The sequence below is a fragment of the Arthrobacter sp. Leaf234 genome (genome assembly GCF_001422665.1).
Classification (GTDB): domain Bacteria; phylum Actinomycetota; class Actinomycetes; order Actinomycetales; family Micrococcaceae; genus Arthrobacter_D.
On record NZ_LMLU01000009.1, the window covers coordinates 1 to 57671 of the forward strand.

At 70.4% G+C, this 57671-nt stretch carries 51 protein-coding genes (1 of these 51 running past the window's edge); 16 read left to right on the top strand and 35 right to left on the bottom strand.

Annotation, left to right across the window (positions count from 1 at the left end):
- The 5 genes from ASF21_RS14500 to ASF21_RS14520 all read left to right on the top strand — a co-directional run.
- Nucleotides 1–136: fasciclin domain-containing protein (locus tag ASF21_RS14500; protein WP_200914846.1), on the top strand; the 136-nt coding region annotated here is incomplete at its 5' end.
- A 239-nt stretch (nt 137–375) separates the two neighbouring features.
- Nucleotides 376–2106: an ABC transporter substrate-binding protein gene (locus ASF21_RS14505; RefSeq protein ID WP_235499018.1), complete on the top strand. Its 1731-nt coding sequence runs from the start codon at nt 376–378 to the stop codon at nt 2104–2106.
- 128 nt (nt 2107–2234) lie between these two features.
- Nucleotides 2235–3719 carry a malate:quinone oxidoreductase gene (locus ASF21_RS14510; RefSeq protein ID WP_055773179.1) on the top strand — a complete coding sequence of 495 codons (1485 nt, stop codon included), beginning with the start codon at nt 2235–2237 and terminating at the stop codon, nt 3717–3719.
- A 52-nt stretch (nt 3720–3771) separates the two neighbouring features.
- Complete coding sequence (locus ASF21_RS17395) at nt 3772–7275, top strand: efflux RND transporter permease subunit (protein WP_055772866.1); 3504 nt, start codon at nt 3772–3774, stop codon at nt 7273–7275.
- An 86-nt stretch (nt 7276–7361) separates the two neighbouring features.
- Nucleotides 7362–7862 carry a MarR family winged helix-turn-helix transcriptional regulator gene (locus ASF21_RS14520; protein ID WP_235499019.1) on the top strand — a complete coding sequence of 167 codons (501 nt, stop codon included), beginning with the start codon at nt 7362–7364 and terminating at the stop codon, nt 7860–7862.
- Nucleotides 7863–7921: 59 nt separating this feature from the next.
- On the opposite strand, the gene ASF21_RS14525 is transcribed toward ASF21_RS14520, so the two are convergent.
- Nucleotides 7922–8725: a transglutaminase-like domain-containing protein gene (locus tag ASF21_RS14525; RefSeq protein ID WP_055772869.1), complete on the bottom strand. Its 804-nt coding sequence runs from the start codon at nt 8723–8725 to the stop codon at nt 7922–7924.
- 117 nt (nt 8726–8842) lie between these two features.
- Between ASF21_RS14525 and ASF21_RS14530 the strand changes: the two genes are divergently transcribed.
- Complete coding sequence (locus ASF21_RS14530; RefSeq protein ID WP_055772873.1) at nt 8843–9763, top strand: oxidoreductase; 921 nt, start codon at nt 8843–8845, stop codon at nt 9761–9763.
- Between the two features lie 22 nt (nt 9764–9785).
- Here the strand turns inward: ASF21_RS14530 and ASF21_RS14535 are convergent, their stop codons facing one another.
- The 6 genes from ASF21_RS14535 to ASF21_RS14560 form a co-directional block, all read right to left on the bottom strand.
- On the bottom strand, nt 9786–10565 hold the full coding sequence (locus ASF21_RS14535) for a hypothetical protein (protein WP_055772875.1): 780 nt from the start codon (nt 10563–10565) through the stop codon (nt 9786–9788).
- A gap of 36 nt (nt 10566–10601) precedes the next feature.
- Nucleotides 10602–11774, bottom strand: a complete 1173-nt coding sequence (locus ASF21_RS14540) for a cysteine desulfurase family protein (RefSeq protein ID WP_055772878.1) — start codon at nt 11772–11774, stop codon at nt 10602–10604.
- A complete protein-coding gene (nadC, locus tag ASF21_RS14545) occupies nt 11771–12844 on the bottom strand; it encodes a carboxylating nicotinate-nucleotide diphosphorylase (RefSeq protein ID WP_082471612.1) in 1074 nt (357 codons plus the stop codon). Before nadC ends, ASF21_RS14540 begins: the two co-directional genes overlap by 4 nt.
- Entirely contained in the window at nt 12841–14673 is a 1833-nt protein-coding gene (locus ASF21_RS14550; RefSeq protein WP_055772881.1) for an L-aspartate oxidase, read from the bottom strand. The genes nadC and ASF21_RS14550 overlap by 4 nt, the downstream gene beginning before the upstream one ends.
- Nucleotides 14670–15953 carry a quinolinate synthase NadA gene (gene nadA / locus ASF21_RS14555; RefSeq protein ID WP_055772884.1) on the bottom strand — a complete coding sequence of 428 codons (1284 nt, stop codon included), beginning with the start codon at nt 15951–15953 and terminating at the stop codon, nt 14670–14672. The genes ASF21_RS14550 and nadA overlap by 4 nt, the downstream gene beginning before the upstream one ends.
- A 121-nt stretch (nt 15954–16074) precedes the next feature.
- Complete coding sequence (locus tag ASF21_RS14560) at nt 16075–16884, bottom strand: NUDIX hydrolase (protein WP_082471613.1); 810 nt, start codon at nt 16882–16884, stop codon at nt 16075–16077.
- 227 nt (nt 16885–17111) lie between these two features.
- Here ASF21_RS14560 and ASF21_RS14565 point away from each other — a divergent pair, with 227 nt between their 5' ends.
- Nucleotides 17112–17909 carry an alpha/beta fold hydrolase gene (locus tag ASF21_RS14565; protein ID WP_055772887.1) on the top strand — a complete coding sequence of 266 codons (798 nt, stop codon included), beginning with the start codon at nt 17112–17114 and terminating at the stop codon, nt 17907–17909.
- 141 nt (nt 17910–18050) lie between these two features.
- Nucleotides 18051–19085: a serine/threonine-protein kinase gene (locus tag ASF21_RS14570; RefSeq protein ID WP_055772890.1), complete on the top strand. Its 1035-nt coding sequence runs from the start codon at nt 18051–18053 to the stop codon at nt 19083–19085.
- Between the two features lie 177 nt (nt 19086–19262).
- On the opposite strand, the gene ASF21_RS17185 is transcribed toward ASF21_RS14570, so the two are convergent.
- The 5 genes from ASF21_RS17185 to ASF21_RS14590 all read right to left on the bottom strand — a co-directional run bounded on the left by ASF21_RS17185 (nt 19263) and on the right by ASF21_RS14590 (nt 26338).
- Nucleotides 19263–19424: a hypothetical protein gene (locus ASF21_RS17185; protein WP_200914847.1), complete on the bottom strand. Its 162-nt coding sequence runs from the start codon at nt 19422–19424 to the stop codon at nt 19263–19265.
- Between the two features lie 105 nt (nt 19425–19529).
- The gene (locus ASF21_RS14575; protein WP_235499021.1) at nt 19530–20945 is read right to left on the bottom strand and encodes an MFS transporter; all 1416 of its coding nucleotides are present in this window, start codon (nt 20943–20945) and stop codon (nt 19530–19532) included.
- A gap of 53 nt (nt 20946–20998) precedes the next feature.
- Entirely contained in the window at nt 20999–24073 is a 3075-nt protein-coding gene (locus ASF21_RS14580; RefSeq protein WP_055772896.1) for an AAA family ATPase, read from the bottom strand.
- A gap of 9 nt (nt 24074–24082) precedes the next feature.
- The gene (locus tag ASF21_RS14585; RefSeq protein WP_055772899.1) at nt 24083–25246 is read right to left on the bottom strand and encodes an exonuclease SbcCD subunit D; all 1164 of its coding nucleotides are present in this window, start codon (nt 25244–25246) and stop codon (nt 24083–24085) included.
- Nucleotides 25247–25312: 66 nt separating this feature from the next.
- Complete coding sequence (locus ASF21_RS14590; protein WP_055772902.1) at nt 25313–26338, bottom strand: aquaporin; 1026 nt, start codon at nt 26336–26338, stop codon at nt 25313–25315.
- A 151-nt stretch (nt 26339–26489) separates the two neighbouring features.
- Here ASF21_RS14590 and ASF21_RS14595 point away from each other — a divergent pair, with 151 nt between their 5' ends.
- Nucleotides 26490–27710, top strand: coding sequence for an ADP-ribosylglycohydrolase family protein (locus ASF21_RS14595; RefSeq protein WP_055772906.1), 1221 nt, complete (start codon nt 26490–26492; stop codon nt 27708–27710).
- A gap of 74 nt (nt 27711–27784) precedes the next feature.
- Nucleotides 27785–28699 (top strand): SDR family NAD(P)-dependent oxidoreductase, encoded by a 915-nt coding sequence (locus ASF21_RS14600; RefSeq protein WP_055772909.1) that lies wholly within the window; start codon nt 27785–27787, stop codon nt 28697–28699.
- Between the two features lie 42 nt (nt 28700–28741).
- Here ASF21_RS14600 and ASF21_RS14605 read toward each other — a convergent pair whose 3' ends face one another.
- The 9 genes from ASF21_RS14605 to clpS form a co-directional block, all read right to left on the bottom strand.
- A complete protein-coding gene (locus ASF21_RS14605) occupies nt 28742–29734 on the bottom strand; it encodes an exonuclease domain-containing protein (protein ID WP_055773185.1) in 993 nt (330 codons plus the stop codon).
- Between the two features lie 258 nt (nt 29735–29992).
- Complete coding sequence (locus ASF21_RS14610; protein WP_055772913.1) at nt 29993–30682, bottom strand: GNAT family N-acetyltransferase; 690 nt, start codon at nt 30680–30682, stop codon at nt 29993–29995.
- Nucleotides 30679–31365 (bottom strand): DedA family protein, encoded by a 687-nt coding sequence (locus ASF21_RS14615; protein WP_235499023.1) that lies wholly within the window; start codon nt 31363–31365, stop codon nt 30679–30681. The genes ASF21_RS14610 and ASF21_RS14615 overlap by 4 nt, the downstream gene beginning before the upstream one ends.
- Nucleotides 31366–31501: 136 nt before the next feature.
- Nucleotides 31502–32131 (bottom strand): RdgB/HAM1 family non-canonical purine NTP pyrophosphatase, encoded by a 630-nt coding sequence (rdgB, locus tag ASF21_RS14620; protein WP_055772915.1) that lies wholly within the window; start codon nt 32129–32131, stop codon nt 31502–31504.
- Entirely contained in the window at nt 32124–32915 is a 792-nt protein-coding gene (gene rph, locus ASF21_RS14625; protein ID WP_055772918.1) for a ribonuclease PH, read from the bottom strand. The genes rdgB and rph overlap by 8 nt, the downstream gene beginning before the upstream one ends.
- Nucleotides 32916–33046: 131 nt before the next feature.
- A complete protein-coding gene (locus tag ASF21_RS14630) occupies nt 33047–33844 on the bottom strand; it encodes an MBL fold metallo-hydrolase (protein ID WP_055772921.1) in 798 nt (265 codons plus the stop codon).
- Nucleotides 33841–34752, bottom strand: coding sequence for a glutamate racemase (gene murI / locus ASF21_RS14635; protein ID WP_055772924.1), 912 nt, complete (start codon nt 34750–34752; stop codon nt 33841–33843). Before murI ends, ASF21_RS14630 begins: the two co-directional genes overlap by 4 nt.
- An 84-nt stretch (nt 34753–34836) precedes the next feature.
- Nucleotides 34837–35412, bottom strand: coding sequence for a DUF2017 domain-containing protein (locus ASF21_RS14640; protein WP_055772927.1), 576 nt, complete (start codon nt 35410–35412; stop codon nt 34837–34839).
- Nucleotides 35413–35421: 9 nt separating this feature from the next.
- A complete protein-coding gene (gene clpS, locus ASF21_RS17190; protein ID WP_055772930.1) occupies nt 35422–35730 on the bottom strand; it encodes an ATP-dependent Clp protease adapter ClpS in 309 nt (102 codons plus the stop codon).
- 129 nt (nt 35731–35859) lie between these two features.
- On the opposite strand from clpS, the gene ASF21_RS14650 reads away from it, so the two are divergent.
- A complete protein-coding gene (locus ASF21_RS14650; RefSeq protein ID WP_268753712.1) occupies nt 35860–37179 on the top strand; it encodes a nicotinate phosphoribosyltransferase in 1320 nt (439 codons plus the stop codon).
- Nucleotides 37176–37796, top strand: a complete 621-nt coding sequence (locus ASF21_RS14655; protein ID WP_055772933.1) for an isochorismatase family protein — start codon at nt 37176–37178, stop codon at nt 37794–37796. Before ASF21_RS14650 ends, ASF21_RS14655 begins: the two co-directional genes overlap by 4 nt.
- A gap of 155 nt (nt 37797–37951) precedes the next feature.
- On the opposite strand, the gene ASF21_RS14660 is transcribed toward ASF21_RS14655, so the two are convergent.
- The 3 genes from ASF21_RS14660 to ASF21_RS14670 form a co-directional block, all read right to left on the bottom strand.
- The gene (locus ASF21_RS14660; protein WP_055772936.1) at nt 37952–39730 is read right to left on the bottom strand and encodes a DEAD/DEAH box helicase; all 1779 of its coding nucleotides are present in this window, start codon (nt 39728–39730) and stop codon (nt 37952–37954) included.
- Complete coding sequence (locus ASF21_RS14665) at nt 39727–41196, bottom strand: MFS transporter (RefSeq protein ID WP_055772940.1); 1470 nt, start codon at nt 41194–41196, stop codon at nt 39727–39729. Before ASF21_RS14665 ends, ASF21_RS14660 begins: the two co-directional genes overlap by 4 nt.
- A 385-nt stretch (nt 41197–41581) precedes the next feature.
- Complete coding sequence (locus tag ASF21_RS14670) at nt 41582–41884, bottom strand: DUF3039 domain-containing protein (protein ID WP_055772942.1); 303 nt, start codon at nt 41882–41884, stop codon at nt 41582–41584.
- Nucleotides 41885–42449: 565 nt separating this feature from the next.
- Between ASF21_RS14670 and ASF21_RS14675 the strand changes: the two genes are divergently transcribed.
- Nucleotides 42450–43646 carry an HNH endonuclease gene (locus ASF21_RS14675; protein ID WP_162237554.1) on the top strand — a complete coding sequence of 399 codons (1197 nt, stop codon included), beginning with the start codon at nt 42450–42452 and terminating at the stop codon, nt 43644–43646.
- A gap of 15 nt (nt 43647–43661) precedes the next feature.
- Here ASF21_RS14675 and ASF21_RS14680 read toward each other — a convergent pair whose 3' ends face one another.
- The 7 genes from ASF21_RS14680 to ASF21_RS14715 all read right to left on the bottom strand — a co-directional run bounded on the left by ASF21_RS14680 (nt 43662) and on the right by ASF21_RS14715 (nt 51975).
- Nucleotides 43662–44642 carry a hypothetical protein gene (locus tag ASF21_RS14680; RefSeq protein WP_162237555.1) on the bottom strand — a complete coding sequence of 327 codons (981 nt, stop codon included), beginning with the start codon at nt 44640–44642 and terminating at the stop codon, nt 43662–43664.
- The gene (locus tag ASF21_RS16995; protein WP_157365932.1) at nt 44642–45331 is read right to left on the bottom strand and encodes a DUF6318 family protein; all 690 of its coding nucleotides are present in this window, start codon (nt 45329–45331) and stop codon (nt 44642–44644) included. The genes ASF21_RS14680 and ASF21_RS16995 overlap by 1 nt, the downstream gene beginning before the upstream one ends.
- A 227-nt stretch (nt 45332–45558) precedes the next feature.
- Complete coding sequence (locus ASF21_RS14695) at nt 45559–47124, bottom strand: hypothetical protein (RefSeq protein WP_055772956.1); 1566 nt, start codon at nt 47122–47124, stop codon at nt 45559–45561.
- Nucleotides 47106–47915 (bottom strand): ABC transporter ATP-binding protein, encoded by an 810-nt coding sequence (locus tag ASF21_RS14700; RefSeq protein ID WP_082471616.1) that lies wholly within the window; start codon nt 47913–47915, stop codon nt 47106–47108. Before ASF21_RS14700 ends, ASF21_RS14695 begins: the two co-directional genes overlap by 19 nt.
- Nucleotides 47916–48000: 85 nt before the next feature.
- The gene (locus tag ASF21_RS14705; RefSeq protein ID WP_055772960.1) at nt 48001–49113 is read right to left on the bottom strand and encodes an NADH:flavin oxidoreductase/NADH oxidase; all 1113 of its coding nucleotides are present in this window, start codon (nt 49111–49113) and stop codon (nt 48001–48003) included.
- Between the two features lie 40 nt (nt 49114–49153).
- Nucleotides 49154–50110, bottom strand: a complete 957-nt coding sequence (locus tag ASF21_RS14710; protein WP_055772963.1) for a tetratricopeptide repeat protein — start codon at nt 50108–50110, stop codon at nt 49154–49156.
- A gap of 59 nt (nt 50111–50169) precedes the next feature.
- Nucleotides 50170–51975 (bottom strand): hypothetical protein, encoded by a 1806-nt coding sequence (locus ASF21_RS14715; RefSeq protein WP_157365933.1) that lies wholly within the window; start codon nt 51973–51975, stop codon nt 50170–50172.
- Between the two features lie 277 nt (nt 51976–52252).
- Here ASF21_RS14715 and ASF21_RS14720 point away from each other — a divergent pair, with 277 nt between their 5' ends.
- Nucleotides 52253–53572 carry an AI-2E family transporter gene (locus ASF21_RS14720; RefSeq protein ID WP_082471617.1) on the top strand — a complete coding sequence of 440 codons (1320 nt, stop codon included), beginning with the start codon at nt 52253–52255 and terminating at the stop codon, nt 53570–53572.
- Nucleotides 53573–53609: 37 nt separating this feature from the next.
- On the opposite strand, the gene ASF21_RS14725 is transcribed toward ASF21_RS14720, so the two are convergent.
- Nucleotides 53610–54425 carry an alpha/beta hydrolase gene (locus ASF21_RS14725; protein ID WP_055772968.1) on the bottom strand — a complete coding sequence of 272 codons (816 nt, stop codon included), beginning with the start codon at nt 54423–54425 and terminating at the stop codon, nt 53610–53612.
- Nucleotides 54426–54490: 65 nt separating this feature from the next.
- On the bottom strand, nt 54491–54814 hold the full coding sequence (locus ASF21_RS14730; RefSeq protein ID WP_055772972.1) for a hypothetical protein: 324 nt from the start codon (nt 54812–54814) through the stop codon (nt 54491–54493).
- 82 nt (nt 54815–54896) lie between these two features.
- Here ASF21_RS14730 and nucS point away from each other — a divergent pair, with 82 nt between their 5' ends.
- Together nucS and ASF21_RS14740 are read left to right on the top strand one after the other, a co-directional pair.
- Nucleotides 54897–55592, top strand: coding sequence for an endonuclease NucS (gene nucS, locus ASF21_RS14735; RefSeq protein ID WP_055772975.1), 696 nt, complete (start codon nt 54897–54899; stop codon nt 55590–55592).
- 87 nt (nt 55593–55679) lie between these two features.
- Entirely contained in the window at nt 55680–56888 is a 1209-nt protein-coding gene (locus ASF21_RS14740) for an N-acetylglucosamine-6-phosphate deacetylase (RefSeq protein ID WP_055772978.1), read from the top strand.
- Between the two features lie 48 nt (nt 56889–56936).
- Here the strand turns inward: ASF21_RS14740 and ASF21_RS14745 are convergent, their stop codons facing one another.
- Together ASF21_RS14745 and ASF21_RS14750 are read right to left on the bottom strand one after the other, a co-directional pair.
- Nucleotides 56937–57368 carry a DUF2550 domain-containing protein gene (locus ASF21_RS14745; RefSeq protein ID WP_055772981.1) on the bottom strand — a complete coding sequence of 144 codons (432 nt, stop codon included), beginning with the start codon at nt 57366–57368 and terminating at the stop codon, nt 56937–56939.
- Between the two features lie 10 nt (nt 57369–57378).
- Nucleotides 57379–57671, bottom strand: partial view of a F0F1 ATP synthase subunit epsilon gene (locus tag ASF21_RS14750; RefSeq protein ID WP_055772985.1) — the 3' portion only. Its footprint extends 1 nt past the window's final position; the window shows 293 of its 294 coding nt (coding positions 2–294); only part of the start codon is in view: it crosses the right edge, with 2 bases visible at nt 57670–57671; its stop codon occupies nt 57379–57381.

Genomic DNA, 57671 nt, shown 5'->3' on the forward strand with positions numbered 1-57671 from the left:
CGCCGACCTCGAGATCACCGGATCCGGCCAGGAACTGAAGGTCAACGACGCCAACGTCATCTGCGGCGGCGTCCAGACCGCCAACGCCGTCGTCTACCTCATCGACGCCGTCCTCACGCCCCCCGCCGCCGGCTAAGGACGCGCACTGCCTCCCTGGTGCAAACCTCTAACGTGTTCCAGGGACAACGGACGGACCTCCTCACTTCCGGTGAGGGGGTCCGTTCTTCACTGCGGCGGGGCAGCCCGACGGGAAGCGGCGGAATCCGGCCTCCCCGTTCCCCTGCACGGCGCGGACAGGAGCATCACCTAGACTGAGGGCTCCCGACCGCCGCGTCCCCAGGACCGGGTCACCCCTGCCTTCCGGAGAGCCTGCTCGTGAACAACGCCGCCGCGTGCCCCCGCCAGCCGCGGGCCAGCCGCGCACCGGTGATCCGCATCCTGCGCGGCGCCGTCGTCGTCGCCTCCGTCGCGTCGCTCGTGGCCTGCACGTCCGGCGAGGTCGTACCGCCCGAGCCCGTTCCCGCCACGAGCGCTGCGGCCGTCGATGCCTCCACCTTCACCTTCGGGAGCGCCGCCGATCCTCGGACCCTCGATCCGGCCCTCGCCAACGACACCGAGTCCTACCGCGTCACCCGGCAGATCCTCCAGGGCCTCGTGGGCATCGATCCCCTCACGTCCGAACCGACGGAGCTGCTGGCGGAGTCGTGGGAGGAGCAGGACAGCGGGCGCTCCTACGAGTTCACGCTCCGGGACGACGTCGTCTTCCATGACGGCCGCCCCCTGGACGCCGCAGCTGTCTGTGCCAACTTCGACCGCTGGTACACCCTCCCCGCCTCGGCCCGGACCGGTGCCGGGCGGCTGCCCTTCGAGCACGTGTTCAAGGGCTACTCGGACCAGCCCGAGATCAGCCTCTACAAGGGCTGCACCGCGACGACGCCGTCGACCGTGGATCTGCAGCTCACCAGCCGGATCACGGGACTGATCGCCGCTCTGGCCGCCCCGGCCTTCGCCATCTCCTCACCGGCCGCGCTCGACGCAGGGTCCGCCGACGACCTGACGGAGCCCGTCGACGGCTCGCTGATCTCCCGGTACGGACGCGCACCCGTGGGCACCGGGCCCTTCCGGTTCGTCTCCTGGGAGCCGGGCGAGGTGGACCTGGTGTCCTTCGAGGACTACTGGGGCGAGCGTGGCGAGGTGGACCGCGTCCTCTTCACCACCATCTCCAACCCCGACTCCCGTGCCCGCGCCCTGACCGCCGGCCGGATCGACGGCTACGACTTCGTGTCCGTGGACAGCGCCGTCGACCTCGCCCGCAACGGTCAGCAGTTCCTCCAGCGCGACCCCTACTCGGTGCTGTACCTCGGCCTCAACCAGGGCTTCCCGGGTGTCGACGACGTCCTGTTCCGGCAGGCCGTGGCCCACGCGATCGACAAGGACGCCCTCATCGACGGCCGGTTCCTCAGCGGCACCAAGTCGGCGCGGCAGTTCGTCCCGGAGAAGCTCGGGGTGAGCGGGGAGGGGGTCGAGGACTACGGCTACGACGTCGACCTCGCCAAGGACCTCCTCGACCGGTCGGGCTACGACGGCCGCCCCCTGCCCTTCTACTACCCGCGCAACGTCTCCAGGGCGTACCTCCCCTCCCCCGAGAAGGCCTACGCGGAGCTGAGCCGCCAGCTGACCGAGGCCGGCTTCACCATCAAGCCCGTGCCGATCGACTGGAGCGAGGGCTACATCGAAGCGGTGCAGCAAACGGGTGACCGGGCGTTCCATCTCCTGGGGTGGAGCGGCAGCTACGAGGACCCGGACAACTTCGTGGGTGCCCTGTTCGGCTCCTACACCGAGGAGTTCGGGTACGAGGACCCCCAGCTGTTCAGCAAGATCAACCGCGCCCGCGGTCTGCCCGAGGGCGAGGACAGGTCCGAGGCGTACGCGGACATCAGCGCCCAGATCTCCACCCGCATCCCGGCCGTCCCGCTCGCCTTCCCGATCTCCGCTCTCGCCATGAGTCCCCGCGTGAGCAGCTACCCCGTCAGCCCGGTGATGAACGAGGTGTTCAACCGGATCGACCTCGCCGATGTCGAGCCCCGGCCCGAGCCGTCGGAGTGACAGCGCGCGGCGTCGCCGCGGCTGCTGCGGGTACCCCTGCCGGGGCCCCGCCGGATTTAGATAAGGTCACTGCCAGACGCTAGGCTTTCCCTGCTACGACCTCGCGACTGGAGACCACGTTGACCACCATGAATCAGGGCACGCCCGCCAAGACCACAGACGTCGTCCTGATCGGTGGCGGCATCATGAGCGCCACGCTCGGCGCGTTCCTCCGCCAGCTCCAGCCCGACTGGGACGTCTCGCTCTTCGAGAGGCTCGACGTCGCCGGACTGGAGAGTTCCGACCCGTGGAACAACGCCGGCACAGGCCACTCCGCGCTGTGCGAGCTCAACTACTCGCCGGCCGGTAAGGACGGGTCGGTGGACCCGGCGAAGGCCATCGCCATCAACGAGCAGTTCCAGACGTCCCGCCAGTTCTGGTCCCACATGGTCACCGAGGGGCACATCGGAGATCCCCGCAGCTTCGTCAATGCGGTCCCCCACATGAGTTTCGTCTGGGGCCAGGCCAACGCCGAGTACCTCCGGAAGCGGTACGAGGCCCTGAGCCCGCAGCCCCTGTTCGACACCATGGAGTTCAGCGAGGACCACGCGACCATTGCGGGCTGGACCCCGCTCATCATGAAGGGCCGCAATCCTTCCCAGCCGGTCGCAGCCTCCCGTGTCGCCGGAGGCACGGACGTCGATTTCGGCTCCCTGACCCGTCAGCTCAACGCCTACCTCGAGGGCACGGGTGTGGGGCTCCACTACAGCTTCGACGTGCTCGACGTCGCGCGGGCATCCGACGGCCGGTGGGACGTGAAGGTCAAGAACCGGGCGACGGGCGAGGCGACCACCGTCACCTCCAAATTCGTGTTCATCGGTGCGGGTGGCGGGTCCCTCCACCTCCTGCAGCGGACCGGCATCCCCGAGGGGCGCGGATTCGCCGGATTCCCCGTGTCCGGCCAGTTCCTGCGCTGCACCGACCCGACGCTGGTGGACCAGCACAACGCGAAGGTGTACGGCCAGGCGTCCGTCGGGGCCCCGCCCATGTCGGTCCCCCATCTCGACACGCGGTATGTCAAGGGCGAGCGCTCCCTGCTCTTCGGTCCCTACGCCGGGTTCTCCACCAAGTTCCTCAAGCGGGGTTCCTATCTCGACCTCCCGACGTCCATCCGTCCGTCGAACCTCGTGCCCATGCTGGCCGTGGCCAAGGACAACATGTCGCTCACGAAGTACCTCGTGACCGAGGTCCTCAAGAACCGTGACGCGAAGAACGAGGCGCTCAACGACTTCCTCCCGTCGGCCGACGGCGGCGACTGGGAACTCATCTCCGCCGGACAGCGTGTACAGGTCATCAAGAAGGCTCCGAAGAAGGGCGGCGTGCTGCAGTTCGGCACCGAGGTCATCACCTCCTCTGACGGCTCCATCGGTGCACTGCTCGGGGCCTCGCCCGGAGCCTCCACCGCCGCGCCGATCATGGTGGAACTCCTCAAGCGGTGCTTCCCGGTCAAGATGTCCGACTGGGAGCCGAAGCTCAAGGAGATGCTGCCGGGCTACGGCGTCAAACTGAACGAGAATCCGTCGCTCGCCGCCGAGATCCAGACGCTCACCGACAGGGCCCTCAAGCTCGTCTAACCACGGCGGAGCCAGCCAGCCGGGCGGCCGTCAGCACCCGAAGGCAGGTTCCGTGTTCCGTCTCGCCCATCTCTCCCTCGGCAACCGTGCGCTCATCGCGCTCATCACCATCCTCGCGTCCGTCTTCGGCGTCATCACCCTCGGCTCGCTCCGGCAGGAGCTCATCCCGTCGCTCGAGTTCCCGCAGATCACCGTCCTCTCGACGGTCCCCGGCGCCTCGCCGGAGTACCTCGACCAGCAGGTGAGCGAGCCGCTCGAAGCGGCGCTGAGTGGTGTCGAGGGCCTGGAATCGTCGGCGAGCACGTCCCGCTCCGGGGTCTCCACCGTCAGCCTCGTCTTCGTCTACGGGACGGACCTCGATCGGGCGAGGGCCCAGGTGGACCGCGCCATCTCCACCGTGCGTCCCCTGCTCCCCGAGGACGTGGAGCCACAGGCGCTGGCCGGGAGCATCAGCGACCTGCCCATCGTGTTCATGGCCGTCTCGTCCGACCAGTCCCTGAGCGAACTCAACGGCGACCTCGAGCGGCTCACGGTTCCTCGGCTGCAGAAGATCGACGGCGTCCGCACGGCGGACATCTCGGGGGGGACCAGCCAGCACGTCGCCCTCCTCCCCCGTGACGGTGCCCTCGAGGCGGCGGGCCTGACCGTCGGCGACCTCGCCGCCACGCTCGAGGACAACGGGGCCCTGTTCCCGGTCGGCACCCTCGACGAGGATCAGCGCTCGCTGACCATCCAGGCCGGCAGCCAGATCGGTTCGCTCGAGGACCTGAGGGCGTTGCCCGTCCTGCCCGCGGGCTCGTCGGAGCCCGCCGCCTCCTCCGGTCCGACCGGTTCGTCGGCTGCGCCGGGTGGCTCCGGCCTTCCCGGGGGCTCGGAGCAACCCGCTGCCCCGGGCGGGCCGGACACCGGAACGGACGCACCATCCGGCGCCCCGGCGCAGCAACCGGCCGCGCCATCGACGCCGGCCGCCGCCCCGGGTCCCGCGGTGACGATCGGCGAGGTGGCCGACGTCGACCTCGCCGATGACGCGGCCACGTCCGTCACCCGCACCAACGGGGTGGAGACGCTCGCCCTCACCGTGACGAAGGTGCCGGACGGCGACACCGTGGAGATCTCGCACCAGATCGTCGCGCTGGTCCCCGAGCTGGAAGCGGAACTCGGCAACGCGGCCGACATCACGGTGGTCTTCGACCAGGCGCCCTTCATCGAACGCAGCATCGACGATCTCACGACCGAGGGCCTCCTGGGCCTCGGTTTCGCGGTGCTGATCATCCTCGTGTTCCTGCTGTCCGTGCGCTCCACGCTGGTGACGGCCATCTCCATCCCCCTGTCGCTGCTCGTGACCTTCATCGGGCTGTACGCAGCCGGATACTCGCTGAACCTGCTCACGCTCGGGGCGCTCACCATCGCCATCGGTCGGGTGGTCGACGACTCGATCGTCGTCATCGAGAACATCAAGCGGCATCTCGGCTACGGCGAGGAGAAGCGCGACGCCATCCTGACCGCCGTCCGCGAGGTCGCCGGGGCGATCACCGCCTCGACCCTCACCACGGTCGCGGTCTTCGCCCCGATCGGCTTCGTCGGCGGCCTCGCCGGCGAGCTCTTCCGGCCCTTCGCCGTCACCACGGGGATCGCGCTCCTCGCATCGCTCGCCGTGTCCCTGACGATCATCCCCGTCCTGGCCTACTGGTTCCTGCCGAGGAGGACGGCGTCGTCCGGTACGGCACGCAGCACGACGGCCGGACCGGAGGAGCCGGTATCGTCGGTCGCCGCGCCTGCGGCATCAACCGCCGACGACCGAACGACCACCCCGACCGGGACCCTGCCTGCGCTGAGCCCCGCGGACGGTGCGGTCCGCACCAGCGCCCCTGATCCGGACCGCCGTGGCGCCCGCCATGTCGCCGTCAACGAGGCCGACACCGTCGATCCGGTCGACAGGGTCGACAGGGTCGAGACGGTCGCTACGACTCCGCAGCGCGACCGTCCGTCCCTCCTGCAGCGGGCCTACCTGCCCATCCTGACGGGGACCCAGCGTCACCCGGTCATCACCCTCGTCAGCGGGCTGATCGTCCTCGGGGCGACCGCGGCGATGGTCCCGTTCCTCCCCACCAACCTCCTGGGCGGCTCGGGCCAGAACAGCTTCTCCATCACGCAGACGCTCGCTCCCGGCTCCAGTCTCGCCACCACCACCGAGGCAGCCGGCCGCACCGAGGAAGCCCTCGCCGACACCGCCGGGATCAGGGATGTACAGCTCACGGTCGGGAATGCCGAAGGCTCCTTCGCGGCACAGTTCTCCGGCGGTGCATCGGTGGCGACCTTCACCGTCATCACGGACGAGGACGCCGATCAGGAAGCCCTGCAGGAAGCGGTGCGCGAGGAACTCGAGGGCCTGCAGGACGCCGGGAGCTTCTCGCTCTCCAGCCAGCAGGGCGGTTTCGGGACGTCGAGCACCATCGACATCGACATCACGGCTCCGGTCAGCGAGGACCTCGAGGCGGCCAACACCGCCGTGCTGGACGGCATGCAGGGGCTCGACGGCGCCGGCGAGGTGAGCAGCAACCTGTCTGCAACGCAGCCCCAGGTCCAGGTGGACGTCGACCGGGCCGCCGCCGTCGAAGCAGGCCTGACGGAGGGCCAGATCGCCGGTCTCCTCGGCGGCAGCATCAGTCCCGTCCCGGCCGGGACCGTCCGCTTCGGTGCGGACGACTTCCCGGTGCTGATCGGGGAGGGGACCGCGATCACCAGCCTCGAGCAGCTGCGGACGCTCCAGGTCCCGACCGCGCAGGGCGCCGTCCCGTTGACGGACGTCGCGTCCGTCGAGGAGGTGCAGGTGCCGCTGTCGGTCACCAGTTCCAACGGGGAGCGCACCGCCCGTATCTCCATCACACCGTCGGACGACGACCTCGGGACCCTCTCCGGGACGGTGTCCGAGCGCCTCGCGGGTATCGAGCTGCCGTCCGGCGCCTCGGCGACGGTGGGTGGAGCGTCCACCCAGCAGGTCGAGTCCTTCGACCAGCTGTTCCTTGCACTGTGGGCCGCCGTCGCGATCGTCTACGTGATCATGGTGGCCACCTTCAAGAGCCTGGTCCAGCCCCTGATCCTGCTCGTGTCGATCCCCTTCGCCGCGACCGGGGCGATCGCCCTGCTGCTGATCACCCGGATCCCCCTGGGGCTCCCGTCCCTGATCGGCATGCTCATGCTCGTCGGCATCGTGGTGACCAACGCGATCGTCCTGATCGACCTCATTAACCAGTACCGGCTCCCGCGCAACGGCTCCCCCGGGCTCCGCGTCGCCGACGCGATCCGCGAGGGAGCCCGCCAGCGGCTCCGCCCCATCCTGATGACGGCCCTCGCCACCATCTTCGCGCTGACACCGATGGCGCTCGGCCTCACCGGGCAGGGCGGTTTCATCTCGCAGCCACTCGCCGTCGTCGTCATCGGTGGGCTGGTCTCCTCCACGGCGCTGACGCTGGTGCTCGTGCCCGTCCTCTACCGACTCGTCGAGGGGCGGCGCGAGGAGCGCGCCCTCCGGCGAGCCGCGAGCGTTCCCGCCTGACCGGGAGACCGGATGCCGGACGGCGCCTATACTAGATGCATATGTATCTAGTTGCCGTCGGAACGGCGCAGGATGGGGAGCGGGCGATGACGGAACGGGTGGAGATGCCGACGGGTGGCGAGAGCGGGCCGGCGCCGGTGACCTCGGGCGCTTCGGTCCGGCAGTCGTCGGAGACCTGGGAGTCGCTGTTCCGGGCCCAGGTCGGCGTCATGCGTAGGATCCGCCAGGATCCGGTGTTCAGGGAACTGCCCATCGGTGAGTACGACGTCCTGTTCAACCTGAGCCGCTGCCCCACCGGCTGGACGCGCCTCAACGAGCTGAACCAGCACCTGCTCATCAGCCAACCGAGCCTGAGCCGCATGGTCGACCGCCTGGAGGCGAGGAAGCTGCTGCAGAAGCGACCTGCCGTGGCTGATCATCGAGGCGTCGAACTGGCCCTGACGGATGAGGGCCGTGCACTGCAGCGCCAGATCGGCTCCACACACGTGCACCGCATCCAGGAGGTCCTCGCGCCGATGCTCAGCCCGGCGGAGATGGACCAGCTGAAGGCGCTGACGGACCGCATCAACGCGCACCTCGACGACTGACCTGCCCGTGAGCGGACCGGGCTGCTGATCAGCCACCCGGCCGGCCTCCGCCGCAGGGCTCACCGAACGGTAAGGCGTTCGCCGCTCCGCTCGACGGGCAGTTCGTCGACGGTCGCGGTGACCTGGAGCCGGGAGAGCTGGAGCGAGCCTCCGACGGTCGAGAGGAACGCGGTGTCCGTGGCGTCCCGTCCCGTCGCGATGCGCAGCATCGACGCCCGCGGCGCCAGGCCCGTCGCGTCGAGCAGGAGCCACGAGCCGCCCACCCAGGCCTCGACGACGGCGTGGAAGTCCATGGGCGTCAGGCCCGGCGCGTAGACGGACGCCAGCCGTGCGGGAATGTCACGCGCCCGCAGGAGGGCGATCACGAGGTGCGCGTAGTCCCTGCAGACCCCGCGCCGCGCGAGGAGCGTGTCCACGGCGCCGTCCGTGAAGCGGGAGGATCCCGGGACGTAGGCCAACTCGGCGCCGACCCAGTCCCGCACTGCCTGGACCAGGTCCACTCCCCCGACATCCGGGAACTGGGCGTAGGCGGTCGGCAGGATGACATCCGATGCGCAGTACCGGCTGGGCCGCACGTACCGCACGAGGTCGATGTCGTCATGCGGTGCGGGCTCTGCCCGGCCCGTGACGACCGCGCGGTACCGCACGTCGAGCGAGGACGCCCGAGGCGTCGTGAGGAGGTGGAGGCGCGTGCCGTCGCGCTCCTGGTACTCGCGCACCTCGGCCGGTTCGCTGTCGACCAGCACCGTCAGCTCCTCCTCCACGGACGCGTACGCGGCAGGAGCAGCGACGGCGAGGGACAGCACCACCTGGGTCCCCGCGATCGTCGTGGCGCCCAGGTCGGCCGAGACAGTACGCTGCATGGTTCGTTGCTCCCGGTAGGCGATTCGTTCGGCTCCAACTCTATGCTGGGACGGAGGGGCACCGGTCGACACCGGACGCCCGACCGGACGGCAGACACGCCGCAGGAGAGGAACATCATGAGCGACTTCACCGCCGATGCCATCGGTGACCTGACGGGCCGGCGCGCGGTCATCACCGGAGCGAACAGCGGGCTCGGCCTGCAGACCGCCGTCGGCCTCGCGCGGAAGGGAGCGCACGTGGTGCTCGCCTGCCGGAGCGAGCAGCGTGGACGTGAGGCCGAGCAGAAGGTCCGTGCACTCACCGGCAGCGAGCGCGTCGAGATGCGCGTGCTCGATCTCGCCGACCTCGCCTCGGTGCGTGCGTTCGCCGCCGGGACCGACGGTCCGGTCGATCTGCTCGTGAACAACGCGGGCGTGATGGCGACGCCGAAGTCGACCACGGCGGACGGCTTCGAACTGCAGTTCGGCACGAACCACCTGGGACACTTCGCGTTGACCGGGTTGCTCCTGCAGAACCTGCACGCGTCAGTGTCACCACGCGTCGTCACCCTCTCGAGCCTCGCCCACAAGCGCGGACGGATCGACTTCGGTGACCTGCAGTCGGAACACCGGTACCGGCGGTGGGGCGCCTACGGACAGAGCAAGATCGCCAACCTCTATTTCATGGTCGAACTCGACCGGAGGGCGCGTGCTACCGGCTGGGACCTCGCCTCCGTGGCCGCGCACCCGGGGCTCGCCGACACCAACCTGACCGCCGGGATGCGGAACCCGGCCGTCCTCGACCTGCTCGCCGGTGCCTTCCGGTTCATGAGCCAGTCCGACGCCGCAGGCGCCCTTCCCACGCTGTATGCCGCGACCGCTCCCGAGGTGAAGGGCGGCGACTACTACGGTCCCTCCGGTCCCGGCGAGACCAGGGGTGCTCCCCGGCTCGTCGCACCCGTACCGCGGGTCCTCGACCGTGACATCGCCATGCGCCTGTGGAATCGCAGCGTCGAACTCACCGGGGTGGACTACGGAGCGTTGCGCGCCGCCGGCTGATCGAGCCGGGAGGGCCCTGAGCTCACGCGGCCGGGGGCTCCGCGACCTTGACCGACAGGATCATCTCGCGGATGGTCGCGAATCCGGGTTCGGCGTAGTACTCCTCGGCCTCGCCGATGGTGCCGAAGGAGACGGTCTGCGGACCCGTGTTCGCCGGGGCCTTGGGAGCGAGCACCTCGAGGTCGCCGAAGCTGAAGCGCCCGAGGGCCTCGTTGCCCTGGACGGTGTTGGCCAGCGAGCAGGCGAGGCCGTCCGCGCCGCCGACCTCGTCGGTCACGCCGTAGGCCCCGAAGAAACGGAAACCGGTGATCAGCCGGACGACGAACCGCGGTTCGATGGCGGTCGACGCGGCCGGCTGGTCCGTCAGCGCGAGCGGCTCGCTGCCGATCACGGCGTAGGGCGTACGCTCCGCGTCGGGGCAGGGCGCCTCGGGGGTGATGATGCCGGAGTGGAACTCCGCCGCGGTGGTCCCCTCGGGGGTCCTGACGGCGTAGTGCAGGGAGTCGGCGGCATAGGTGCCCGGCGTGGGATCCAGCGGCTGGACCACCCAGTCCTGCGGCAGTTCGAAACTCACGAGCCTCGACGGATCGGTGAAGACCTTCCATCCCGCGCGCGCCTCCCGGAGCGGAGCCACCGTCGGTTCCGCCGGTGCATCCGGCGTAGCAGCGGACGACGACGGAGCGGGGCCGGTGTCGCCCTCCCCGGTGGCGATGCAGCCGGTGAGCAAGGCGCCCAGCAGCGCCGCGGCAGCGACGGCGCGCGTCCTCCGCCGCACGGTGTCACCGATGGTTGCTTCGGTCATGGCGTCCCTCCCAGGGCGTCTGTTCGTGCCGTCAGTCTAGGCGGGGGCGAGATCCGGAGCCGGCCGTGCCGCGCCGAGGGCCAGGACGGCGTGGACCGACGCCACGACCGCCGAGGCTGCTTCCTCGAGGTCCGAGCGGGCCGTGCCCTGCACCCAGGACAGGCGCACGGCGCTGAGAGCCGTCCCTGCGTCGAGCCCGAGCGCCAGCAGGACGGTCGACGGGTCGGACGAGCCCGCGGCACACGCTGATCCGCTCGAGCAAACGACTCCCCGGCGCTCGATCTCCAGCAGGACGGCCTCTCCGCTCACCCCCGGGAAGCAGAAGGAGGCGAGGTTGGGCAATCGCATCCCGGGGTCGCCCGTGAGGATCGCGCCCGGGACACCGGCCAGGATCCGGGCGATGAAGGCGTCGCGCGCAGCGGATGACGCGTCGCCCGCGCCGGGCAGGGCCAGCTGCGCGAGTTCCAGTGCTCTCGCGAGCCCGACGGCGCCGGCCACGTTCTCCGTCCCGGAGCGCCGACCACGTTCCTGCCCGCCCCCGTGCAGCACGGGCTCGCAGCGTGTGCCCGCCCGGAGGTAGAGCAGCCCTACCCCCTTCGGGGTGCCGAGCTTGTGGCCCGAGAGGCTCATGGCCGTGACGCCGAGGCGGCCGACGTCCACCGGGAGCCAGCCGGCGGCCTGCACGGCGTCCGTGTGGAAGGGGATGTTCCTGTTCCTGCAGACCTCCGCGAGCGCGACGACGTCCTGCACCGTGCCCATCTCGTTGTTCGCGTACATCACGGTGCAGAGCGTCGTGTCCGCCTGGAGTGCCGCCTCGAGATCCGCGGCGGCCACGAGACCGGTCGCGGACACCGGGAGCTCGGTGATGTGGAAGCCGTGCGCGTCCTGCAGGTAGCGGAGCACCTCCGCCACGGCCGCGTGCTCGATCGCGCTCGTGACGATGTGGCGGCCGCGCGGGGAGGCGAGCGCGATGCCCTTCAGGGCCAGGTTGTTCGCCTCGGTGCCGCCCGAGGTGATGACGATCTCCGACGGCCTGCAGCCGAGCACCGCGGCGAGCCGGGCACGGGCGGAGGAGAAGGCTGCCGCGGCAGCCTCCCCGTACGTGTGGTGGCTCGAGGGGTTGCCGAAGGTCGTCGTCAGCAGCGGCCACATCTCCTCGAGGACCTCCCGGCGGGCCGGCGCCGTCGCCGCTGCGTCGAGGTAGATCATGACGGGACCCCCGCCTGCCGGTCGTCCCCGGCACGGCCGGTACCGCCGGCAGGCGCAGGTGCACCGTCGGCGGTACCGCCGTCCACCGTGAAATCCAGACCGAGGTCCAGCGCACGGACGCTGTGCGTCAGGGCGCCGGCGGAGATGATGTCGACGCCCGTGGCGGCGATCGCCGCCACGGTGTCCAGGCGCACGTTCCCACTCGCCTCGACGAGCGCCCGGCCGGCGACGAGCCGGACACCGGCCGCCAGGTCGGCGAGGCCGAAGTTGTCGAGCATGATGGAGTCCACCTCTGCCGCGAGCACCGGCTCGATCTGGTCGAGCCGGTCCACCTCCACCTCGAGGTGCACCGTGTGGGGCAGCCGCGCACGGGCTGCGAGCAGGGCCGCGGTCAGGGCCTCGGGTCCCTGTGCCGCGAGCAGGGCGAGGTGGTTGTCCTTCACCATCACCGCCTCCGAGAGGCTGGACCGATGGTTGGATCCGCCGCCGCAGCGCACGGCCCACCGCTCCAGGAGCCGCAGCCCCGGCGTCGTCTTCCGGGTGTCGACGATGCGGGCGCCCGTCCCCGCCGCCGCCTCCACGAAGGCGCGCGTCATGGTCGCGATGCCACTGAGGCGTTGGGCGATGTTGAGCGCGGTCCGTTCGGCGGTGAGGATGCCGGCGGCCGGCCCGGACAGGCGGGCGACGACGTCACCGGCCTCGAAGCGTGCACCGTCCGCCACCGTGAAGGTCACGGTGATCCGCGGATCGGTGAGCCGCATCGCGGCCTCGATGGCGGACGTCCCGCAGAGGATGCCCGGTTCGCGTGCCGCAATCGCAGCCGTCGCCCGGGCGTCCGGATCGATGAGCGCCTGGACGGTGAGGTCGCCCGACGGCGCGTCCTCGGCAAGCGCGGCGGCGACGATCGCGTCGATGTGCCGCTGGGGCGGCGGGAAGGGTCGGTGCCCCGGCGCCCTCGCCGCCGTGCCGGTGGTCGACGCGACGCCCGCCTCTTCCGGGGCCGATTCCGGCGCGGGGGGCGCGTCGGGGGTCCGGGGTGGGGTCGTGGAGGGGGACGTGGTGGTGCTCATCGGATGGCTCCTTCGATGGCTCGAACGTAGGATCGGCTCGGTACCGGCGGCTCATCCTCCGCGTGGTGCTCCACGTCGCGTGAGTGCTGGTCGGGGTCCTGGTCGGCCCCGTCCACGCGGTAGTGGGCGCCGCAGGATGTTGGCCTCCGGGAGGCTGCGTGGACGAGCAGGCGGGCGCAGAGCAGCAGGTTCTCGGTCTCGGGATCCTCGGGCGCGTGATAGCCGGCGAGGTGCTTGCGGGCGAGTTCCAGTCCGGCACCGGTGCGCAGGACACCGGCGTGGTCGGACATGACCTCCTGGAGTTCGCGACGGGTGACGGGCTGGGTGGCGGAGCGCCCGGCGTCGGCGTCTGCGTCGGCGTCGAAGGGTTCCGCGTCGACGCGAGGAGCGGCTCCGCCGCCGTCGACGATCGCCTCGGCGCAGCGCGTCGCGAACACCACTGCCTCGAGGAGGCTGTTCGACGCGAGGCGGTTGGCCCCGTGCACACCCGTGCGCGCCACCTCGCCGACGGCGAAGAGGCCGGGGACCGAGGTCCGCCCCTCGGTGTCGGTGCGGACGCCGCCCATCCAGTAGTGAGCGGCGGGCACCACGGGGACGGGCTCGGAGGACCAGTCGAACCCGTGCCGCAGCGTGAGTGCCGTGAGGCCGGGGAAGCGGCGCGACAGGAAGGCCTGGCCCAGCGCCGTCGCATCGAGGTACACGTGCTCCGCCGGACCGGTGCCGACAGGAGCGGTCATCCGTCCCGGACGTCCTCTGCCGGAACGCCGCGCGAGGTGCCGGGCGATGCTCCGGGAGACGACGTCGCGGGGTGCGAGGTCGCCGTCGGGGTGGTAGTCGTGCATGAAGGCCCTGCCGTCGGCGTCGATGAGCCGTGCCCCCTCACCGCGCACCGCCTCGGAGATCAGCGGATTGCCCGGGACGTCGAGCGAGGTCGGGTGGAACTGGAAGAACTCGAGGTCGGTGACGGCCGCGCCGGCCCGCCACGCGAGGGCCAGACCGTCGCCGGTCGCGATGGACGGGTTCGTGGTGTGGACGAAGAGCTGGCCGGCTCCGCCCGTGGCGAGCACGACGGCGTCGGCCGGTAGGTCGCGTGACCGGCCGGCGACGACGGTGGTGACGCCTGCTGCGCGCCGCAGGGCCTCTCCTGAGCCGGTCAGCAGCACACGGGTGACCGCCGCGCCCTCCAGCACGACGATGCCCGGGTCCCGGCCGACCGCCGCGGACAGCGCCCCGACGATCCCGGCGCCGGTCGAGTCCCCGCCGAGGTGGAGGATGCGCGCGGCGGAGTGGGCGGCCTCCCGACCACGGGCGAGATCAGGCGTCGTCGTCGCCGACCGCCCTGTCTCCCCGAGATCGCGGTCCGGCTCTGCCGCGCCCCCTGGTCCGGCCCCGGCACCGCCACTGTCCGCCGCGACGGTGTCGAAGACGACGCCTGCCCGCTGCAGGGACCGGACGGCGTCGGCCCCGCCGTGGCACAGCACCGAGACCGCGTGCGGATCGGCCAACCCCGCGCCGGCGATCAGGGTGTCGGCGATGTGCGCCTCCACCGAATCGGCATGCGGGGATCCGCCCTCACCGCCGTCGCGCGCCCCCCGCGGGGCCGGTGCGACCCTGACGGACGGGACGACGGCGGCGATCCCACCCTGCGCGTACCGTGTGTTGCTCTCGGTGAGGGTCCCCTTGGACACCAGGACGACAGCACCCGAGGGGTCGAGCCGGCGGAGCTCGAGGGCCGTCTGCATCCCGGCGATCCCCGACCCGACCACGATGACCCTCGATCCGCCGCGAGGAGTCGGAGCCGCGGCGGGCGCTGCGGTGCCGCGGGTCATGGCCGGACCGCGAGCATCCGGTTGAGCGCCACCCGCGCTGGAGCGGCCACGCTCTCCGGCACCGTGATGGGGTTGAGCACACGGCCCTCGACGAGTCCCTCGAGAACCCACGCCAGGTAGCCCGGGTGGATCCGGTACATCGTCGAGCACGGGCAGATCACGGGGTCGAGGCAGAAGATGGTGTGCTGCGGGTACTGGGCCGCCAGCCGGTTCACCATGTTGATCTCGGTGCCGATCGCAAAGGTGGTGCCCGGCGCGGCGGCGTCGATGGCCTTCCTGATGTAGTCGGTGGACCCCGCCTCGTCGGCGGCGTCGACGACCGGCATCGGGCACTCGGGGTGCACGATCACCCGCACCCCGGGGAACTCCGCCCGGGCCTTCTCGATCTGCCCGACCGTGAAGCGCTTGTGCACGGAGCAGAACCCGTGCCACAGGATCACGCGTGAGTCCTGCAGGACCTGCTCGTCGGTCCCGCCCCACGGCTTGCGCGGGTTCCACAGGGGCATCTGCTCGAGCGGCACCCCCATCGCCTTGGCCGTGTTACGGCCCAGGTGCTGATCCGGGAAGAACAGCACGCGCTGCCCCCGCTCGAAAGCCCATTCGAGCACGGCGGCGGCGTTCGACGACGTGCACACGATCCCCCCGTGGTCCCCGCAGAAACCCTTGAGGGCGGCGGAGGAGTTCATGTACGTGACCGGGATGACGGGGACTCGACCGTCCGCGTCGGGCTCGGTCCCGAAGAGTTCCGTGAGCTGGTCCCAGCACTCGGTCACGGAGTCGATGTCGGCCATGTCCGCCATCGAGCAGCCGGCGGCGAGGTTCGGGAGGATCACGGACTGCCCGGCGGTCGAGAGCATGTCCGCGGTCTCGGCCATGAAGTGGACGCCGCAGAAGACGATCGCCTCGGCCTCGGGGCGTTCCGTGGCTGCACGCGCGAGCTGGTAGCTGTCGCCCACGAAGTCGGCGTACTGCACCACCTCGTCGCGCTGGTAGAAGTGCCCGAGGATGACCACGGACTCCCCCAGCGTCGCCTTCGCCGCGCGGATGCGCCGGTCGAGGTCCTCCGCCGACGCCGTCCTGTAGTCCTCGGGAAGCTCTCCCTGCCGGGGCGTCGCAGGCGGTGCGGGGTCGGCCATGGACGCCCCGGGACCGTACTGCGGCATGGGCAGGGCATCGATGGTCCAGGGATCACGCACGAGGTCCGGGGAGCAGGTCGACGCTGGGACGGCTCCGTCCGCTGCGTCCCTCGAGATCAGTTCGATGGCGGTTGACACGGACATGGGGTGCTCCCTGTGGTGGGGCCTTCCGCCGACGGGCGGAAGGCAGGGTGAGTGGGATGACGTGGGGTTCGACGGATCTGGGGAGTTCCGGCCGGGACCGGCACTGGAGCCGATGACGGGCTCAGGAGGAACCGGGGCCCGCCACGACGGACGGCGGCCGGGACGCCGTGCCGTCCGCCGTCGCATGGTCGGCGTCGAGGGAGCGGGCTCGGCCCGGATGCTCCCGCCCGCCCGCCGGTGCGGGCGGAGGCAGTACGTGCGGCCCCGTGTACCGATAGAGCCGCGGCGGCCGGTTCCGCCCGCCCTGCAGGACCTCCTCCGTCGGCGCGATGTCCTTCGCGGACCGGAACTGGCGTCGGAAATTGGCGGGGTCGAGTTCCCGTCCGAGCACCGCCTCGTACACGCCGCGGAGCTGCGCGAGCGTGAACCGCTCGCCGAGGAAGTGGTAGGCCACCGAGCCGTATTCGATCTTCCCGCGCAGGCGGCCGAGTGCGTAGGCCACGATCTCGTCGTGGTCGAAGGCGAGCCCCTCGACGTCGTCGGCGCGGAACCAGTGAACGTTCCGGGACGCCCTGGTGAGATCGGCCTGGTCCGGTCGGACGAGCGCCCAGTAGACGATCGACACCAGTCGCTGTGTCGCCGCCCGGTCCAGCCCGCCGAAGGCGTAGAGCTGTTCGAGGTAGGTGGGCTCGAGGTCGGTCGTGTCCCGCAGGTTCCGGGCTGCCGCGTCCTGCAGCGACTCCGTACCGCCGAGTGGACCGCCGGGAAGTGCCCACTTGCCGAGATGCGGCTGACGGATGCGGCGTACCAGGGGCAACCAGATCTCGGGTCGCTGCGACTCGCCCCCGGGCCGGAGCGCGAAGATCACCGTCGAGATCGCGACCGACGGCGCCTGGGACTGCCGTTCCGACACGTTCGCCGAGCTGTGCATGGGCTTCCTTCGCAGGGCTCTGATGAAACAGAAGTTAAAGTCATAATGACTATAACTCATCCAGCCGTGACGGTGGGACTGTCGCGGATGCCGCTTCTGTCGGGGCGGCGCGTCCGGTTGCCCCGGCAGGGAGAAGTGTCTAAAGTCACAGTCGTCGGCCTTTCGGGGCCGCACGGTGGGGATGTGTTCAAGGGCGCACATGTCTCTGCCGCCCTTACGATGAACTGATGGACCACCACTCAGTACACGCCGTCGAAGGTATCGACCCACGCCTGTCCATCACCCGCAGCGATGCCCCGGATCCCCTGCCGCTGCCGCCCGTCGTCCTGCTGCACGGTTTCGGGTCGTCGTCGCACCGGAACTGGGTGGACACGGGATGGGTGCGTGTCCTGAACGACGCCGGCCGCTCGGCCATCATGATCGACCTCCCCGCGCACGGCGACAGTGCCGCTCCCGCGGATGCGGGGGCGTACGCCCCGAGCCGCATGCGCGCGGACATCCTGCAGGCACTCTTCGACGAACGCGTCCTCCCGCTCGAGGCGGACTCGGCGACGTCGGGCGTCGACGTGATCGGCTACTCCCTCGGCTCCCGCCTGGCCTGGGAACTCGGCGCCACGCAGCCCGAGATGATCCGCCGCATGGTCCTCGGCGGACCGGGTACGGCCGATCCGCTCGCCGACTTCGATCTGGCCGGGGCGGAACGGTCCCTGGCCGGCGGCCCTCCCTCCGAGGACCCGACGACGGCGGACCTCCTCCGCATGGCTCAAGCCGTGCCGCACCATGATCTCCCGTCCCTCCTCGCGATGGTGTCGGCCATCAAGACCGAGCCCTTCACCCCGGACTCGGCCGTCCCGAAGATGCCCCTGCTCCTGGTGGCCGGGGACCAGGACGACTATGCCGCAGGCATCGCCGACCTCGAACGATGGGCGCCCGACGCCCGGACGGTGCGCATCGCCGGCAGGAACCACGCGAGTACCATCACGGCCCGGCAGTTCAAGGACGCTGCGGTCGATTTCCTCTCCTGAGGTCCCCGGTGACGGTTCGGTAAAGGCGCGTTGTCCCCGGGTCCGGCGCGTTGCCCCGCCGCTATACTGTGAACCGGTCAGCAGCCTTACTGTGAGGTGACGCGCCGACCGGTCACCACAACCTGTCGCGGGAGGACACCCATGGATGTGCTCCTCGCCGACCGCTACCAGACCACCCATCTCCTCGGAGTCGGCGGGGCGGCCTCCGTCTACCGGGCGGTGGACAGGAACCTCGGCCGGGATGTGGCCGTCAAGATCTTCAACCCGACGACGTCGGACGACGACAGCTACCGCCGCCAGCACACCGAGACCATGCTGCTCTCGACGCTGAACCATCCCGGACTCGTGACCCTGCACGACGCCGGCATCCACGAGGACGAGGACGGCCGGACGACGGGCTTCCTCGTCATGGAGCTGGTCGACGGCGAGGACCTGCGACATCTGCTCAGGCGGGGCCCGATCCCCGCCGTCGATGTCGCGCAGCTGGGCGCCGACCTGGCCGACGCCCTGGCGTACATCCACTCGGAGGGCGTCGTGCACCGGGATGTGAAGCCGGCGAACATCCTCATGTTCCACAGCGGCGACAACAGTACGCGCCTGTACCCCAAGCTGACGGACTTCGGTATCGCGCGCATGGTCGAGGCGACCATGGCGACGGCCGTGGGCGCCACGATCGGCACGGCGAACTACCTCAGTCCCGAGCAGGCCAAGGGTGACGCGCTGGACGAGCGCAGCGACATCTACTCCCTCGGGCTCGTGCTGCTCGAGTGCCTCACCGGGCAGAAGGCGTTCCCGGGGCCCGTGGTGGAGGCCGCACTGGCCCGGCTTCTCCGGCACCCCGACGTGCCTGCAGCCCTCGGCCCCGAGTGGGGCGATCTGCTGCGCGGTATGACGGCGCGGGATCCGGGGCTCCGACCGTACGCCCATGACGTCGCCCTGCAGCTGCGCGGGTTCGCCGACGATCATGTCGCGCCGGCGGCGGAGGTGCAGCGGCCGGGCACCCTCGCCGGGGGAGCACGCGCTCGCGTCCTGCAGGACGACGTGCCGTCGTGCGACAGCGGATCGCCTGACGTCGCCACGGGTGGGGTCATCACGGGTGGCGTCATCACCGGGGGCATCATCACCGGCAACATCAGGATTCCCGAACCGCCCGGTCGGGCACCCAGCATCCGCTGAGCACGACTAATCCTCAGCCATGACGAACACCCCGCCGAATGCTCGGCGGGGTGTTCGTCATGGATGGTCGGGAACCGCTCTCGGCGCCTCCACGGGGTGGCTGCGGTCCGGGCCGGGTCTCGCCGGCCGACGTCCCGGCGTCAGGCCCGGAGCAGGTTCCTTGCCGTCACGGCGGGGTCAGGCTCCGTCGCCCTCGTCCTCCTCGGGCTCGAAGTGGCTGGCCTCCTCCATGGCGCCCGCCGCCACGCCGTCCTCGCCCGAGGGGATGGTGCCCTCCGGGCCCGCGCCGTCGGTGTCGGCCTGATCGTGATCCTGGTGCTCGGTACCGTCGGTACTCATGCGTCCTCCTGCATCTCGGGTGTCCTTCGATCCTAGGGGTGGCGGGAGCCGATGGACAGCCGACTGATGATGTGAACGGTTGGACCGCGGTGATGAACGCTGCTGTCAGGCGGCCCGGACGCGGCGGAGAGTGATGGCCGAGGCAACGCCGAGCAGCAGCAGGACGGCAGCGGCGAGCGCCGGGACGAGCGCCGCGCCGGCAGCTCCGCCTGCTTCGGCGAGAGTGCCGGCCAGCGCTGACCCGATGGCCGTCCCCGCCACGATGCCGCTCGCCAGGAAGGTCATGACGGTACCGAGGCGGTGCGCCGGAGCCACGGCCGATCCGATCGAGAAGATGGTCACCATGGTCGGCCCGACGAAAAGGCCGAGGACCAGGAGGACCAGCACCATCGCGCCGACCGAGCTAGGCACGACGAGCGCGGCTGCGGCTGCGGTCATGGCGAGGGCGGAGGCGGTCCAACGGGCGGTGTGGCGGAATCGTCGCGACCAGTAGGCCACGGACAGGGCGGCAGCGGCTGAACTCAGCCCCATGACCGCGTACAGCAGACCGGACGATTCTGCAGCCCCGAACTCGCCGGTGAACGCCGTGAGGAACGTCTGGGTGGAGCCGAAGAAGGTCCCCATGGCGATCATGCCCGCGACGGGGATCAGCACGAACCACGCGCCCGCAGGCGCAGGATCGGTCTCCTCCGGCGCGTCCGACCCGTGCGACCGAACGGGGTCCTGACCCACGGTGACCGTGCCCGAGGATGGTCCGGCCTCTCTCCCCTGCTGCCCGTCGACCTTCCGGGGCGCGTCCCTCCGGGTATCGCTGAAGGCTACGGTCCGGTGCACGGCGAAGGCGCTGACCAGGGTGAGCGTCAGAACCGCAGCAAGAGCGAGCGGCAGCCAGGGTGCGAGGAGGGACGCGAGCAGCCCCACGAGTGCAGGCCCGAGGACGAAGGTCAGTTCGTCGGCCGTTCCCTCGTAGGACAGCGCGGTGTCCAGCGCCGAGCGGGGACCGCGCCGGGTCATCGCCATCCACCGGACGCGCGCGAGCGGACCGATCTGCGGGCAGGTGAAGCCCATCGCGAAGGAGGAGAGGAGCACGAGGGCGAGTCCCGAGCCGGCGAAGCCGGAACGGGTCATCGTCACCACGAGCAGGCCGATGATGGCCAGCGTGTTCAGCATCGCCGAGGCGAGCAGGACGATCCTCTGCCCACGACGGTCGGCGAGGTACCCCAGGAGGGGCGCACCCGTCGCGGATCCGAGTCCCACGGCACCGGCCGCGAAGCCGCCGGCGGCGTAGGAGCCGCTAGCCGTGGTGACGAGCGTCAGTGCGCCGACCGTGAGCATGGCGAGCGGGAGGCGGGCGAACAGGCCGATGACGAGGAAGGACGGGCCCGCGAGCTGCGGGAGGACACCGAAGCGGCCGAGCCTGGACCGGCGGCCTGGTGCGGCCTCGGGTGGCGTGCTCGGGGGCGGCGGAGGGGTCGGCGATACCGGGGTGGGGTTCTTGTACATCTGCTTTCCGGGTTGCATGGAACGCGCATCGTCCCCCCTCCCGATGCGCCCGACCCGGTAACGCCTCGATTTTACACGCTGACGGGCTGCTCCACGAAGCGGAGACTCGAGCCCTGCCGACCCTTCACCACCTGCAGCTGGGCGCTCACGCGCTGCTTCAACTCGGGCACGTGGCTGACGAGCCCGACGACGCGGCCGCCACTGCGGAGCCCTTCCAGGGCGTCCATCACCTGCTCGAGGGCCTGGTCGTCGAGCGAGCCGAACCCCTCGTCGACGAACAGTGTCTCGATGTCGAGTCCTCCGGCTTCCTGCTGCACCACGTCGGCGAGGCCCAGCGCGAGAGCGAGGGACGCCATGAAGGACTCTCCGCCCGAGAGGGTCGAGGTGTCCCGCCGGTTCCCCGTCCAGCCGTCGATGACGTTCAGCCCAAGTCCCGAGCGCTTGTTCCCGGCCGTCGCGTCGCTGTGGACGAGCTGGTAGCGGCCGTCCGACATCTCGAGCAACCGTTCGGTGGCCGCTGCCGCGACCTGCTCGAGGCGCGACGCGAGCACGTAGGTGGCGAGCGACATCTTGTACAGATTGTCCCCGCCCCCTCGGGCTGTCTCGGCGATCGAGGAGGTGAGCTGCGCCCGCTCGCGCAGCGGGGCGATCCGCTCCTCGATCCGGGCCAGCTGGAGCGCGTACGCCTCGAGCTGCGTGACGGAGTGGCCGAGGACTTCGGCCGTGATACCCGCCCGGTGGGCCCGGGTCCGGAGTTCCACCGCGGCAGAGTGGGCCGCCCGTTCGTCGTCCTCGGTGGGGGCGGCAAGTCCGTCCGCCTCGTCCCGGAGGCCCTGCGTGATCTCGTCGTCCTCCCACGCGGCGTCGAGCCGGTGGCCCTGCACCTCGTGGTCCGCAACCGACGTGCGGGTGCGGGCAAGCAGCGCATCCGGCATCAGTGCCGTCCGCGCCTCCTCCGCGTCGTCGAACGGCGTACCGGACAGCGCGCCGAGGAGCCGCGCCCGGCTGGCCTCGAGCATGGCGCCGGCACGGTCGCAGCCTTCGGTGGCGCGACGGACCGCGTCGAGGTCGCGTGCGGCGCTCTCCACCTCCGCGGTCCGGACCGCGAGTGACGCCGCCCCGGCCCGGAGTTCGTCGATCCGGCGCGAGAGGAGGCGGTCCTGATCCGCCAGCGAGCCCTGTCGGGCCTCGGCATCGCTGCGTTCGGCACGCGCCACGTCCTGGCGGACCCGGAGCCGCTCCTCCTCCTCCGCCGCGAGCGCCACGCGCTCCTCGACCGATACGCCTTCGGCCTGCGCCGCCTCCGCCTCCTGCAGTCTGACGCGCGCGTCGAGGACGGCGGCCTCGACGTCGTCCGCACTCCGATCGCCTCCCCGCGCGGCGAGGTCCGCGATCTCGAGCCGGACGGCATCCCGCACCCCCCTCGCTTCCTGCAGCGCAGCCTCGGCCTCCGCCTGCCGGCGGCGGGCTTCCTGCTCCTGCCCGAGGGTGACCCGGTCACCGCCGGGTGACGCGACGGGCGCGGGATGCTCCGGGCTCCCGCAGACCGGGCACGGCTCGCCGTCCTCCAGGCGCTCCGCGAGCTCCTCTGCCGACTGTTCGAGCCGCAGGCGCAGCAGGTCGAGCCACCGCTCCTTGAGGTCGAGGAAGGACTCCGACGCGCGCAGGTACGCACTGTCGGCCCGCCTGCCCTGCTCCTCCGCCGCCCCGAACTGCTCGACCACCCGTCCCACAGTCTCCACCGCGACCTGTTCCGCGCGGAGGTGCGCGAGGCCGTCAGCGGCCCGACGCAACGGTCCCAGGCGTTCGAGGTCCTCCGCCCGGCGACGCCGGAGGGCATCGAGCTCCCTGTCGACGGCGTCCATCGTCGCGTCGAGGGCGGCCAGGTCCTTCTGCACGCCGACGAGGTCGCGACGCACGTCCTGGCGTCGCCGCTCGTCCGGCAGCGCCGCTTTCAGGACGGCGGACGCGGCCGACGCCACGTCGAACGCCGCCGACACCCGGGCGCGGTCCTTCTCGGACCCGGCCCCGCTGAGCACCACGTCGGCGTCCAGGTAGTCGGCCACCACGGCATTGGCTCGGGCTCGTTCGATCGACGCGTCCTGTTCCAGGCGGGCCCGGTCCGCTGCGGACGCGGCATCATCGGCGAGGTCGAGGACGCTGCCGAGCGCGCGGGCCTCGTCGTGGCGTCGCACTGCGTCGACGGACCGGGCGATCGCCTCGGCCTTCCCCTCGTGCTCCGTCCGCTGGGCACGGAGCCGCGCGAGTGCCGCCGAGCGGCTCCGCCGCCGGGATACGGCCGCTAGGGCACCGTCGGCCAGCGCGCTGCCCTCCGCCAGCTCCGTGCTCTCGGCCGAGGCCTCCTCCCACCGCGCCCGCACGGCCTCGGTCAGTCCATGGGTCCCCGTGGCGGGGTCCGGAGCAGGGGGCGACGCCCCGGCGGACACCGTCACGGTCCCCTCGACCCCGACGCCGTGCCGCTGGGCCTCGTCCACGGCCCGGAGGTAGACGTGCCGCTGGTTCGCCTGTTCCTCCTCGAGCGCCCGGGTGGAGCGGTGGCTCTCCTCGAGGAACAACCGTTCGAGGTCCTCGAACCGCGTGGTCGAGAACAGGCGCTGCAGGAGCTCCCGTCGGGGCTTCGCGTCCGCGCGGAGGAACGCCGCGAATTCCCCCTGGGGCAGCATCACCACCTTCGTGAACTGCTCCTTGTCCATGCCGAGGAGCTGCTGCAGCTCGAGCCCCGCCTCGTCGTTCCGCGCGGACTTCTGGACCCAGTCGCCATCGACGCGCTCACTGAGCAGCGTCCTCGCCTGCTCGGTCGTGGTGCCGCTCCCACGGCGTGCGGGCCGCTCCCAGGACGGTGACCGCACCACCCGGAAGCGCCGGTCGCCGACCGAGAACTCGAGGCACACCTCGGGCGCCACCGACTCCGCGGCATGATCGCTCCGGAGCCGCTTGGCTGCCTGCCTGGCGCCGGGTACGGACCCGTACAGCGCGAAGCACACCGCGTCCAGGACGCTGGACTTGCCGGCGCCGGTCGGTCCGTTGAGCAGGAACAGGCCCTGGTCCGACAGGGCGTCGAAATCGACGTGCTGACGGTCGGCGAACGGCCCGAAGGCCTGGATCTCGAGGAGATGGAGCCTCATGGCACTCCCCTACTTCTCGTACGCGCCGCTGAGGGCGGCGTCCACGGTGGTGCGGACCAGGGCGCGCTCCTCGGCCGACACCGACCGGCCCCGGACATGGTCGAGGAAACCGCAGCAGACCTCGGCGTCGTCCCTGGCCTCGGCGATCCGCTGGCTGTAGGTGCGGTGGTCCGTCCTCTCGCCGCCCTCGGGCTCGAAGGCCAGGACGAGTGTGTCCGGGAAGCGTGTGCGCAGGCGCTCCATGGCGCGGGCGGGCCGCTCGGCATCGGTGAGCGTCACGTGACAGTAGGCCGCTTCGGCCCACTCGAGTCCATCTCGGCCCAGCAGGTCGTCGAGGGTTCCGCGCAGCACCGCCAGGTCGCGGGGTGCCGGCCACTGGACCGCGCGGACCTCGCCGACGCCGTCCCGTGTCACGTCGATCAGCCACGCGCCCTTCGCCTGATGCGCTTCCGAGAAGGAGTAGGCGAGCGGTGAGCCCGAATAGCGGACCGTCTCCGAGAGCTTCTGCCGGCCATGCAGGTGCCCGAGTGCGGCGTAGCCGAACCCGTCGAACAGCGCCAGGGGCACCGAGCCGAGGCCGCCGATGGCGAGGTCCCTCTCGCTGTCGGATCCCGTACCCCCTGCGGCGAAGGTGTGCGCCATGACGATGGAGACGATGCGCCGACCCTCCGACCGCTCGGCGATGTCCGTGCGGATGCGGCCCAGGGCCGCCGTGGTGACAGCCGTGTGGGTGCTGGACCCTGCTCCGAGGGCGTCGGCGACGACGCGCGGTTCGAGATACGGGACGCCGTAGACGGCGAGGTCGGTGTCCTCCCCGAGCTGCCGCAGCACCGGGACGGCGACGTCGTCGAGCCGCGTGCGGAGGTGCACGCCGCCGCGTGCCAGGATGCGGCCGCCGAAGCCGAGGCGGGTCGCCGAATCGTGGTTGCCGCTGCTCACCACCACCTCCGCGCCCGCGACCGTCAGTCGATCCAGGGCGTCGTCGAAGAGCGCGACGACGTCGACGGCGGGCAGCGCCCGGTCGTACACGTCTCCGGCGACGAGGACCATCTCCACGCCTTCCTCGCGCACCGTCTTCTCGAGGTTGTCGATGAAGATCCGCTGCGCGTCGAGGGTCCCGGTGCCATGGAACGAACGCCCGAGATGCCAGTCCGAGGTGTGGAGGATCTTCATGATTTTCACGCTACCGCTGGTCGCCGACATTCACCGGACCGTGCGCGGCGGGCCGCCCCGAACCGCTCAGCGCGTCGGCCCGGAGGAGCGGGGCGAGGCAGTGTCCGGGCCCTCGTCCGAGGCGTCGAAGAAGGTTGCGGCGTCGTTCCGGCCGGAGTGGATGTCCTGTGCCGGGGCCGCGGCGACATCGGCCGTCCTGGCAGTCTCGGCCGTCCCGCCGGTGCCAGCGGTATCAGCGGTATCAGCGGCACCCTCCGATTCGGGGGCCCCGCCCGCGGTGATCGATGGCGAGCCCCAGGCATCGGTGCTCCGGATGACGAGCCCGGCGATCACTCCGCCGATGACCGGCGCCGCCCAGAACAGCCAGAGCTGTTCGAGCGCCCATGGGTCCGCGAAGAGCGCCGACGCCGTGGCACGGACGGGATTCAGGGCACCGTTGGTCACGGGCAGGAGGAACGAGAGCAACCCGGCGACGGTGAGTCCGACGGCGAACGGAGCGAGGTCGCGACGTGCGCGGCGGGAGCCCGCCCCGAGGAAGACGGCGACGAGCAGCGCCGTGGCGACGACCTCCAGCAGGAAGGCGCTCGTCAGCGGGAACTGCGCCGGCGAGTGCTCCCCGAAACCGTTGGACGCCGAGCTGAAGAAGGTCCGGATGCCGGTGAGCTGTGCGTTCGCGCCGAGGGCGAGCCACATCAGGCCCGAGGCCGCGACGGCGCCGATCACCTGCGCGAGGACGTAGGGGGCGACCGATCCCCAGCGCAGGCGTCCGGCGATCGCGGAGCCGACGGTGATCGCAGGGTTGAAGTGCCCGCCGGACACATGGCCGAAGGCGATCATGGCCGCGACGACGGCGAAGCCGAACACGAGCGACGGCTGGATGGAGGTCTCTGTCGCCAGCATGGTGGCCCCGAGGCCTGCGAGGATCACGAAGAACGAGCCGACACCCTCGGCCACGGACCGGGCGAGGAGGCCGGGCGTCCGGAGCTCGCCGTCGCGCCACGAGCCACCCTCGGAGCCGTTCCCCCTGCCCTGCACGGTGTTGTGAGCGGAGGCGCGCGACTCCGGGTCGGGCGCGATGCTGTGCTGCGTCATGGGGTCGTCATCCTTTGGTCGGACGTGCTGGGAGACCACCCGGGAGGAGCACCGGGCCGCCGACGAGCTTTCCATCCTAGTCTGGGCGGGCGCTGGGAGCAGGTCCGCCTGCCGGGTGCCGGGCCCTCGCCGGTCTCCCTAGACTGATCAGGTGACCACAGATGACGCCGCTCCAGCCACCCCGACCGATCTCCCGCCGGAGGTGGCGGGCGCCGGAGGCCCGGCCCCCACGTACGAGGACCGCGTCCTCGGGTGCCTGCTGGGCATCATGGCCGGTGACGCCTACGGCGTGCTCGGAGCGGTGGGGGACGACCCGACCGGGGCGCTGGGCGACCCGGCTGATCTCGCGGTCTCCGACGCGACGCAGCTGACCCTGTACACGGTGGACGGTCTCGTGGACGCGCTCGAGTGGGCGAACGACGGCGTCGCAGCGGACGAGACGGCATGCCTCTGGCTCGCGTACCTGCGCTGGCTCACCCGCCAGGGCGAACACCTGCCCGCCAACGCGCCCGCGCCGCCCGGCCGGTGGATCGACGCGCAGGAGGATCTCCTTCCCGTCCACGAGCCCGACGGCGACACGGTGCGTGCCCTGCTCACGGGCGAGATGGGCACGCGGTCACGGCCGGTCAACCCGCAGGCGGAAGGAGCTGGAGCGCTGATGCGTTCGGCGCCGTTCGGCCTCGTCCCGCGCATCCCCGAGAGCATGGTGGAACGGCTGACGGTGGATGCCGCGGCGCTCACGCACGGGTCCGCCGCAGCCCGCGGCACGGCGGCCCTCTTCAGCGGGATCATCCGGGCGCTCGCCATCGACGGGCGCTCCCTGGCCGAGGCAGTCCGTCTCGTCCGGGGTGAAGAGCAGGATCTCGCGCGGGGAGCGGCGCACGACGCCCACGCGACCGGAGTGGCGAGCGGTTCGACGGCCCCGGTCCCTCCGGCCGGCGAGGCCGACCGGCCCGGCGCTCAGCGCGGGGACGCGGGAGACGCGGGAGGCGCGGGAATCTCCGGGGACGCGGGAGACGGCAGGGTCGCCGCCGGTGCCGTGGCAGCCACCACGGCGGACGCGACGACGACGGGGAGCCGCGCGGAGGGCACGACGGCGGCCGGCACGTTCGAGGCGGCGCTCCAGGCCGTCCTCGAAGGGGCGGACGAGGCGGCATCCCCGCGCGACCAGCTCGCGGCTGCGCTGGCGCATGCAGCGGCGGCGGGACGGCCCGACGCCTCCTCGACGATCGCCGCGTCCCTCGCGGGTGGGATGATCGGCGCACTCCACGGGACGGCCGCCCTGCCCGCCGGCTATCTCGATGCTCCGGGCGTGCCCGCCGTCGTCCGCGGCATGGCCCGGGCACTGCTCTCCGCGACCACGGGCTCCTGAACCGCAGGGGTCCACACCGGAGGATCCGCGGCATGACCCGGGCCGGCAGCGGGCGGACCGCCTAGGCTGGCCCCATGTGGAACCCCATCGCCCTCCCCTCCCTCACGGCCCGCCGCATCCTCGTCACGGGTGGCAATGCCGGGCTCGGGTACTTCGCCTGCGAGCAGCTCGCCGGCGCCGGGGCAAGCGTGGTCATGGCGTCGCGCGACGAAACGAAGGCCCGCGCCGCGATCCGGGCCATCCGGACCCGGCACACCGATGCCGATGTCTCCTTCCAGCAGCTCGACCTCGCCGACCTCGCGTCGGTGCGGTCTGCCGCCGGCGCCCTGGCCGCGGGGCCGCCCCTGGCGGGCCTGCTCGCGAACGCAGGGGTGGTCGGCTCGCCGGAGCGGCGGACGACGGCGGACGGCTTCGAGCTGCAGTTCGGCACCAACCACCTCGGGCACTACGCCCTCGTCGCACTGCTTCTACCCGAGCTGTCGGCCGCCGGGACGAGGATCGTGCACCTCGGGAGCATCAGCCACCGCTGGGCGCGCCTGACGCCGTCGACCCTGGACCCCTCCACCTACCGGAACGCGAGCGCCTATGCCACCTCGAAGCTCGCGGTGACGGCCTTCGGGTTCGAGCTGGCGCGCCGTCTCGACCTCACCCGCAGCGCGGCCACCAGCGTCGTGGCACACCCCGGCTTCGCGCTCGGCATGTTCACGCCGGACCGGCCGGGCATCGCCGCGCACCGCGACGCCCCCGCCTGGCGGCGCGCCGTGATGCGGCGGGTGGCCCAGGGCAAGGACGACGGCGCCTGGCCGCTCGTGCGGGCGACGGTGGACCGCTCCATCCCCAACGGTGCCTACTGCGGGCCGGACGGCTGGTTCCAGCTGAAAGGCGCTCCCGCGATCGTCCCGGCCCGGCGGCACGCACGGGAGAGCAATGCCGCGTCCCGACTGATCGACCTGTCCGCCGACCTGACGGGGATCGAGCTGCGCTTCTGACGGCTCTCGGGCTCTGGCACTCCCGCGGCAGGACGCTGCCGCCTACTGGCTCTCCACGGGCCAGCGACCGCCCGTCATCTGGAGGAATTCCGCCTCGGAGAGCACCTCGATCGCCTGCCCCCGCTCGTGCAGTTCGAGGACCCGCCGCGCCTTGCCCGTGACCCGGCCGTTCCTCAGGTCCGACGCGACGAACCCGTCACCGACCACGAGGACCGTGGTGCGCCGTGTGACCGCACTCGCGGGCTGCGCACCGAGCCGCGCTGCCCGTTCCTTCGCCTGCGGCCGGGAGATGCCGAGGCTGCCCGTGAAGACGACCGTCTGTCCGTACAGCGGATGACGTGGATCGGCCTGGGCATTGGCGTGCGGGTTCTCGCCCTCCTCGGGCCACCCCGACCATCCGGTGGCCGAGGTACTGCGCCCGAGGGCGGTGCGGGTCGCCTTGGACAGTTCGTCGACACCCGGCGCGTACGGTTCGGCGCGCGACAGGGCGAGGCTATGGGATCCGAGGACGTCCTCGACCGTGTGGGCGTCGTACCGCCGGGCGATGTCGATCATGATCCCGGCGCAGGCCCGCGCGTCCTCCACGGCGTCGTGATGGTTCACGAGGGGCACGCCCGCCGCTTCGGCGACGAAGGGAAGGGAGTAGGACGGGAGCGAGTAGCTCTTCCGGGAGAGCACCACCGTGCACGCGTAGTCCCAGGCGGGACCTGCGAGCGCGGAGACCTCGAGCGCGGACCGGATCACGCCGAGGTCGAACGCCGCATTGTGCGCGACGATCACGTCCGAACCGATGAAGCCACCGATCTCGGGGAACAGGTCGCCGAAGCGCGGGGCGTCCGCGACCATGCCGGACGTGATCCCGTGGATCGCGATGTTGCGGGAGTCGAAGTGGTCGTGGCCCTGCGGCGGGCGCATGAGCCAGGAGGCTTCCTCGACGATCCGGCCGTCGCGGACCTTCGTCAGTCCGACGGCGCACGGGGAACCGCGGAAGCCATTCGCCGTCTCGAAGTCGATGGCCGTGAACGCGATTCCCACGTCCTCCACTGTACTGCCGCCCACCCCCAGGACCGTTCATCCGCCATTCACCGGGGGCTCTGCGCGTCCCTCCCGGAGTGACCGCCGCAGGGGACGCCCGCCGACATCCCGGCGGCGGTCGCCCTCGGCATCGACCCGCTGCGCTGCGAGCCGTCCTTAGAGCTCGAGGTCCGATCTCCGATCGGCTGCCGGGCGCGGAACGAGACGGGACGCCACGGGCCGGAACCGACAGCACGACGTCGTACCTGCCACCTCGGGTCAGCGCGGTGGTTCCGGGCAGAGCAGGGCGAGGGCGGCGGCTGCACCCTGCACCTCCGCGGTCCAGACCGGACGCACGAAGTCCTCCCGCGCGAGCAGCAGCCTCTGCAGACACTGGGCCTGACCCGCGCGGCCTTCCACCAGGGCGGTGCCATTGTCCCGGTAGCCGAGGCGGCGGGACACGCCGAGGGAGGCGGCGTTCCAGTCGGCGGCCTCCGACGTGGCCGTCGTCGCTCCCAGGTGATCGAACGCGAACTGCAGCATGCCGGCACGCATCTCCGTGCCGAGACCCTCGCCCTGGGCGGTGCGGGTCAGCCACGATCCCGACTCCACCTGACCGAGGAGCGGGAAGGACCGGGCGGCCAGGTCCTGCACACCGATGACGCGCCCCTCGCGCAGCACTGCGAAGTTGATGGTCCAGCTCGCCACGGACACGCCGGCGCGCAGCCGCCACTGGTGCCTGGCCGTCTCCGGGATGAGCACATCGCGTGGGGCGTCGGTCCAGGGGACACCGAACGGCATCTCGCCGGGGTCGTGGATCCCCGCGAGCACGGCATCGACCAGTTCCGGCAGGTGCTCGTCGCGCACCGGGGTGAGGACGAGGCGCGGAGTCCGGATGACCAGTCCGAACAGCGGCCAGACCGCGACGAGCGGGTCGACTGCCCGCTCCGTGCCACCGGCGACCGTCACACGCGCTTCGCCCGGTGCTTGCGCACCTTGGAGACGACGAACCAGATCGCGAACAGCACGACGGCGACGATCACGATCTTCTGGAACGTGTTCGCGTACTGCTCGACGATGTGCCAGTTCTCGCCCAGGTAGAAGCCGGCGAGGACGAAGATCGAGTTCCAGATGAGGCTGCCGGCGGTCGTGAGCAGCAGGAACATGGGGACCGGCATCCGTTCGATACCGGCCGGTATGGAGACGAGGCTCCGGAACAGCGGGATCATCCGCCCGAAGAACACCGCCCGGTAGCCGTGCCGGTTGAACCAGTCCTCCACCTTGTCGACGTCCTCGATGTCGATCAGCGGCACCTTGGACACGAGGCGCCGCATGCGGTCCCGGCCGAGCCAGGCGCCGAGGGCGTAGAGAGCGAAGGCGCCGACGACGGAACCGAGGGTGGTCCACAGGATGGCCTCGAACAGGGAGAAGTTGCCCCTGCTGGCGGTGAACCCCGCGAGCGGCAGGATCACCTCGCTGGGCAGCGGCGGGAAGAGGTTCTCCAGCGCGATGGCCAGTCCCGCGCCGGGGGCTCCGATGGTCTCCATCAGGTTGACCGCCCAGTCGGTGACCGCGCCGAGTGCCGAGCCGTCCGACGATGGCGTGGTCGCTGCTGCGACGTGGACCGCCTGGGCTGCCTGGATGATGCTCACGGTGGTGTCCGTCCCTCTCGAGGTCCGCCCTGCGGGACGGCCGGTGCTGGTCGGCGTCGGTGACGCCGTTCTTCGTCGGTCAGTACTGCTGGTTGCTCGGGTGTCGCTGCGTGCTGTTCGGGGGTGCCGGTGCGGCTCAGGACAGCGCGACGACAAGATGCGGCAGGAGGGCCCGGAAGGCGATGCCGCGGTGGCTGATGGCGTTCTTCTCGTCACGTGTCAGTTCCGCGCAGCTGCGATCGAGGCCGGTCGGGACGAGGATCGGATCGTATCCGAACCCACCCTCGCCGCGGGGGGCCGCCAGCAGCGAGCCGCGCAGTTCGCCGCGCTCGGTGTGCCCGCCCGGGACCCGCGGACGTGCCAGGGCTGCAGCGCAGACGAAGGCCGCTCCCCTGCTATGCTCCGGGATGTCGGCGAGCTGCGCCAGGAGCAGGTGCAGGTTGGCGGGGTCGTCCCCGTGACGGCCTGCCCAGCGCGCCGAGAAGATGCCCGGAGCGCCCCCGAGGACATCGACGGCCAGGCCGGAGTCGTCCGCGACGGCGATCAGACCGGTTGCGGCGGCTGTCTGCTCGGCTTTCAGCAGGGCGTTCTCCTCGAACGTCACGCCGCTCTCGACCACGTCCGGTGCACCGGCGGCAGCGGCATCGACGACCTGCGTGTCGACGTCGAGTCCGGGGACCTGGCCCCGCAGCAGATCCCTCAGTTCCCGGAGCTTGCCCGAGTTGCGTGTCGCGAGGACGAGCCGGGGCTCGGGTGCATCAGCCACCGTGGGTGTCCCGCAGCGTGTCGATCTGGATCTGTGCGAGCTGGGCCGTGCCGAGCAGGGCCAGGTCGAGGAGGGCGTCGAGTTCGGCGCGGTCGAAGGGTGCACCCTCGGCCGTGCCCTGCACCTCGACGAACGTCCCGGAACCCGTGACGACGACGTTCATGTCCGTCTCCGCGCGCACGTCCTCGACGTACGGCAGATCGAGCATCGGGACGCCGTCGATGATGCCCACGCTGATGGCGGCGACGGTGTCGGTCAGCGGGGACGCCGACGCCGGGATGAGCTTCTTGTCTTTCGCGTAGCGGATCGCGTCGGCGAGGGCCACGTAGGCCCCGGTGATCGCTGCGGTGCGGGTGCCCCCGTCCGCCTGGAGCACGTCGCAGTCGAGCACGATCGTGTTCTCCCCGAGCGCCTTCGTGTCGATGATGGAGCGCAGCGAGCGTCCGATCAGGCGCGAGATCTCATGCGTGCGGCCACCGATCTTGCCCTTGACGGATTCGCGGTCGGACCGCGTGTTCGTGGCGCGCGGCAGCATCGCGTACTCCGCCGTGACCCAGCCCTTGCCCTCCCCTTTGAGCCAGCGCGGCACGCCGCTGGTCAGCGATGCGGTGCAGAGCACCCGCGTGTTGCCGAATTCGATGAGTGCGGAGCCCTCGGCCTGCTTCGACCACCCGCGCGTGATGCTGATGTTGCGCAGCTGGTCGGGAGTCCGGCCGTCCGCCCGCACCACGGGTGCTGCGGCGGGAGCGGAGGCGGAGGCGGGCGTGGCGTTCGCGGAGGTCATGATTTCCAGTCTAGACGGGCGGTCATGGGAGGGAACCCGGAGCACGGTGGGAGCTGCGGTGATCCGGACGCCCCTCTCCCCCGATCCGCAGGCAGGAGCGCCCGGGCGGTGACCGGGCCGGACGGGACTCCTCAGACCGTGTAGGACACGCCCGCGACGGCGACGGCGAGATGGCCGTCGTAACTCTCACGCGCCTCGCTCACCGCGAGGTTGGCGTCGTTCCAGACCGGCAGGTGGGTGAGCAGCAGGCGCTTCGCCGAGGCCCGGGTGGCGACGTCGCCCGCCCGCTTGCCCGTGAGGTGGACACCCGTGATGGCGTCGTCCCGCCCCTCGTGGAAGGCGGCCTCGCACAGGAAGATGTCCGCGTCACGCGCGGCGTCGACGAGGCCCTCGCAGGCGTCGGTGTCCCCCGAGTAGGTGAGGACGTGCGCCCGCGGGCTGCCGCCGGCGTCGGTCTCCGCGACCTCGACCCGCAGCGCATAGGCCTCGTCGATGGGGTGCAGCACCCGGAACGGTGTCACGGTGAACGGACCCACCGTGACGGGCGCACGGTCGGTCCAGGAACGGAAGTCGAAATCCTCGTGCATCCCCGGATCGGGGTCGAGCCCGTAGGCGCTGGCCATGCGGTCGGCCGTCGCCGCCGGACCCCAGACGGGGATGCGCGGCATGCCCCAGCCCGAGGGATCCCAGTGCACGGCGACATGCAGTCCGCAGAGGTCCATGCAGTGGTCGGGGTGCAGGTGGGAGAGGAACACCCCGTCGATCTCGCGGAGGTCCATGTACCGCTGGAGGGCGCCGAGGGAGCCGTTGCCGAGGTCCAGCAGGATGCGCCACGTACGGCCCTGCCACTCGGCGCTCAGCAGATAGCAGGAGGCCGGCGACTGCGGGCCGGGGAACGAACCACTGCACCCGACGATGGTGAGCTTCATGCGCGCGGGAAGCCGGCGGCGGCGATCATCTCGGGGGTGATGCGCGCCAGGCTGCCGGTCGGGTACTGGGCTGCGACATGGTCCACGTGCTGCACCGACAGCACCTCGGGACCGAGGAACCGCCGGGCCAGGACCTCGAAGCTCGCGGCATCACCCGTCGCGATAAACCGGTGGACGGCGGTCTCCGTGCTGTCGCGTTCCAGCCCGTGGGACACGAGCGCCCGGTAGACGTCCTTCGCCGTCTCCTCGGCGCTGGAGACGAGCGTGACGTCGTCGCCCATGACGTAGGAGATGACGCCCGTCAGGAAGGGATAGTGGGTGCAGCCGAGCACGAGGGTGTCGATCCCGGCATCCTTCAGCGGCGCGAGGTACTCCTCGGCCGTGCGCAGCAGCGCGGGCCCACCGGTGATGCCCGCCTCGACGAACTCGACGAACGAGGGGCAGGCCACGGAGGTGACCTCAAGGTGTGGAGCGGCGGCGAAGGTGTCGTCGTAGGCGCGGGAGCCGACGGTGGCCGACGTGCCGATCACGCCGATCCGGCCCGATCTCGTCGACGCGACCGCGCGCCGGACGGCGGGCTGGATGACCTCGATGACGGGGATGCCGTACCGCTCGGTGTAGCGCTCCCGGGCGTCGCGCAGCACGGCCGCGGATGCCGAGTTGCAGGCGATGACCAGCAGCTTGACCCCGGAGTCCACGAGCTCGTCCATGACGCCGAGTGCGTGGGCGCGGACGCGCGCGATGGGCAGCGGACCGTACGGACCGCTCGCCGTGTCACCGACGTACATGATGGATTCGTGGGGAAGCTGGTCGATGACCGCTCTCGCGACGGTCAGTCCGCCGACGCCGGAGTCGAAGATGCCGATGGGCGCTTCGCTGCGGTCGGTGTTCGCTCGATCTGGACTCATGATCCTCCGAGAGTATGGCGTCCTGCCCGTGAACACCACGCGCCGATCCGTGGGGTTTGTCACAGGCAGACCATCGCCCCGGGCTCAGCGATCGAGCCGCGCGGCCTTCAGCATGGCCTGGACGAGGGACTCCTGCAGCCAGGTGACGAAGTTGTACACGAGCGCCAGGTAGGACTCGACGTCGTCCACGTCCTTGGAGTCGGCGATGTCGTGGAGGCGCTCGGCGTCCTCCTCCGACTCGATGGACAGCCGGTCCGCGAGGACCAGTCGCACGTCGTTCAGTGCCTGCGCCAGCAGCCTCGCCTGTTCGTCGTTCAGGGTCATGGGGCTGGACTCGATGAGCAGCGCGCTCCCCCTGAGGGCTCCGATCTTCTGCTCGCGCAGTGAGCGTTCCGTCAGGCGGCGGAAGGCGAGGGCCTCGTCGTCGTCGCCCCGGACGGCGTCGGGCAGGAGGCGGCGGACCGCGGAGTCGTCGGGAGCCGTCGCCTCGGCGTCGGCTCCCGACATGCCGACCAGGGCGGCCAGCGGATCCTCACTCGGCGCCGTGTCGGGCTCGAGCATGGTCACGACGTCGTCGAGCAGGGCACCGAGGAGGCGAGCCTCCCCGGGCTCCAGCGCACCGGTGATTCCACGGCGCGTCGATTTGAAGGCTTTAGCCATGGGGTGGGACTACTCGCTTCCGGCTTTTTCGAAGGTGGCCCAGAGACCATAGGAGTGGAGGGCCACGGTGTCCTGCTCCACCTTCTCCCGGGTGCCGGAGACGACGGCGGAGCGTCCCTCCTCGTGCACCTCGAGCATGAGGGTGCGGGCCTTGGCCTCCGAATAGCCGAAGTAGGACTGGAACACGTAGCTCACGTAGCTCATCAGGTTCACGGGATCATTCCAGACCACCACGACCCAGGGCTGGCCCAGATCGGTCTTCTCGTCCGTCCGAACCTTTTCCTCGGTATCGGTACCGGTGGCAAAGCCTACTGTCATAGGGTTCATTCTAGGTCGCGGCACCGACGCCCCGTGGCCGGGTACTCCCACAGCGGACGCCCGGCTATCGTTCTGAGGGTGACTGACGCCCTGAGCACCGATCCGCCCGCCGCCCCGCCGGCACACGCCCTGGTGAATGCGCCGAACAGCGCCCTGTTCACCGACCAGTACGAACTCACCATGCTGCAGGCCTCCCTCCATTCCGGAGCCGCACACCGCCGGTCCGTCTTCGAGGCCTTCGCACGCCGCCTCCCGGCCGGTCGCCGCTACGGCGTGGTCGCCGGAACCGGGCGGCTCCTGGAGGCGCTGTCCACCTTCCGGTTCGACGACGCCCAGCTGGCCTTCCTCTCGGATCGCGGGATCGTCGACGACACCACGCTCGCGTGGCTGGCGGACTTCCGCTTCACGGGCTCCATCTCGGGCTACGCGGAGGGAGAGGCCTTCTTCCCCAACTCCCCCATCCTCACGGTGGAGTCGACGTTCGCCGAGGCCTGCATCCTCGAGACGCTCATCCTGTCCATCCTCAACCACGACAGCGCGATCGCCTCGGCCGCCTCCCGCATGACGGGTGCGTCCGCCGGGCGTCCGTGTATCGAGATGGGCTCGCGCCGCACGCACGAGGAGTCCGCGGTCGCGGCGGCCCGGGCAGCCATCATCGGCGGATTCGCCAGCACGTCCAACCTGGAGGCCGGGCGGCGCTACGGCCTCCCGACGGTCGGCACCGCCGCCCACTCCTTCACGCTGCTGCATGATTCGGAGCGCGCGGCGTTCGAGGCGCAGGTCGCGTCGCTCGGCAGGAGCACCTCCCTGCTGGTGGACACGTACGACGTCGAGCAGGGTGTGCGCACCGCGGTCGAGGTGGCCGGACCGGAGCTCGGAGCCGTCCGGCTCGACTCCGGTGACCTCGTGGCCCAGGCACGCTGGGTCCGCCAGTTGCTCGACGACCTCGGTAACCACTCGACCCGGATCGTCGTCACCTCGGATCTCGACGAGTTCGCCATCGGCCTCCTCGCCTCCGCACCCGTGGACTCCTACGGTGTCGGGACGTCGCTCGTCACGGGCTCCGGCGCTCCGACCGCGGGCATGGTCTACAAGCTGGTCAGCCGCCAGGACGACGACGGCACGTTCGTCCCGGTGGCGAAGGCCGCGAAGAACAAGGTCTCCGTGGGCGGCATCAAGCACGCGCTCCGCCGTCTCGACGAGCACGGCACCGCGCAGGTCGAGGTGGTCGGCATCGGCCTGACGCCGGCCGACGACGGCAACGACCGCCCGCTCATCCAGGAGTTCGTCAGGGACGGCGTCGTCCTCCCGGGCTGGACCGGCCCGGAGGCGGTCACGCGCGCAGCCGAGCGCCACGCGCACTCCATCGCGGAGCTGCCCGGAGCCGTGCTGCGCCTTCAGCGCGGCGAACCCGTCATCCCCACCGAGTACGAGGAGGCATCAGCATGACACGCGCACTGATCATCGTGGACGTGCAGAACGACTTCTGCGAGGGCGGCACGCTCGCCGTGCAGGGCGGCGCCCAGGTCGCGGCCGACATCAGCGACCACATCGACGAGCAGGCGGGCTCCTACGACTACATCGTGGCGACGCAGGACTGGCACATCGATCCGGGCGCGCACTTCTCGGAGGCCCCCGACTTCGTCGGCTCCTGGCCGATCCACTGCGTCGCGGACACCAAGGGCTCCGACTTCCATCACGACCTCGACACCGAGAGCATCGACGCCGTGTTCCGCAAGGGCCAGTTCGAGGCGGCCTATTCGGGCTTCGAGGGCGTCAAGGCCCCCGACGACGAAGTGCCCACGGGCGAGCAGAAGCTGGGCGGGGCCGCCGAGAGCGACGACGACCCGATGACGCTGGACGACTGGCTGCGCGACCACGAGGTCGACGAGGTCGCCGTCGCGGGACTCGCGACCGACTACTGCGTGCGGGCGACGGCTCTCGACGCGCTCCAGGCCGGTTACGCCGTCACCCTGCTGACCGGGCTCACGAAGGGCGTGCACGCCGAGCGGACCGACGGCGTCCTCGACGAACTGGAATCAGCCGGTGTCGAGCTGGCGCGCTGACAACTGAGAACGCAGGAAGGCCGGGCTGCTGCAGCCCGGCCTTCCGTCGTCTCGCGGGCCTTCCTGGGCGGCCGGTCTTCCCTCGGTGACAGCGCTGTGTGTGCGAGCCACCTTCGACCGGCCTCCCTCAGGCGGCGGGCCGTCTCCTGCCCGCCCTACTTCTTGCCGATGAACCAGTCCTGCAGTTTCTGCAGGCGCCGCTGCAGCTGGTCCTCATTGGCCTGGGCGACGGCGGGGCCGCCGCATTGCCGCCGCAGCTCCGTGTGGACCTGGCCGTGGGGCATACCCGTGCGAGCGGCCCAGGCCGAGACGTTCTTCGCCAGCTGACCCCGCAGTTCGGTGAGCTGGCGGTGATCGACGACGAGCGGTTCCGCAGCCGCCGCAGCAGGCCGCCTGGCTTTCCGGCGCGACTGCTGCTCGTGCTGGCGCTGGCGCAGCAACTGCCCCACCTGGTCGGCGTCGAGGAGCCCCGGGATGCCCAGGAAGTCCTGTTCGTCCTCGCTTCCCATCTCACCGCCCGTGCCGAACTCGCCACCGTCGAACAGGACGCGGTCGAAGGAGGCCTGCGACTCTAACGCCTCGAACTTCTGCTTCATCAGCGAATCGGAGGCCTTGTCCTCGCGGTTCGCCGCCTCCATGAGGCCGTCCTCGAGGCCGAAGCCCTCGTCGTCCTTCTCCGGACGGTCCAGCGCGTGGTCACGCTCCAGCTCGAGCTGGTTGGCGAGGGCCATCAGGTTGGGCACCGACGGAAGGAAGATCGACGCGGTCTCGCCCCTCCGCCGGGCACGGACGTAGCGCCCCACTGCCTGGGCGAAGAACAGCGGCGTCGCGGTGGAGGTGGCATAGACGCCGACCGCGAGCCGGGGGACGTCAACGCCCTCGGACACCATGCGGACGGCGACCATCCACCGCTTGTCGCCCTCGGAGAACTCCTCGATCTTCGACGACGCCTTCGCGTCGTCGGACAGGATGACCGTCGGGGACTCGCCGGTGATGCGCTTGAGCTGTCCCGCGTACGCGCGGGCGTCGTCGTGGTCCGTCGCGATGACCAGCCCGCCGGCGTCGTGCACCGTGCGGCGCACCTCGGTGAGCCGCTTGTCCGCGGCGGCGAGGACCGCGGGGATCCACTCGCCGGCCGGGTTGAGCGCCGTCCGCCACGCCTGCGCCGTGATGTCCTTCGTGACCGCGGCCTCCCCCAGGGAGGCCGCCATCTCCTCGCCGGCGCTGGTGCGCCAGCGCATCTGGCCCGAGTACGCCATGAACATGACCGGGCGCACCACGTGGTCCCTCAGCGCCTGGCCGTACCCATAGGTGTAGTCGGCCTTCGAGCGGCGGATGCCGTCGCGGTCCTCGACGTACTCGACGAACGGGATGGCTGCCGTGTCGGATCGGAAGGGCGTCCCGGTGAGGGCGAGCCGGCGCGCTGCCGGTTCGAAGGCCTCCCGGATGCCGTCGCCCCACGAGAGGGCGTCGCCGCCGTGGTGGATCTCGTCGAGGATGACGAGCGTGCGGGCGGCCTCGGTCTTGGCGCGGTGGAGCATCGGTTTGCTCGCCACCTGCGCGTAGGTCACGGCGACGCCGATGAAGGACCCGCCGTGGCGGCCGTCGGCGTTCTTGAAGTTCGGGTCGATCGCGAGACCCACGCGTGCGGCGGCGTCGGCCCACTGGCGCTTGAGGTGGTCGGTCGGGGCGACGACGGTGATCCGGTTGACGATCCCGCGGTCCACGAGTTCGGTGGCCACGCGGAGTGCGAAGGTCGTCTTGCCCGCGCCGGGAGTTGCCACGGCGAGGAAATCGCTCGGCGAGTCGGTGAAGTACTTCTCCAGCGCTTCGCTCTGCCACTGGCGCAGCTTGGGAGCCGTACCCCAGGCCGCACGTTCCGGGTAGGCGGGGGGCAGGGCTGCGCCGGCACCGAACAGGGTGTCATTACTCACGCCGGGACAGTACCTTCCATTGACTTGCTGGGGGTCGAGGTGGGGGCGGCATCCGATGCCCTGGCCCCTCTCAGACCCGAAACTATACCTGCTGCCGTGGACACCCACAGAGCCAGCCAGATCGCAACGAACGTGGGCACGTGTCCCGGATTCCCGTCGTCGTGCAGGAGGGCGAACAGTGCTCCGGCACCCGCCGTGCCGACCACTCCGCCGAGCTGGTCGGAGATCTGGAGGGCAGCGGAGTTCCGGCCCTGCTCGGTGGTCGGCGAGAGCTTCAGGACCAGGACGGACGTGCTGGAGAGCGTCATGCCCATCGCGAATCCGGAGAGACTCCAGACGACGGCGAGCACCCAGAGCGGCGCTTCGACCGCCGTCGCGAGCGCGAAGCCGCCGAGGCTCAGCGACAGGATCGAGGAGCCGGCGACGAGGAGCCAGCCGCGCTCGAACGTCACGCGCGCCTGCACGAAGGAGCCCGCACTCCACCCGAGCGCCCCGGCACTCAGCGTCAGGCCCGCGGTGCCGGCACTGATGTCCCGTGAGCTCACCAGCATCAGCGGGATGAAGGCCTCGGTACCGAAGAACGCCACGTTCACGAGCCCGCGCGTGGCGATGACACTCGGCAGGCCGCGCGCGAGGACGAGGGTACCCGGCGGCAGGAGCGCGGGGAGGACCAGGAGGACGACGACGATGCTCGCCAGGGCGAGCGACACCAGTCCGGCGACCAGTCCGGCGGCGGGAGCTTCCGTGTCGGCAAGACGGACCACGGCCCACTGGGCGGCGAAGACCCCACCGGCGAGCGCCAGGCCGCGCAGGGTGCGTGCCCTCGCCGAGCCGGCCTCGGGCGCTCCGATGGGTCCGAGCTGCCTGGTCTTCGGCCAGACGATGATCACGGCGGCGAGGACCACGGGAGCCACCCCGAGGAAAACCCAGCGCCAGCCGAACTGCTCGGTCACGAAACCGGAGACCACGGGTCCGATCAGCGCCGGAAGGACCCAGGCCGCGGCCAGCCAGCCGAACACCACGGGTTGTGCCTGCTGCGGGAAGGACCTGCCGATGACCACGTAGACGGCGACGATCATGAATCCGCCGCCGAGGCCGGAGATCGCGCGGCCCACCGTCACGAGCCAGAACACGGGGGCGGCTCCCGCTGCCAGGAGTCCGAGGATCATGAGGGCCATGCCCACGGCCAACGCCGGACGCGGTCCCCTGCGGTCACACCAGGAGCCTGCGACCACGGTGCCGAGCAGGGATGCGGTGAGGTACATCGAGAAGGCCAGGCCGTAGCTCGATTCCCCCGAGAGCTCGCGCGCGACCGACGGCATCGCGGTCACCACCGCCATCGCCTCGAAAGCGGCGCAGGTGATGATCGCGAGGATGCCGATGGTGAGCGGGCGCAGCTCGGGGGACATCGCTCCTGGCTGCGTGCTCTTGCCGTCACCCGGGGTCTTGCCGTTGGCCTTGCTCATGGCACCTGTTCTGCTGGTTGTGGATATGTGCTGTCACCCGGCCCGGTAGAGGTCCTGCCCTGGTGCGGCCGGCCTCAGGCTCCGAGACGTAGCAGTCGGTCCGTGCGCGCTTTCGACGACGCGTTCCCGATGTCCTGGAACTCGTCGTCGACCGGTAGTTCTCACCCCATCGACCTGTGATGGGACCGTCGCCGGCCTGTTTCGGACCGACGTCGGCCTGTTCAGAACCGTCGTCTCGCCCTACCCTGACGGTCATCAACCAGGTGCTGAGCGGTCACTGGCTGGGGCGCTGGACCCGAATCGAGTCCGGCTCAGACGTCGTCGCCGGGTGACTACCGGAGCACTATCCGCTGGACCAGCGGCTCTCGTCTTGCTCCCACAGGCATTACTTCTTGGGCTTGTCGTCCCCACCGGGTCGGAGCCCGTTGTAAATCTCCTTGCACTCGGGGCAGACCGGGAACTTCTCGGGATCGCGACCGGGCGTCCACACCTTTCCACACAGGGCGATCACGGGTTCGCCAGTGAAGGCGGATTCCATGATCTTCTCCTTGCGGACGTAGTGGGCGAACCGCTCGGCATCTCCGGGCTCGACTTCCTGCTGGAGTTCCTCGCGTTCGAGCGTGGCGGTCGAACCGCCCATACCCGCGTCGGAGGGATCATTTGCGAAGGGGTCGGGAGGCATCGTCATGGCTCCAGTCTATCGCTCAGGCTCCCAGCGGTCAGATGGAGCGAACTCGCGTCCGAGCGGTTCTCGGCGGCTCCGGGTAGCTCCGGGGGCGCGCCTCTTCAAACGTCCGCTGTTCGATCTTTCCGGCGGTCTCGTATTGAGCAACCGCGCCCGAACGACATCGGCGTAGAAAGAGTGGGCCCCTGATTGAGCACGGTCCTCCTCGCAGGAATGTCGGTGGGAGAAGGGATAGTAGAGCATGAACACGAATTCGGAGGACCTGAAGGAGCTCGAGCAGATCTCCGCTCTTCTCCTCGCCTTGAATTCCGAGAAAGCTCGTATCGACGCGGAGATTGCCTGCTCGGTCGAACGTATGCGAGCGCTGTTCGAACACCGCGCTCAACTTCAGTCCTTCGCAGCAACGTCATTCAGTCGCAGTCGAGCAGCGTCGAGAACCATAGTCGACGGCGTAACGTCTGCGCTCGGCTCAGCAGAACCGAAGACAGCGTTCAGGACAGGCGGTCCGAGCGGCCCCGTGGACGCCGGGTCTGCCAATCCTGGCGTGCGCATCGAACGACGGAGCAACTTGGCCGACACGACAACCGCCACCGAGATCGCGTGCCTGCTTCGCATCTCCGAACGCACGGCACATCGGCTCGTCTACCATGCGGCAGTCCTGACGAACCATCATCCCGAAACTCTCCGTGCGCTCCGCTCAGGCACGATCTCGTGGTCCCACACCACCGCCCTGCTGCACGAGTACGCCGGGCTGCCCCATGCCACAGCCCAGGAGATGGAGCGCTCCCTCCTCCCCGTTGCGGAGGCCACCACGGTCTCCCGCCTCGCGTATCGCGCCCGGCGCCTACGTACCCGCTTGCACCCGGAACACCTCGATGACCGCGCCCGCGCGGCTGCCCATCACCGCCGTGTCGACTTCGAGCCTGCGGACGACGCCATGGCCTGGCTCCACGCCTACCTCCCGGCGGCCGATGCCTCCGCCATCGACGCGCAACTCACTCGTCTTTCCCGGCAGCAGCAGGCACCGCAGGAGTCGCGCACCCTCCCGAACCTGCGTGCAGACACCCTCACCCGTCTGCTCCTCGTCACGCACCATCACCACTCCGCGACTGGCGCCTGCACACCCGGAGACGTGAGTGCCCGAGTTGGAGCAGGGACACCAGGGGCCGGTCATTCCAGTGCTCCGACCGGGACCGTCAGCAGGGATTCCTCCGGGACCATGTCGGATGCCGTGCTCGGATGTGCAGAGCATTGCGGCGACGCCGGACAGATTCAGGGGCAGTCCCATGTCCGTGCCCACATCAACGTGACCGTGCCGGTCCTGACACTTCTGGGTGTCGATGACACTCCGGCCGATCTCGAGGGCTACGGGCCCATCCCGGCGACTGTCGCCCGGCGGCTGGCGGCGCATGCCCCGTCGTTCACCCGTCTCCTGACGCACCCGGAATCAGGGGCTGTCCTGAGCGTCGGTCGTAGCAGCTATGCGGTTCCCGCTGACCTCAAGCGATGGCTGCGCGTGCGCGACCAGACCTGCAGACATCCGGGCTGCACCACGCCTGCTTCCCGCTGCGAACTCGACCACACCACGCCTTGGTCCCAGGAAGGGCGCACGGACCACACGAATCTCGCCCATCTGTGCCGCAAACACCACCGCCTGAAGTCCGAGGGCATCTGGCGCTACTCGCAGGACGAGGCAGGAACAGTGACGGCGCACTCGCCCGCCAACAACACGTACGTCGACGCGGTCGATCCTCTTCTCGCCTGAATCCGTCAGTCGATATCAGCGGATCGGGGCCTCGCAGCCGATCCCGATGGGGTTCTCGATGCAGTTCTCGCTCACACTGTTGCCCTGTGTGCGCCAGATGCTCATCAGGTGCGGCTCCGAGACCACGGCGGCTTCGCCCGCCACGGGCTGGAAAGGACCGCCGTCCACCGAGTAGTCCCCCGCGAACAATGTGGTCAGCGTGAGTTGGAAGTCGCCGGTCTCCGCATACTGGTGACTCGTCGGGGTCTGGGTATCGAAAGCATCGCCTTCAACCGGCCCACCGGGGACCGAGGTCGTCAGGCTTGTTCCGTCGCCGTAGGACCATTCGTACGAGACGGGCCGGGCTTTGAGCACGATGGTCGCCTCCTGGAAGTCGAAGATGAACTCCTGCTCGGTAGCCTCGGCATAGATGTTGGAATGGGCGTTCTTCAGTCCGAAGTTCAGGGGCTGCGAGATGATCGTCGCAGCGACGACAGGCTGCTTCTGGAACTCCTCGAGCGTGATGACGATCGGTGCCTCCTCGGCCGCGGGAGCCGCCGTTCCTTCGACCGGAGGCTCAGGAGGCGCGCCGGGATACATGCACGACGAGCGTCCGGTCGGCGTCTGCGATGCAGGCTGCACGTTGCTGTTGACCTCGATCCAGTTCACGAGCACGCCGCCCTCTTGAGCGTCGCACTGAGCATTCATCGTGGGGCAGGTAGCAGGATTCAAGGCGTCGCCGGTCGCGGCGGTACAAGCACGCTCGTATATGTACTCGATTCCGGTGCTTTGGGGCAAAGCAACAAGTTTCGGCTCGCCTACGTCGGCCGGCAGACTCGCCACCTTCGGCGCACCGGGCTTGACAGTCTTCGAATGGTTGGTTCCCGTAAAATTGTTACCTGAAGTCTCTACAATCGGGAAAGGCTCTGCGTCAGACGCTACCGCTGGCGCCAGAGCGAGAAAGACGGATATGAAAGCAAATGAAAGTATCGCTGTCTCTGCTGAGATTCTCTTCACTACTCCGTACCCTCCGGAGCGCCGTAGTCGAGCATCAACCAGCTGCCCTGATCGAATACAGCATTAACCACGTCGAAGGCTGGCGGGTTCTGAGCGGGAACAGAACGAGCAACCGTCCCATCCTTGTCGAAGTAGGTGATCTCTGATTGTTGATTCTCGACGTACGCAGTAATCGATCCGCTGGTCGTCAACTCGAAAGTCGTATTAAAAGACGACACGGTAACTTCCGCTCCGCTTAACCATCGTCCTTGATCGTAAAGCTCGTTTACCGCTGACCTTATGCTCGTGCAAGTTCGACATGCGGGGTCAGTCTCGCGATCGAAATGACTCCACTCGTTCGTTAAGTAGGAGTAGCTCAACAGCTCGAACCAGTACTTGGTGAAGGCCTCGAGGCCCGCTGCCGTGTTCTCATCGGCAAGTGCCGGTTTGACTGGAACCGGCAGATTGGTCGCGGGGCCGGCGGACGAGGCAGGAGAAGGCCGAGGCGTCGCCACGGCGGTCGGTGAAGCGGTGGGTACGTCACCCGTCGTGGTTGCCGAGGCTGAGGCCTGCGGCGCGGAAGGAGCCGCCGTGGGAGTCGGCTCGGTGTCGCCCTGACAACCGGACAGCAGCATGACCGCCACAGCACCGCCGGCCAGCGCCGCAGCTACACGCCCGAGTCTCTGGCCGTCCGTACGAACAAAGACCACGGGACTCCTCCATCGCACTCGCCCGGCACTCGAATGCCCAACAGCATAGCGTGGCGCTTTTCCACCCCTCCGTTATGCACAACCGGCGCCAGCCGGAGACCGGGGAGCCTCTGGAGCCGCGTGCCAACAGCAACGTCAGCAACGTCAGCAACAGCAACAGCAACGTCAGCAACGTCAGCAACGTCAGCAACAGCAACAGCAACGTCACCAACATCGGCGACGAGCACTCAACGGTTCGCCGACACCGCCAGCAGCAGCTCAGGAGCACGCCGGTCGTACCAGCGGCCGCCGACCCGTAGACCGACCACGAGCAGCACACCGCCCAGCACCACCCCTACCGCCAGCGCGAGCCACCCGAACAGGGCATCGCCGCTGACGAGGTACACGATCGCGAGGACGATCTCCGGCAGCGCCAGCACGAGCATCACGAACCAGCCGATGAACTGCACCGCGACCATCATGAAGTTGGTCCCGGGCGGCGTCTTGAAGGCGCTCTCCCCCGGCAACGGCACGTTGTAGGTGTACCTTGCGGAGACGATGCTGGACAGTCCCGCCCCCGTGAGGAGCAGTCCCAGCGAGAGTCCGAGCATCGCCGGCAGATCGCCGATCCGTCCCGCGATCACGAGCGGGACGACCGTGAAGACCAGCGTGATCGGCACCGCGAACACCAGCAGCGCCACTGCCCTGCCCAGGCGGTCGTCCCGCCCGCGGATACCGGTGGAGAGATGCAGGCTGAACGCCGTGTTGTCGTAGGAGATGTCGGCGGAGATGGACCAGGCCATCAGGAACGCCGTGATGGGCCCGAGGAAGGCGAACGCGCCTCCGGTCGTCCCGCCGGAGAAGAAGAGCAGAACGGCGATGAACGGGATCACCACCAGGGACGCGAAGTACCGGGGGTCCCTGAACCAGTACGTCAGCGCCCGCGCTGCCACGGCGCCCGCCGGCGTCGCCGGGAATCGCCCGAGGAACCCGAGGTTGCCGCCGGCCCGTTTGGCGACCGCGTTGTACGGCGGCGTCACCAGGGCGTGGCTGAGGCTGCGGCTCCACAGGAGGACGAACAACGCCAGCGTGCCGGCTCCGATGAGGAGCCGGACGACGCCGAGTCCCGGAGCGCCGGCGGCGACGTCCGCCGGCGCTGCCCACAGGGCGCCGAGCGGGGTCCAGGCCAGCACATCGGCGAGCTTCGCGGCGAAGCCGGGCGAGTTCTGGAACCCTGCGGTCACGCCACCGATGATGGGCCCGAGGAAGAGCAGCGGGATGAAGGCGACGATCCCGTTGACGTCCTTGAAACGCCGGGACCCGGTCATCGAGGACACCGCCGTCGTCACGAGTCGGGACGCCACCACGCAGAGCAGGACGGCGATCAGCGCACAGACCAGCGCCATGGCCGCCGCTGCGGGGTAGCGGATCCAGGTCAGCACCTGCGCGAGGCTCGCGATGAGCGTGATGATGCCGGGGATCCCGGCCACGCCACCGAGCACCAGCCCGGCGAGGAGTTGGCGCATCGGGATGGCGAACGTGACGAATCGCGCGGGGTCCAGCGTCATGTCGATGCCGGTCGCGGCGATCGGGATGATGATCCAGCCGAGAACTGTCGCCGAACCGCCGATCACCAGGATGGTGCGGATGAGCTCGAGGTCGGCCGAGCCGAGGAGCACCAGGCCGACGACGATGAAGCCGAGGATACCGAGGCCGTACAGTCCGCCGAGGATCACCCCGACGAGCTGAGCGGTGCTGCGTCGGAAGGAGTTGCGCAGCAGGAGGAGCTTCAGTCTCAGGAGGTCCGCAACCATGACAGGCCTTCCGACGTCGTACGCCCGCCGACGAGTTCCACGAAACGGTCCTCGAGGGAGCCGTCTCCCCGGACCTCGTCGATCGTCCCGGCCGCGAGCACGGTCCCGGCGGCGATAACCGCGACGTGATCACACATGCGCTGCACCAGGTCCATCACGTGGCTCGAGACGATCACGGACCCGCCGGACCGCACGTACCCGCTGAGTATGTCGCGGATGTTCGCCGCCGACACCGGATCGACGGATTCGAACGGCTCGTCGAGGACGAGGAGCTTCGGTGCATGGATGAGCGCGGAGGCGAGGGCGATCTTCTTCGTCATGCCGGCGGAGTAGTCGACCACCAGCGTCCCGGCATCCTGCGTGAGGTCGAGCGCCCGCAGGAGGTCCCCCGTCCGCTCGACCACGGTGTCCCGGTCCATCCCCCGCAGGAGGCCGGCGTAGGTCACGAGCTGTTCTCCCGTGAGTCGGTCGAACAGGCGGACGCCGTCGGGCAGGATGCCCATCAGCTTCTTCGCCTCGAGCGGCTGGCCCCAGACGTCCACGCCGTGGACGAGCGCCTGCCCGTAGTCCGGACGGAGGAGGCCGGTCGCCATCGAGAGCGTCGTGGTCTTGCCGGCGCCGTTGGGGCCCACCAGCCCGTAGAAGGAACCGGACGGGACCTCGAGGTCGACACCGTTGACGGCGATCTTCTCGCCGAACCGCTTGGCGAGACCGCGGATGCTCAGCGCCGCTGTGCCGGCCTTCGCCTCGGGATTGTTCTCATCGGACGGAGGAGGCACGAGGGAGCTCATGGATCCACGCTAGCAACGCGTGCGCGGCCCACTCGTCATCCCAAAGGAGGAGAAGCGGACCCGGTTCCGCTGCCGGGGCGCCGGGTCAGAACGCTCCGGCCCGCTCGTACTGCGGCGCGGGCACGAGCTCGTGGCCCAGCTCGTGGGCCGCACGCATCCACCAGTGCGGATCACGCAATGCCGCCCGCGCGATCAGCACGACGTCGGCACGGTCCTCGCGGACGACGGCGTCCGCCTGGCGCGCGTCGCTGATCAGTCCGACGGCACCGGTGGGGACACCGGAGCCGCGTACCTCTTCGGCCAGCGCCACCTGGTAGCCCGGCCCGACGGGGATCGTGGCTGCCGGGACCGCGCCGCCCGAGGAGACGTCGACGAAGTCCACGCCCTCCTCCGCCGCACGCGTCGCGAGCCTCGCCGAGACCGCACCGTCGATCCCGCCGTCGCTCCAGTCGGAGGCCGAGATGCGCAGCAGCAGCGGCATGGTCTCCGGGATGACCCGCCGCACCTCGCGGACCACCTCGAGCGTCAGACGGAAGCGGGCCTCTTCCGATCCACCCCACCCGTCCGTCCGGGTGTTGACCAGGGGCGAGAGGAACTGGTGCAGTAGGTAGCCGTGGGCCGCGTGGATCTCCATGGTGTCGAAGCCTGCATCGACGGCCCGCACCGCCGCGGCGCCGAAGTCGGCGATGACCTTCGCGATGTCCTCCTCGGTCATCGCCCGGGGCGCGGCGTACGACCCGAACGCCTCGTCGGTCGGGCCGACGGTCTCCCAGCCGCCCTCGGCCGCGGGAACCGAGTTGCGCCTGCCGCTGAAGGGCCAGTAGGTGGACGCCTTGCGCCCCGCGTGGGCCAGCTGGATGGCCGTCTTCGTCCCCACGGCGCTGTGCTCGTGGACGAAGTCGTTGATCCTGCGCCACGCATCGGCCTGCTCCTGCGTCCAGATCCCGGCGTCGCGCGGGCTGATCATGCCCTCGTGGCTGACGGCGGCCGCCTCCGTGATGATCAGGGCGGCGCCGCCGGTGGCGAACTGGCCGAGGTGGACGAGGTGCCAGTCGGTGGGGACACCGGGAGCGACCGCGGGGTCGCACGAGTACTGGCACATGGCCGCGACCCAGCCCCGATGCGGAAGCTCGAGCGATCGGAGGGTGATGGGATCGAAGAGGCCGGCGGTGCCGGTCGGCGTGGCGGCGTGGGTCATGGCGTCCTTCGCGGGAGGTCTCGGTAAATGTGATCGGGTGCTAGAAGAGGGCGCGCGCGAGGGCACCCCGAGCCTTGACGACGCGCGGGTCCGTCACGCCCACGACGTCGAACAGGTCGAGAAGCCGTTTGCGTGCCGTCTCCCTGTCCTCTCCGGCGGTCCGGCCGATGAAGGTGATCACGCGCTGCAATGCGTCCTCGACGTGCCCGCCCGTCAGGTCCAGGTCGGCGACCGCGAGCTGGGCCTGCACGTCGTCGGGACTGTCCGCCCCGCGCCGGCGCACGTCCGCGGCGTCGAGATGCTGCACGCGCTGCATCAGCTCGACCTGCGCGAGCCCGGCCTTGGCATCGGCGTCCGCGGGCTGCTCCGCGAGCGCGCGGCGGTAGGCCGCTGCCGCCGTCGGGTAGTCGCCCTCCTCGATCGCGTCGAAGGCCGCCTGGTGCAGTGGTGGCAGCGGCGGCTCCTCGGCCTCGGCCGGTGCAGGCTGTGAACCGTCGTTGAGGCTCCCGGTCACCCCGTTCGCTTCGGCGACCTTCATCAGCTCGTCGAGGTAGGCGAGGATCTGCTGTTCGGGCAGTGCGCCCTCGAACAGCGGGACCGGCTGGCCCTTGACCACGGCGACGACGGTCGGTGCGCCCTGCGCCTGGAAGGCCTGGGCGATCTGCGGCTGCGCCTGCAGATCGACGTTCGCGAGCAGCATGGTGCCGTCGGCCGCCACGGTTGCCGCCTCGAGCACCGCGGTGACCTGGTTGGACTGGTCGCTCCAGGTGGCGCGGAGGTTCACGACGACGGGCACCTGGGACGAGAGCTGCACGAGCTGCGGGAAGGTCTGCTCCGTCACCTCGACCACATAGGGACTCGGGGCGTCGGACGCAGGACGTGCCGGGGCGGGTCGTGCCGCCGCATCCGCGCGCGCCTTCAGGGCGGACAGGTCCACCGCTCCCCGCAGGTTCATGCTCGACGGCGGCATTCCGCCCCGCTGTGCTGGTGTGGACAATGCTCTGCCTCTCTCTGGCGGACTGCTGGTGGTGGATGGTTCTACGGGCTCGGGGTGCGTCAGCGCAGGGTGGCGGATACCAGCTGCTGCGCGGCACCGATGACACGGATCTTGTCATCGCTGCCGGCCGGGGGTACGTACATCATGACCGCCTCGCCGTAGTTGACGTCGATCCCCTTGGTGCTGACGGCCTTCCCGGTGAGGGCCTGGTACACGGTCCCCTTGAGGTCGATCGTGTCACCCTCGCCCTTCGGAAGGCTGGTGTAGGTGTGGGTGAGATATCCGAAGACCATCGCACCGCCGTCTCCGGTCAGGAGGGCATGGGTCCCGTCCTCCTCCGCGGCGTGCGTGAAGGTGATCTTGGCGGCCTTGTTGCCCGGGTCCGCGACGACGCCGGACTGGAACTCCGTAATGGCCTCGGCGAAGGAATTCTCCTCGAATGTCTCGGCGTTGGCTCCCGAGGGCTTCGTGAGGAAATCGGCGATGGAGTCGACGGCGGCCTGCGGAGCCGTGGCGAGCGCCCCTGCAGTGTCCAGGGGCACGGACCCGGTGGCTCCGGGCGCAGGTGCCGAGGGGAAGGTGCTGCCCGGGAGCATCTGCACCGCGGACATCAGCCGGTAGTTGTCCCGGGGTGTCTCCTGCACCAGCAGGAGCGCCTGCGGCACCGGGTTGTCGTCACCCTGCGTCAGCGCCACGACGGTCCGCGGCCATTCCGTACCGGTCGGGATCATCTGGAGCAGCAGCGGTGCATCGGCGACCGGGACGGGCGCCGTCGCCTTGGCGTCCTTCGCTGCCACTGCGTAGGAGGCGGTGCGGAGCTCCAGCGCGGCTCCTGCGACACGGGGCTCCAGGCGGTCGGCATCGGATGCGGCGTCGGCGTCCGCGACGGTCGAGGCGACCGAGCCGAGGATGCGCTCCAGCTGGCTCTCGAGCACGACCGGGGGTCCACTCGCGTCACTTCCGGCCGAGGGTGCGCCGCCCTGGACGGACGTCGGCTCGGCCGAGGCCGAGGGAGAGGCGGAGGCCGAGGCGGAGGGAGCGGCAGAAGCTGAGGGACTGCTCGACGCGCCGGACGGGGCCGACGGCGACGGCGACGTCGTCGCCACGCCAGGGGCGATCCCCAGGAACGATCCGGCGCCGACAAGGCCCGCGACGACGACGGCTGTGGGTGCGGCGGCGAACGGGGCGGCGCCCGTCACCCCGGCCAGTCCGTGGCGTCGCGCGTAGGCCCTCGTCCCCTCGACGGGCTCGCGGCCGTTGCCTCGCGAACCTCCGCTCCGGTCGGAACGCGGCGCGATGAAGAGCAGGGCGATCCCGAGCACGACGACGAGCGCACCGCCGATGATCAGGGGCAGGGCGAAGGGCGTGGATCGGTCATTGGGGCGCGTGACGGACACCTCGGTGGGTGCAGGTGCCTCACCGTCCGCCGCGAGGAGGATCGACCAGTCACCCTCGAGGGGCTCGCTCCAGCGGTAGGTCAGAGTCCCGTCCCCGGGCTCCTCGCTGATCCACAGGTCGCTCCCGCTCGGATCGGGCACCGTCTCCTCGCCGTCGATCCGCTCGCTGGACAGGGTGTCCTCACTGACGCCGGTGACCTCCAGGTGGGCCGCCTCGCCCACCCACGCCTCGACGTCGGACGTCCTGCCGACCGCGAGCGTGAACGGACCGTCCGCGGTCACCGTCACCTCGACGGCTCCGTCGGCACTTCCGCGTGCACCCGGCTCGATCACGGTGACCGGGGCGGCCTGCGCATCCTGCGCGACGCTCGCCGTCACGGTCTCCGCGGGTGCCCACACCGTCCGCTGCCCGATGCCCAGGAGCATCAGCAGGAGCCCTGCCACGATGATCGGAACTGCTGTCTTCACGCGCACTGATTGCCTATCGTCGTCCGTTACGGCGGACCACGTGGCCCCCTCCGCTCTGGCGGTCCGGCATGCAGCCCGTGACCTGCTCAGGAATGATCACCCAATGGTAACGAAGTTCTGTCCGGGTCCGCCGGGCATGTGCGGTGCCTCACCCCGGGAGATGCTCGCTCGGCCCGGCTGCGGTGCCCGCGTCAAGCACCTCCGCGGCGATGCCCGACTGTTAGGGTTTCGCTAGACCGCGGTGGAGGCACCGCTCACGTGAAAGCAGAGCTCTTCGTTGACAGACCACCAGGACGTCCCACTCGATCAGCCGCTTCCCCGGCCCGAGTCCGTCGCCACCGGCGTGGAGGCATCGCCCACCGCGGAGCGGCCCGCGACCCCGACCGCCCCGCCGTCCACCCTGCGATCGCTGTTCTCCCTCGCCCGCCGGTCACTGCCTTCGGCGCAACCCCGTCCGCGCTTCGAGTTCCCGCCGGAGGTCGACCGCGGTCCCGTCGCCGTCGACCCCGACGTGGCCCTGAGCGATGAGCGGCTCAAGTTCGGCGGTGCGTATCCCCGCAGCATGCGCTCCCACCCCATCCACTTCGGCTTCATGATGAGCGTCGGCGTCGGTCTCGCCCTGCTGGCCTTCTTCATCATCACCAACGTGGGCGAGCTGCTCGTCTGGATCGGCGCCGCGCTGTTCATCGCCCTGGGGCTGGACCCGATCGTCCGCTGGCTCGAGACGAAGCACGTCCCGCGTCCCGCAGGAATCGCGGTGGCCCTCTCGATCCTCGTGGGGATCGTCGCCGGCTTCTTCGCGCTCCTGATCCCGACGATCGTCAGCCAGACCTCACAGATCGTGGACCGCGCGCCGGGCTACGCCGACGACTTCCTCAGCTCGGAGTTCTTCACCACCCTCGACGCCCAGTTCCAGCTGCGCGACCGCGTCAGCTCCGAGATCGACCGGTTCTTCGCGAACAGCGAAGCCGTCGGCGGGATCTTCGGTGGGGTACTGGGCGTCGGGTCGGTCATCCTCAACGGACTCTTCGGCACCCTCGTGGTCCTCGTCCTCGCGCTCTACTTCCTCGCCTCGCTGCCGGGGATGAAGAAATGGGCGTACCGCCTGGCTCCGAGGTCGCGCAGGCCGCGGGTCGAGGTGCTGTCCGAGGAGATCACGCGCAGCGTCGGCATGTACGTGATCGGACAGGCCTGCGTCGCCCTCCTCAACGGGACCTTCGCCTTCATCGTGATGTCCATCGCGGACGTCCCCTTCTCGGTCCTCCTCGCCTTCGTCGTCGCGCTCCTGGCCTTCATCCCGCTGGTCGGCGGGACCATCGCCGCGGTCCTCGTGAGCCTGATCGCCCTGACCGTCGGCTGGCACACGGCCCTGCTGTTCGCCATCCCCTACGTCGCCTACCTCCAGTTCGAGGCCTACTTCATCTCGCCCCGCATCATGCAGCGCGCCGTCGCGGTCCCGGGTGCCGTCGCGGTCATCGCGGTCATCGCCGGCGGAAGCCTCCTGGGCGTGCTCGGCGCCCTGATCGCCATCCCCACCGCCGCGGCCGTCATGCTGCTCCTCAAGGAGGTCTTCATCGCGCGGCAGGACAGCCAGTAGCAGCGACCGATCCGCCGGCGGGCCGGTCGGGCTCTGGTCAGCGGGAGGTGACGGGCGAGGGCGCGACGGCGGCCGGCCCCGTCCACCGGGCCGGCAGCGGAACGGCTACGTCCGGACGCACGACGGCGACGATCTCGTCGAGCGCGCGGGCCGCGTACTTCTCCCCCACCCACAGGTGCTTGGCGCCGTCGATACCCGTGACGTCCGCCTGCGGTACCCGGGCGAACCGTACCGCGGCGTCCTCGGGCACGAGGTAGTCGTCGAACTCGGGGACGAGGACCTTCAGCGGCAGCCCGCTCGCGGCCCAGGTGTCGAGATCGGCGTCGCCGGCGCGGTGCAGCGGAGGGGAGAGCAGGATGGCGCCCTCGATGAGCTCGGCCACCGGATCCTGCGCCCCGTACTTGAGGCACAGCTCGGTGCCGAAGGACCAGCCGACGAGCCAGATATGGTGCAGGCCCTCGGCGACGGCCCAGTCGACGGCGGCCTGGAGGTCGAGCCGCTCGCCGTCCCCGCCGTCGAACGCTCCGTCGCTGCAGCCCCTCGGCGAGCAGGTACCGCGGGTGTTGAACCGCAGGACGGCGATGTCCGCGAGGGCCGGGAGGCGGAAGGACGCCTTCCTGTAGACGTGCGAGTCCATGAAGCCGCCGTGCGTCGGCAGGGGGTGCAGGGTGACGAGCGTGGCCTTCGGTGCCCGGCCCCCGGCAGGAGCGGCGTACTCCCCCACCAGCGTGAGCCCGTCGGCCGTCCGCAGCTCGATGTTCCGGCGATCGGCGGGCAGGACCGTCGAGGCCCGGATCTCGATCTCCGCACCGCTCGTCGTGAAGGTGTACTCGGGAGTGTCGCTGCTGGCCATCCGTCCAGTCTAGGCGGGCGCGGACCGTCGCCGCCCGTCACGGATCCGGGGCCGGGGCGGGCGCCTCAGTACCGGAAGCTGCGCGTCTGCCAGCACCGGACGTGCCAGTGGCGGCGGTCGGCCAGGGCTGCCTCGGTCCCGAAGAACGAGTCCTCCCGCCAGACCACGAGGTGGGCGATCCCGGGCAGGATGAACGAGTTGCAGCCCGGGCACGTGTAGGTCTTCGCGGCGTTCCGCTCCGTGATCCGCCGGATGGACCAGTCGCCGTCGGGCGCCGACTCGCGCTGGGGCAGGCCCGCCCGGGCACGTTCGAGGTCCAGCTCCGGCGGGGCGGCCCACTTGGGCCGGGAGGACCCGCGCGGGCGGTTCGGTCGGTTGGAACGGGGCACCCTCCCAGTCTGCCATCCGGACCGTACCCGCCCGCTCCGGCCCTGCGGGGGCCACGGCGCTCCGGACGGTAGAGTCTTCGTCGTGCGTCTTGTCATAGCCCGCTGCTCCGTCGACTACGTCGGCCGCCTCCGCGCCCACCTCCCCCTGGCCACGCGACTCCTCGTGGTGAAGTCCGACGGCTCCGTCCTGGTGCACTCGGACGGCGGCTCCTACAAGCCGTTGAACTGGATGAGCCCGCCCGCGACGCTGCGCGTGACGGCTCCGGACGACGCCGACCGCGCCGAGGGCATCACCGAGGTCTGGACCGTCCAGCACGGCAAGAGCGACGACAGGCTCGTCATCAGCATCCGTGAGCAGCTCCACGACTCCTCCCACGACCTCGGCGTCGATCCCGGCCTCGTCAAGGACGGCGTCGAGGCCGACCTCCAGCGCCTCCTCGCCGAGCAGATCGAACTCCTCGGTGCCGGGTTCACGCTGATCCGCCGCGAGTACATGACGGCCATCGGCCCGGTCGACATCCTCGCGCGGGATTCCGCCGGGCGGACCGTCGCCATCGAGCTCAAGCGGCGCGGCGACATCGACGGCGTCGAGCAGCTCACGCGGTACCTCGAACTGCTGAACCGGGATCCCATCATGGCGCCGGTCCGCGGCGTCTTCGCGGCCCAGCAGATCAAGCCGCAGGCCCGCGTCCTCGCCACCGACCGCGGGATCGACTGCCTCACTCTGGACTACGACGCCATGCGCGGCGTGGACGACAGCGCCTCACGCCTCTTCTAGCCACCCGGCGGTACCCGCGCGGCTTCGCACCCGACGGAGCCTTTCCTGCCCCCGGTGCCGGGAAGGGCGACCGCCTAGAATCGGACCATGGCCCTTCCCCACGGAACCTCCGATGCCCTGTCCGGACGACTCGTGACCGACGCGGGGATCATCGACGACGGCGTGCTGCGCTGGGACGGCTCGCGCATCACTCGGGTGGGCCCGGCGGACGGGCATCCTGCAGGATCGCGCCTCCCGGAGGACCACCTGATCCTCCCGGGACTCGTCGACCTGCACTGCCACGGCGCGGGCGGCGGGGACTTCACGTCGGGGTCGGCGGCGGACATCGAGGCCGCGGCCGCCCACCTGCACCGCAGTGGCTCGACGACGGTCCTGGCCAGCACGTGCGCCGCACCGCTCGACGAGCTCGAGGCCGCCTTCGCCCGCCTCGCGGATGCGGCCGAGGCCGGCCTCGTCGCCGGTATCCACGCCGAGGGCCCGTTCCTCTCGAAGGAGCGCCACGGAGCGCACGATCCGGCCTTCCTCCTCCTGCCCACCCAGGAGGATGTCGCCCGGCTCGTCACCGCGGGGCGGGGCCGGCTGGCCTCCATGACGTACGCCCCGGAGCTGCCGGGCAGCGACGTGCTCGTCTACGAGCTGGTGATGCACGGCGTGATCCCGTCGATCGGGCACACCGACAGCTCGACCGAGGAGACCGCGGCCGCGCTGGACCTCATCAACGAGGAGCTCGCCTCGACGGGTTTCGCCGGCTTCAGCGGGAGGCCGACGGCAACCCACCTGTTCAACGCGATGCCGGGCATCCACCACCGGTCGCCCGGTCCTGTCCCGCTCCTCCTGCAGCGCGCCCGTGCAGGGGAGATCGCCGTCGAACTGATCGCGGACAACGTGCACCTGCACGCCGAGACCGTGCGGATGGCCTTCACCATCGCGGGCTGCGAGAACATCTGTCTCGTCAGCGACTCGACGTCGGCCGCCGGCCGCACCTCGGGCGCCTACCGTCTGGGTCGCAGCGAGGTGAGCGTGATCGGCGGATCAGCGGTGCTGACGGCGACGGGGGCGCTGGCCGGGGGTGCGGGCAGCCTCCTCGACGTCCTGCGCTGCACGGTGCAGGCCGGCGTGGGGCTCGTGGACGCGGTCCGCTCGGCGACGGCGGTTCCGGCGGGGGTCCTGGGTCTCGCCGACGAGGTCGGGAGCCTCCGGAGTGGCCTGCGTGCCGACGCGCTGGTGGTCACCGAGGACCTGGAACTGAAGGGCGTCCTGCGCAACGGAGCGTGGATCAGGCCGCTCGAGGTCTGACGGTCGGGCCCTCCGCACCGCCATCGACGACGCCGGTGAGCCGCGCGGTCAGCGCCAGGTGCCGATACCGATGACCGGGCCGGCCTCGATCCAGGAGGAGAGGCCTGCGTACACGTCGTACTTCATCGCCAGATCGAAGGACTCGCCCTCGTAGGCGAGGTGCACGATGATCGCTCCGGGCTGCACGCGCACGCGCTCGGCCTCGGTGGGCGGGCGCCATCCCTCGACCTCGAGGGAGCTGCGCAGGAAGCGGAAGCGTGCCAAGGGGCTCAGCGACAGGAGGCTGAGCCACTCCAGGTGCTTGTCCGTATAACGACAAACCCCCACCCGCCAGCCCTGGGGAGGGAGGCGGATGGAGGCGTCGAAGGTGCCGAGGGCACGGTTGAGCTGATAGCGGCGGAGGAGGAACGCGCCGATCACAAGCACGAGAAGTCCGAACAGGACCGCAAGGCAGATGAACGTCACACCCAGAGCCTCCACGCTCGGGATCCTAGGCGGATTCCGGAGTCACCGAACCGCCGACCCTGGCGTTGTCCGCCACGATCACGACCCGGTTGGAGTCGACCGAGAAGAAGCCGCCGTCGACCCCGACCACGAGGCGCTCACCGTTGACAGGCTCCACGGACAGTTCGCCTGCCTCGAGGATCGCCAGGATGGGTGCGTGGCCCGGCAGGATGCCGATCTGGCCGTTCGCGGTGCGGGCGTTGACCGTGCGCGCCGCGCCCGACCACACGAAGTGGTCGGCCGCGACGATTTCGACCTCGAGTTCGCCGTGTGTCGCCA

Excerpts from the sequence above, each read along its gene's own strand:
- ASF21_RS14510 (WP_055773179.1), top strand. The coding sequence starts at position 2,235 with ATGAATCAGGGCACGCCCGCCAAGACCACAGACGTCGTCCTGATCGGT.
- ASF21_RS14520 (WP_235499019.1), top strand. The coding sequence starts at position 7,362 with ATGACGGAACGGGTGGAGATGCCGACGGGTGGCGAGAGCGGGCCGGCG.
- ASF21_RS14525 (WP_055772869.1), bottom strand. The coding sequence starts at position 8,725 with ATGCAGCGTACTGTCTCGGCCGACCTGGGCGCCACGACGATCGCGGGG.
- ASF21_RS14530 (WP_055772873.1), top strand. The coding sequence starts at position 8,843 with ATGAGCGACTTCACCGCCGATGCCATCGGTGACCTGACGGGCCGGCGC.
- ASF21_RS14535 (WP_055772875.1), bottom strand. The coding sequence starts at position 10,565 with ATGACCGAAGCAACCATCGGTGACACCGTGCGGCGGAGGACGCGCGCC.
- ASF21_RS14540 (WP_055772878.1), bottom strand. The coding sequence starts at position 11,774 with ATGATCTACCTCGACGCAGCGGCGACGGCGCCGGCCCGCCGGGAGGTC.
- nadC (WP_082471612.1), bottom strand. The coding sequence starts at position 12,844 with ATGAGCACCACCACGTCCCCCTCCACGACCCCACCCCGGACCCCCGAC.
- ASF21_RS14550 (WP_055772881.1), bottom strand. The coding sequence starts at position 14,673 with ATGACCCGCGGCACCGCAGCGCCCGCCGCGGCTCCGACTCCTCGCGGC.
- nadA (WP_055772884.1), bottom strand. The coding sequence starts at position 15,953 with ATGTCCGTGTCAACCGCCATCGAACTGATCTCGAGGGACGCAGCGGAC.
- ASF21_RS14560 (WP_082471613.1), bottom strand. The coding sequence starts at position 16,884 with ATGCACAGCTCGGCGAACGTGTCGGAACGGCAGTCCCAGGCGCCGTCG.
- ASF21_RS14565 (WP_055772887.1), top strand. The coding sequence starts at position 17,112 with ATGGACCACCACTCAGTACACGCCGTCGAAGGTATCGACCCACGCCTG.
- ASF21_RS14570 (WP_055772890.1), top strand. The coding sequence starts at position 18,051 with ATGGATGTGCTCCTCGCCGACCGCTACCAGACCACCCATCTCCTCGGA.
- ASF21_RS17185 (WP_200914847.1), bottom strand. The coding sequence starts at position 19,424 with ATGAGTACCGACGGTACCGAGCACCAGGATCACGATCAGGCCGACACC.
- ASF21_RS14575 (WP_235499021.1), bottom strand. The coding sequence starts at position 20,945 with ATGCAACCCGGAAAGCAGATGTACAAGAACCCCACCCCGGTATCGCCG.
- ASF21_RS14580 (WP_055772896.1), bottom strand. The coding sequence starts at position 24,073 with ATGAGGCTCCATCTCCTCGAGATCCAGGCCTTCGGGCCGTTCGCCGAC.
- ASF21_RS14585 (WP_055772899.1), bottom strand. The coding sequence starts at position 25,246 with ATGAAGATCCTCCACACCTCGGACTGGCATCTCGGGCGTTCGTTCCAT.
- ASF21_RS14590 (WP_055772902.1), bottom strand. The coding sequence starts at position 26,338 with ATGACGCAGCACAGCATCGCGCCCGACCCGGAGTCGCGCGCCTCCGCT.
- ASF21_RS14600 (WP_055772909.1), top strand. The coding sequence starts at position 27,785 with ATGTGGAACCCCATCGCCCTCCCCTCCCTCACGGCCCGCCGCATCCTC.
- rph (WP_055772918.1), bottom strand. The coding sequence starts at position 32,915 with ATGACCTCCGCGAACGCCACGCCCGCCTCCGCCTCCGCTCCCGCCGCA.
- ASF21_RS14630 (WP_055772921.1), bottom strand. The coding sequence starts at position 33,844 with ATGAAGCTCACCATCGTCGGGTGCAGTGGTTCGTTCCCCGGCCCGCAG.
- murI (WP_055772924.1), bottom strand. The coding sequence starts at position 34,752 with ATGAGTCCAGATCGAGCGAACACCGACCGCAGCGAAGCGCCCATCGGC.
- ASF21_RS14640 (WP_055772927.1), bottom strand. The coding sequence starts at position 35,412 with ATGGCTAAAGCCTTCAAATCGACGCGCCGTGGAATCACCGGTGCGCTG.
- clpS (WP_055772930.1), bottom strand. The coding sequence starts at position 35,730 with ATGACAGTAGGCTTTGCCACCGGTACCGATACCGAGGAAAAGGTTCGG.
- ASF21_RS14655 (WP_055772933.1), top strand. The coding sequence starts at position 37,176 with ATGACACGCGCACTGATCATCGTGGACGTGCAGAACGACTTCTGCGAG.
- ASF21_RS14665 (WP_055772940.1), bottom strand. The coding sequence starts at position 41,196 with ATGAGCAAGGCCAACGGCAAGACCCCGGGTGACGGCAAGAGCACGCAG.
- ASF21_RS14670 (WP_055772942.1), bottom strand. The coding sequence starts at position 41,884 with ATGACGATGCCTCCCGACCCCTTCGCAAATGATCCCTCCGACGCGGGT.
- ASF21_RS14695 (WP_055772956.1), bottom strand. The coding sequence starts at position 47,124 with ATGGTTGCGGACCTCCTGAGACTGAAGCTCCTCCTGCTGCGCAACTCC.
- ASF21_RS14700 (WP_082471616.1), bottom strand. The coding sequence starts at position 47,915 with ATGAGCTCCCTCGTGCCTCCTCCGTCCGATGAGAACAATCCCGAGGCG.
- ASF21_RS14705 (WP_055772960.1), bottom strand. The coding sequence starts at position 49,113 with ATGACCCACGCCGCCACGCCGACCGGCACCGCCGGCCTCTTCGATCCC.
- ASF21_RS14725 (WP_055772968.1), bottom strand. The coding sequence starts at position 54,425 with ATGGCCAGCAGCGACACTCCCGAGTACACCTTCACGACGAGCGGTGCG.
- ASF21_RS14740 (WP_055772978.1), top strand. The coding sequence starts at position 55,680 with ATGGCCCTTCCCCACGGAACCTCCGATGCCCTGTCCGGACGACTCGTG.